This is a genomic window from Pseudomonas sp. Pseusp15 (genome assembly GCF_059492165.1).
On the sequence record NZ_CP168523.1, the window covers coordinates 1,941,916 to 1,997,915 of the forward strand.

Consider the following 56,000-nt stretch of genomic DNA (forward strand, 5'->3'; position numbering starts at 1 on the left):
GCGCCGACGCTGACGCCCTTGTGTGCCAGTCTCAAGGCTTGGGATCACCGAGTGAACCTGGACAGTGGGCTGGGCTTTTTGCATTTTCAGAACGTCATGCTGGCGTTGCAGCAAACCCCTGACTTCTGGCGTGTGGCGTTCGATCCGAAGGATCCGCAACACACCCCGAGTGGCCTGGCCACCGAACGGCCGGAAGTCGCCAAAGCGGTTCGGGCGGCGATGCTGGCTTCGGTAGAAAAGGTCGAGACCCTTGGCCTGAAGGCCGACAGCCGCTGGGGCGATATCCAGGTGGCCAGCAGTGGCGGGCAGCAAACGCCGATCCACGGCGGGCCGGGCACGCTGGGGGTGTATAACGCCATTCAAAGCGTGCCGAGAACCGACGGCAAGCGTGAAGTCGTCAGTGGCACCAGCTATTTGCAGGTGGTGACGTTCGATGACAAGGGGCCGCAGGCTCAGGGTTTGCTGGCGTTTTCGTTGTCCAGTGACCCGGCGTCGAAGTATTCCCGGGACCAGACACAGGCCTTTTCGAACAAACAGTTGAGTGTGTTGCCGTTCACCGAGCAGCAGATCACGGCTGATCCGCAGTATCAGGCTCAGACGATCCGCGAGCAGGATGAAAAGGTGGGGAAGGTCGCCGCGCAGTAACAGCGATAGCGTTTAAATGAAAAGGTGAAGGCCGCACCCCGCAAGGGTCGCGGCCTTCAGCTTTTTGGGGCTTGTTGAGGCATTGAGTTGAGGACCGGATTGCCGTCCTGGTTGCGGGTCAGGTAGACCGGCAGCACCTTGGGCAGCGAAGCCACCAGGTTATTGAGCTCTTTGATGTTGTAGATACCGCCGAGGCGAATCGAACCAGCGCTGTGGTCCGCGAGCATCACCGGTTTGTTCAGATAACGATTGATCAAGGGCAGGGCATCGGTCAGCGCCAGATTATCAAGCACCAGTTTGCCGCTGCGCCAGGCCAGCGACTGGTCGTTGGCATAGGTCTGGCTGATTTGTGGCGTGAAGTCGCCGTGCCTGTAACGTGCCTGCATCGCAGGTTCCAGGCGTAGACCGTCGCCGGGCAGGGCATCGTTGCTGGTCACCAGCACGGAACCCTCGATCAGGTTCACGCGTACCTGGTCTTCATACATCCAGACATTGAATTGGGTGCCGGTGACGCGAATCCTGCCGTCGCCCGCCCTGACAATGAACGGGTGCTGCAGGTCGTGGCTGACGCTGAAGAAGGCTTCGCCTTTTTTCAGCGTGACACGACGTTGATCCTTGTAGTTGCTGAACGTCAGTTCACTGCCCAGGTTCAGCTCCACCTGGCTGCCGTCACCCAGCGTGACCTGACGAACACTATCGGTCGCCTCGAAATGCTGGTAGGCATTGGGCAGCCACCCCAGGTTCCATCCGGTATACGCGGCCAGTGGCAGCGCCAGGGCGCAGATCGCGGCTGCGATGCCGAAAGTGCGCCAGGGTGTTGTCGGTTTGACCCGAACAACCGGCGCAGCGGATTCGGGACGAGGCAAATCCCCCGCAACATCCCAGATATCCAGCATGGCTTCGTACTCGAAGGCGTGCAGCGGATGGGCATCACGCCATTGCTCGAACGCCAGGCGTTCCTCTGCCGTGCAGTCGCTGGCGTGCAGACGCATGCACCAGTGCGCAGCGGCATCGGTGATGGCGTCGTATTGGGCTTGCGAGAGAGAGTGGTCGGTCATTGACTCATCCTGATTTCCTGCATTCTAACCTTGAGGGGAAGCCTGCGAGAACAATCGTCATGGCATTTCCCCATCAAAGTCGAAGTTATTTTCAGGGCACTGACATTGCGCCAGTGCCTGGTGACCGCGTTTCAGGGGGTGTCGACGTGAAGTTGACGTCCCAAATGAGAGATAAGCCAAGCGACAGAGTCAGCATTGGCCAGCTGGACAGCCAGTCTTGTCGTCGCATCCTTTTTGAAATGCGTGCGGGCTTCGGCCAGGTTTTTTTTTCCGGTCAAACTCAAAATCCGGTCACGTGTACGGTTGGTTTCCTCGTAGAAGGTTTGACCAAAATCTTCCCATACATTTGTATCGTCATTCAAAACGGCGAACAGTTCGGATAAGGGGGTATGGATTGAAAGTGCTTCCTTCTGAAGCTGTGTCAGCGCCTTGCTCAAATGGTTGCCACGGGGCGTAGTGGTATCAATCAGGTCGACAAACGGTCTGCTTGCATCCATATAAGCAATATCCTCCGTGTCACAAATCACATGCGACAGCTCGTGGATCAACGTCGTTGCGCGGGCGTGGGCACGGATCGGGAACGCGGCATCGGTCATGTAATTACGGTAGTGATCCATGTAAGGCATAAAATACTTCTCTGCCAGGTAGATTTTTTTCTGTTGATCGGTAGGGATCGTGAAGGCAAACATATGGTCCCGGTCACCGGGATGAGCTCTCCCGGTGACGAAGCGTTCCGACTGCTCGTTCCTGAGGGTCGGATCCAATAAGGCACCGAGGATGTCCTCTACGACCTTCTGGATCATCGTCACATGCTCGGGCGATATCTCCGACACATCAAGAAACCTCCTGACGAGCTGATGAACCGGTGTCTCTGTGTCGCCTGAATTTTTCAACAGTTGCAAGTTACGAAAACCGTTCCACGCATAGGTGGTTGCGAAGTCAAGGCCTTCGTCGATCAGCCGCGCCCGCACAGGGAAGAGCCGGCGTATTTCGGCCATTCCGTTGGCTTCGACGTTCATCCCGCCACGGACAGCGTTCCACGTTTTCAACCTCTTGATCAGGCTGTACTGACGAACCAGCTCATCCGGTTCCCGCACCCACTGCTTTGAAGCGTTTCGAGCAACATGGGGGCCGCTTCCGTCCGGACCGCTGATGCGCCAGCGCAGGCCACGTTTTTCGAGTTGATAGACCTTTCCTTCAACCGCACCGTATTTTTTCTGTGTGGTCGGGTGCGTGTAGAGCCCAAGGGCGGTGTCCCGGGTCATTGAGCCAAGGTTGACATCAACGTGCTCGTGGTTTTGCAAACCGGTGCGTGCGGGATCGGTAGTGGCGATGTCCTGCCATTTAAGGCTGGCACTGGCTGGGGAGGGGGAAGCCTCGCTGGCCGCTGCAGAGGGCTCTGCCGGGCCTTCCATTGACTGGCGCAACATCGCCAGTTGCGTGATGCCGCTGATAAAGGATGTGATCGCCGGGCCCCATTTGTGTTGTTGAAGCTCCTCCGCAGACTGCTTGACCTCACGATAGCTGCGCCACACGACAATCGGGTAGGCCAGTTTGCCCATCAGGAACGTATAGGCCTGTTCCAGATCGTCACCCAGTACACGTTTTACGGTTTCCCACTCGCCCTGAGCGTCTTTGTTGGACTGGGTGCCCAACAGTCGCGCGAGGAGTTTGATATTTTCGTTGAACAGGTGCCTGAACAGATGGCCCTTGATGGGGTTGGAGGCCAGACTGATCTTGCCGGACGCTTTCGTACCCGTCACATGGGTGTCGTAATGCGTGCGGCCGGTGTCCGACAGCCTGTTGCGCACCCAACTTTGTAATGGCCCTTGTGACTTGAGCTCGGTCAGCAACAGCTTTTCGTTTTCATATTCCTTCACGCCATGCTCAGGGCTATAGGGCGCGATAAGCACCTCGGGTCCCGGGGTGTTCTGTTTGGGGCCGATCAAATACATTCCCGGGACTTTGATCGACTGGTCTTTACCGAAGAGAAGCTCAAGTGGACGGATTATCGCATTCGTACCGCTGACGGCCTCGCGGGCGATTGCATCGGGCATGTCCATGACCTGCCGAACGAGGTCGAACCCGGTTTCGCTCAGGCGTTCCTGCAGTTTTAGCGAATGCGCGTAGTGCAGCAGTTGCCAGGGCAATTGTGCGGCGAACAGCTGCCTGCAGGATTTCGCAGTGGTGCTGGTTTCGGCAAGCGCCGCCTCCACAAATTTTTTGTGGAACTGACCGACATTCAGCTTTCGTATCAGGCTCTTGATGTAAGGCTTGTCCATTTTGGCAGGGATGGCGGCTGAGGTGAGTGACTTCAACTTGAAGTCGGCACTGTCCAGTTCATCAAAGTGAGTCAATGCAAAAGCCGACAGCGTTAACGTCTTTGCCGTGGACATCAGGCGCGAGGCAACCTGCACCTGGACGTTGTCCGGATCAATGGTCAATTCATCGGCCTTGAGTAACTCTTTCAACTCGAACTGTGCCGTGCGTTCAAGAGAGCGCACGCCGCTCAGGTAATCCTTATCGTCCTGGGCATTGCTCCGGTATTGCTGAAGCAGTTCTGCATGCAGTCTCTGATCCTGTATGGACGCTTTGGCCAACCATGCCGGAAGCTTTTGTTGTGTCGTCAGAGAGCGCGCGAGATCTGTTGCCCGACGCAGCCCCGTCATCGGTTTATGCAATGCCACCAGGCTCAGTAGATTCTTCAGGACCGGTTCGGTCAGGGGGGAGGCCAATGCGCGTTCGACGGACAGTTGATCCAGCCGAACAAATGGTTTTTGTACGTGATCCAGAAAATTCTCATGAATCAGCTGTAATGGCGCGAGGGTAAAGGTGCGCCCTGATGTTCGCTGGCTTCTTTCGATATTCTCCAGAATCGCTGGGCGATCGTCCTCGCTCTGCAAACGTTTATTGAACGCTGTCAGCAGCGGTGTGAGGGCGGAAAAGGCTTCGAATCCCGAGGCGGGGGTCCATAAAATCGCCTTGCCGGAGTGGGTCGGGTCCAGGCCGCCGCGTTCGGTGAGTACAAAACAACTGGCGAGATCGAGCAAGTCACTGGAGTCGCCGGCCTTCAGCGCAAGGGAAAAGACATCCGGCAGAAACCCGTTCAGCGCTGCGCGTTGCAGCCGGACCGGCGTCTCAAGCACCGTCTTGATCATCGCCAGTTCCGTCGTCCCAAGCGCGCGGATGACACCCAGCAGCTTGTGCTCGCTACGCAATGCGGTGGTCAGGGTATGCACAAACTTGGGTTGCAGTTGCTCAAGGGACGAACGGGTGAGGGTTTGTGCCGCCGCTAACGTTTTAACCGAAATGGACGGGTGTTTATCCAGCTGTTGCTCAAGTGCCTGCTTGACGGTGGAGAGACTTTCCAGTTGTTCTTTTGCCGATTCTGCCCGCACGGTGGCCGGTCGGGCACTCCATCGCTGATCGGCCCGGGTGCTCCAGCGGCCGTTTGCATCGCCGGTCAACAGGCGATTGTCGATCAGGCCCCGTACATCCAGCGCATTGTCGAGCAACGCATGCACATTGAGCGTGCCCTCGCTTTCCCGGTACCGGCTCAGGGCGTAGGTCAGGTTCTGCCATTGCTTGGCCCGGACATCTTCCATGAGTCGCTCAAACACCTGGCCGCTAATCGGTTCAGCAATGATCAGGCGCTCCTGTGGCTCAAGCGACAGGAAGGTGCCGCGTTCCTCGAGGGACATGAAATTAAGCAGATTGTCCTCGTGACCTTCACTTTTGAGCATGGTCAGTATCGTGTCTTTTATCGCTGCAAGATCGGTACTGGCCTGGATGCCTGAAGAGTGGGTGTACAGGTAGCCCAAGGTGTCCGAGTTACCGCACATAAAGGTGGATGCGAGCTCTACGTAATGTTTGTAGAGGGCGCTGACACGTACGGTCTCGACCCGTAACGGAAGGGTTGGCGCAGGCGCGGCGCCGCTGACGCTCATCAACTCCAGATATTCAGTGGTGTTCAAAATACCTTGCTGACGTTTTCGCAGAAGATCCACATGGTAGGCATCCCGCATACCCTCGGCGAAAAAGTCGGAACGGGACTGCCCGCTGCTCATGGGAGAATTCCAGAAGGTTTCGAGCAGACTCTGCAGATGGGGCGTGAAGCTTTGCGCGATCTCTTTTACCTCGAGTTCCCAGGCCTGGTTATCAGCGTCGCTGCTCACACCGTGGCCGGGGTTGGAGAAGGTCCTGATGTCGCCATCCGGCCATTGATTGGTCAGGTAGAAGTGCAGCAGGGCATCGCTCAAAGACAGCGAAGAAAGCTTGCGCCGGTTTTCCGGGTTGGTGCCATTGGAGGTGGGAGAAGCGCTGTCGATAAAACTATCCAGTTGCGTACGGCGCTGGTCCAGTTTGGGAAAACGCTTGGCCAGGGCGATGTTGAGCAGCTCGTCCAGCATCGATTGCAGCGACGGAATTTTCACCAGTTCTGCCAGCATCGTCTGGATGTTCTGCGTCTGGTTGCGGTCGAGGATCTGCTCCTGGTCCTGAAACCCCGCCCCCTCGATTTTTTGCGGCGTCACTGTCAAACCCGTGGCAGCCAATGCAGTCGCCCGCTGTTCGATAGAGAGATAACGCAACAGCGCCTGCTTGCCGTCGTCCTGGCTCAGCAGTTCCTCGAGTTTCTTGGTGAGGTCGGTCATGTCCGCGTATTTGACGAGACCTTTCCACGGTGTGTAGAGGATGACTTCGCCGTTGGCCTTGTGTTCGTTTTTGACGTCGTCCTCGACTTTGGGGTGGCTCATGCAAAACGCACCGGCCAATGGAATATCAGTCCCATCGGGCATCTTCAACATCAGCCGATCTATCTGCATCGGAGTCTTTTGGGCTGCGCGAATCTCGTGGGTGGCGAGATAGACACCACCCCTCAACCATTTCAAATCGTCGAGAGTGAGATGCAGCACTTTCTCGCGATCACCGGGGTGTTTGGCATTGGATGCACGTTCTGCCTCGTCGAAAAAATACGGCAGTGCTGGAGCAGTCATGATTTTTCCTCGATGGGCTGCGATCGATGGCGATCGCAGGTCGTTGGCTCGAGGGAAAACAGTAGGGCCAATGGAAAGCCCGGGTGCGGTACATATTGCTTGAGCTTATCCTTTGTCGCAGGCTTGACAGGACGCCGGTAAAACAGCGCTTAATCGACGACTTTTTTCGGTTGTCCTGCAACCTCGCTTGACCTGTTGCCCATACCCAATAATAAAACCGGAGCTTCAGATGACCGCATCGCCTGAAATGGCCGTCAACTCGAACACACAGAACCTCGACTTCGACGCGCTCGTTCAATTGCTCGAACAGATTTTCCTGCGCCATGGCACCTCGGCCGATGTCGCCAGAACCCTGGCCCTCAACTGCGCCAGCGCCGAACGTGACGGGGCTCACAGTCACGGCGTTTTCCGTATTCCCGGTTATGTGTCGACGTTGCAGAGTGGCTGGGTCAATGGCCAGGCCGTGCCGGTGGTCGAGGACGTGGCCTCGGGTTTTGTCCGGGTTGACGCCGGCAATGGATTTGCCCAACCGGCCCTCGCGGCGGCGCGGCCCTTGCTGGTGGAAAAAGCCCGCAGTGCCGGCATTGCGGTGTTGGCGATCCGCAATTCCCATCACTTCGCCGCCTTGTGGCCGGACGTCGAGCCGTTTGCCGATGAAGGATTGGTAGCGCTGAGCGTGGTCAACAGCATGACCTGCGTGGTGCCGCACGGTGCCGATCGTCCGCTGTTCGGGACCAACCCGATTGCCTTCGCCGCGCCCAGGGCCGGCGGTGCGCCGATAGTCTTCGACTTGGCGACCAGCGCCATCGCCCATGGCGATGTGCAGATCGCCGCGCGTAAAGGCGAACGCTTGCCAGCGGGCATGGGTGTGGACAGCCTCGGCCAGCCGACTCAGGATCCGAAAGCCATTCTCGAAGGTGGCGCGCTGCTGCCGTTTGGTGGGCACAAGGGCTCGGCGCTGTCGATGATGGTGGAGTTGTTGGCGGCGGCGTTGACGGGGGGCAACTTTTCTTTCGAGTTCGACTGGTCGAACCATCCGGGGGCCAAAACCCCCTGGACCGGGCAACTGCTGATCGTGATCGATCCGAGCAAATCGGCGGGGCAGAATTTTGCCGAACGCAGTCAGGAACTGGTCCGGCAGATGCATGGTGTGGGGCTCAAGCGTTTACCGGGGGATCGGCGTCACCTGCAACGCGCCAAAGCCAATGTTGAAGGCATTGCGCTCGATCCACAGACGCTGGCGAATCTGCGGGAGCTGGCCGGGTCTTGAGCCCGTTCCCACAGGTCAATGGTTCAACGCCGACCCAACAACAGACCAACCACCAGGCCGAAACCCGCAGAGATGGCCACGGTTTGCCATGGATGGCCGCCAATGTAGGTTTCGGTGGCGTCGACCGCGGGTTGGGTCCGGTCACGAACACTGGATAACGAGCTTCGGGCCTGCTGGAGTTTCTGGGCGATTTGCCCGCGAAGGGTGTCCGCTTCTTCTCCGACCAGTGAGGCACTGCTTTTCAGCAGTTTTTCCGACTCTTCGATCAGGGCCTGAAGTTCGCTGAAGACCTGATCCTTGATTTGATCATCGGCGACTTGATCGACGGTTTTGCGAGCCATTTGGTGTACTCCTTACAGTGAATGGACAGTGAGCAATGGAGTCTGCCGCCGTGGCAAAAGTTGCAGCCATTTTGCGCGGTGACTCACCCCTGACGAAAAATCCAGCGCAGGACATTTCTTCCTACAGTGTAAGATGTCGCCTATTTTACGCAGCAGGTAATTCCCCATGAGCTTCAATCTGGCCGACAAACCCCTCGCCGAGCGCGCGGCGCTTGAAGATGAAAAATCCCGTCTGTTCGAACTCTGGCAAAACAACCTGGGCAAAGCCAAGGGCGAAGCCGCGCGGTTGTTCGGTGAGCGCGCCAAGCGCAAAGGCAAATGGGCGGAATGGGTACGCGCCGAACTCGACGGCATGTCGCCGCCGGAATTCGCGAACATGGTGCGCAGTGAAGTCAATCGCTTGATGGCCGCTAAATAAACGCCCCGGAAAAAATCGCGGCAATCGCTTCACGCACTTTCAATACCACCGGATCGAGCTGAGCATTGGTGCGCCAGCCCAGCTCGATCGGGTAGCGCGGCAGTGCCAGAGGGCAGGGCAGCAGCGCCAATCCGCACAGTGCTGCAATACTTTGCGCCGCATGGGCCGGAATGGTCGCCACCGCCTGACTGCCCTTGAGCAGATACGGCAACGCGGCAAAGTGGGTGGTCGACGCGCATACCCGCCGACTCAATCCCAGCGCCGCCAGACCTTCATCGGTAATCCCGATAAAACCGCCCGAGGACACCAGAATGTGCTCGCGGGCGACGAACTCATCAAGGCTGAGACTCTGTTGTCCTTCGGCCAGGCTGAGGGGATCCACCAGGCACAGATAACCCCCTTCACCCAGCACTTGGCGGCTGAGCAAACGCTCGGCAAACCCGCCTGCGGTGATCGCCAGATCGATGCTGCGTTCCATCAAGGCCCGGGCGACGATCTGGCTATGGGTCTGGCGAAAGATCAGCCGCAGTTTCGGCGCTCGGTGAGCGATTTCCTCGATCAATCGTCGCCCGTAGGCGATTTCGAAATCATCCGATAAACCCACGGTTACCGAGCGTCCGTCGTATTGATGGGCCGCCGGGTCAACCATCGCCAGGCTCTGGCGGCATTTGTTCAGCGCATCGCTGATTACCGGTTTGAGCTGGTTGGCCTTGAGCGTCGGCGCAAGGCCTCGGCCAGTGCGCACGAACAACTGATCACCATACACCTCGCGCAACCGGCGCAACGCCGCGCTGACCGCCGATTGCGTCACGCCAAGACGCAGCGCGGCGCGGCTGGCACTGGACTCCTCATGCAGCGCTTCGAAGACTTTGAGCAAGTTGAGATCGACGGTGGCGATATTCATTTGGTTCATATCATTCAGCAGTGATTCGGGCTTTATTCATGATCCTGTGGCGCCAGAGAATGAGCAACACTTCATTCCTGACGGAGCCACCGTAATGCCCAAGTCAATCGTTGCTGCCCTGCAAATCGGCGCCTTGCCCGGCGGCAAGGCCGACACCCTCGATCAAATCCTCTCTTGGGAAACCGCCATTATCGAATCCGGCGCGGCGTTGGTGGTCATGCCTGAGGCGTTGCTCGGTGGCTACCCCAAAGGCGAGAGCTTCGGCACGCAACTCGGTTATCGACTGCCGGAAGGTCGTGAAGCGTTTGCTCGGTATTTCGCCAATGCCATCGACGTGCCTGGTACCGAGACCGACGCCTTGGCCGGGTTGTCGGCCCGCACCGGGGCCAACCTGGTGATCGGTGTGATCGAACGCGCCGGCAGCACCTTGTACTGCACCGCGCTGTATTTCGACCCGCAGGCAGGGCTGGTTGCCAAGCACCGCAAATTGATGCCCACCGGCACCGAGCGACTGATCTGGGGCAAGGGCGATGGCTCGACCTTGCCGGTGATCGACAGCCAGGTCGGGCGGATTGGCGCGGTGGTGTGCTGGGAAAACATGATGCCGTTGCTGCGCACCGCGATGTATGCCAAGGGCGTGGAGGTCTGGTGCGCGCCGACTGTGGACGAGCGCGAGATGTGGCAGGTCAGCATGCGTCACATCGCCCATGAAGGACGCTGCTTTGTGGTCAGTGCCTGTCAGGTTCAGGACTCGCCACAAGCCTTGGGCGTGGACATCGCCAACTGGCCGGCGGAGCGCCCGTTGATTGCCGGCGGCAGCGTGATTGTCGGGCCGATGGGCGACATTCTCGCCGGGCCGCTGCGTGGCGAGGCGGGATTGCTGGCCGCCGAAATCGACACCGATGACCTGATCCGCGCCCGGTACGACTACGACGTGGTCGGGCACTATGCGCGCCCGGACGTGTTTGAGTTGACGGTGGATGAGCGAGCCAAACCGGGTGTGCGGTTCAACACATAAACCGTCGGGGGGTGTGATTGTCGTCTAGTCTCCAGGCGTTCACACCCCCGTCAACGGATGGACTCGCCATGAGTTTGTTACTAGGCCCGATTCTGCAGTTTCGTGGCATCAATAATAATGTCTACAACGTGTCTGCCCTGGTGGTTTCACCCTTGGGCGAGCCACCTCCCACGGTAAAAGTGCCCAAGGATGTGACTGCCGACACACCCTTGGCCATCGCCGATATCCCGCTGCTCAACCCTAATTCCCGCGTCTGGCGCATCGATTTCAAAGCGGCGCAGGATCAGGCCGTTGCCACCAGTTACACGGTTTCCGTAGACGGTGCGCAGGCCAACTTCGTCGTTCCGGCCAAGGGCCAGTCGCCGCGCATTGCGTATGTGTCGTGCAACGGTTTCTCCGACCCCAAGGAGATGGAGAAGGTAGACCGCAACAACGAGCGTTGGGAGCACATGTGGGGTGCTCACCAGGGCGAGCCCTATCATCTGCTGTTGATGGGCGGCGATCAGGTTTACAGCGACGACATGCGCAGCAGTGTGCCGTCGATGAAAGCATGGTTCGCCAAACCCTTCGCCGACCGGCAAAAGGCTGCTTACACCAAGGTGATCGAAGCCGATCTGGACAAGTTTTTCACCAGGCTCTACCTGGAATGCTGGAAACAGCCCGAGATGGCCAAGGTGTTCGGCGCCATTCCGACGGTGATGATGTGGGATGACCATGACATCATCGATGGCTGGGGTTCCTACGATGAGATATTGCATTCAAGCCCGGTGTTCCAGGGGCTGTTTGCCACAGCCAAACGCTATTTCAGGATTTTCCAGCAGCAACTGATCCAGACGCATCCTCACCTCAAGCCGTCCGCTGATACCCATCCCTGCGCGATTCCCGGCACTGCTGATGGCTTTCACCTGGGGTTCACCGGCCTGGGCGAGTTGGCCTTGCTGGTTCCCGATCTACGCAGCGAACGCGCGCCGGACTTGACCACCCCGCAGGCCCAACAAACCCGGGTTATTTCCCCGGTCAGTTGGGATGCGATTTATGCCTGGCTGGACAAGGTCCCTGCGCACAAGCACCTGTTGCTGATGTCGAGTATTCCGGTGGGTTACCTTGATTTACAGGCGGCCGAAAAGGCGCTGGACGTGATGGTGGGGCAACAGGAACTCGAGGACGATTTACGCGACCACTGGCGAAGCCTGCCGCACCGCAGTGAACGCAAGCGGTTGATCATGCGGCTGCTGGATTTCGCCAAAGCCCAATCATGCAAGGTCACGCTGGTGTCTGGCGACGTTCATGTGGCCGGGGCCTGTGTGATCGAATCGAAGTTGCCCCGGCATGGCAGCGATGGCGCGGGGAAAATCTACCAATTGATTTCCACCGGCGTCGTGCATCCCGCGCCGCCAGTGTTGGCGGTGCACTTTCTGGAGTCCATCGGTGCGAACCAGGAACAGATCGACTACGGCATCACCGGAACCATGTTGCCTGTTGGCGCAAGGGGGCGTTACCTGATCGCCGCACGAAACTGGCTGGCGATAGAGCCGGATGAAGGCGGCAACGGCAAGACCCGACTGTGGGCCAACTGGCACGTAGAAGGTCTGAAGCATAGTGTGACGCAGGTGATCGACCCCGTTACATAGCGTGCTGCGGTTCACTTAAGCGATTTCAGCCGCGACGCATTCCTTGTAGCAGCTGCCGAGCTCGCGAGGCTGCGTTCGGCTGCGAAGCAGTCGGTAAATAAGACAATGCGGTGCATCAGATACACCACGGCGGCCGGACTCACGACTGCTTCGCAGCCGAACGCAGCCTCGCAGGCTCGACAGCTGCTACAGATCGCATTACGGCGTAAGTGAACAGAATTACGTTACTAGCGCGTTACCAGGTGCCAGAGATCGAGCCCGGCAGGCTGAGCTTGCCGCTATCGACAAAACGCATGGTGCCGAACGCCCCTCCGGCCAGTTTGCCGTGCAGTACGTAAGGCAGATTGTCCAGTGTCTGCGTCTGACTCAGTCCGAGGGTCTGACGCAGCACCGAGAAGGCCGAAACGCTCACCGGCACCACGATCACTGCTTCGGAGAATCGTGGGATTGAGCCCGACTGATTGCTGACGCCGGAAGCTAGCGGCTGGCCATTAACCTCCAGGTCCAGCGCCACGCCGTTATAGGCGATCGCGGTTTCATTGGGGTTTTGCACGCGCAGTTTTACCGCGAAGCGTACTTCCAGCTCCTGGCTTTGCAGCGGCTCGATACCGACCACGTTGATGTGCAGCGGGTCGCGACTGGGGAACAGGGCGCAGGCGCTCAGGGAGAGCAATAGAAGGGATAGGGACAGGGCCAGCAATCTGCGCATGAACATATTCTCGTAAAGAAAAAGGCGAACCGCTCAAAGCTCGGCCTTCGAGCATTACGGACGGTTCAACTGTGCGACAGCCACAGGTGACGCGGGTTCACCCTTGGCCGCAACATCCGGGTTCTGCATCACCTGAAGCACCGAGGCTTCCGGGTCGAACTCGTCTTCTTCCAGCTCGATGAACTCTTCGGGCAGGAAGATATTCAGCACGATAGCGCACAACGCACCGACAGTGATCGGCGATTCGAAGATGTTGTGCAGCGCCTTCGGCAGCTCGCGCAAGACTACAAGCCCCCTCGCCACAGGGGTGATCATTCAACGGCAGAGCTTCAAGCAAACGCCGCAAGCAGATCCTCTTCAAAGGCCTTTTGCGCATCCCCCGGCACCTGTGCGCGATGGCGCGCCAGGTGGAACGCCACCTCGAAACTCATATCACCCTGGCGCACGGCACGGAGCAATCCTTTGTCTTCCCAGCTTTGGGCGAAGTGATCGGGCAAATACCCCACGTGCTTGCCGGACAGAATGAAGGCGAGGGTGCCTTCGACCTGCTCGGATCGCGCTGAACAGAGCTTCCCCTGAAACGGCTCATCGCTGCGCAGGAAACGATAGGGGTGATCGACCCGGTCGCAGGCCTGGAGCGCTTGATCGTCAGGTGCGTCATCGGTGAACAGCGGATGCCCGGAGGCGCAGTACAGGTGCTGGGTTTCGGTGAACAGTTCACGGTAGTCAAAAGCACGCTGCGCCTGTGAGAAATAGCCGATCGCCAGGTCCAGCCGTTGTTGCAGCAACAACCGCTCCATTTCGCCGGGCATCGCGCTGATCAACTCGATGCGCACCGATTCGTCACGTTCGCGAAAGCGTCGGATCGCCTCGGCCACCCGTTCCAGCACGGACTGATCAAGCGCTTCGGACAAACCCAGGCGCACTTCGCCGATCAAACGTCCGGCCACGCCGTTGGATTGATGGCGGAACGCTTCAATGGATTGGAACAAGGCACGGGTGGCAACGAGCAACTGTTCACCCTTGGGCGTGATCTTGAACCCGCCCTTGCCGCGACTGCACAGGCGATAACCGAGCCGGGTTTCGAGCTTGGCCATCTGCTGGCTGATGCTCGACTGGCTCAGCCCCAGGTCACCCTGGGCCGCGCTGAAGCCTCCGTATTCCACCACGCTGACAAACAGGCGCAGCAGGTGCAGGTCCAGATCATGCAGTTGGCCGAGCATCAAACATTACTCCGCAATAAAGTCAGGATAACTAACTTGGTATTTTTTCAATGTAACCGACGACGCATCCTGCAACCACTTCCTCTAGTCAGGTGTTCGTCATGGCTCCGCTCTTCAAGCTGTGTTTACCCGCGCTGTTCCTCGCCATGGCCGTGCCGGCCCAGGCTGAGGAAAAAGTCCTCAATCTCTACAGTTGGGCCGATTACGTGGCGCCCGAGACCTTGCAGCGCTTCGAAAAGGAAACCGGCATCCACGTGCGCTACGACACGTTCGATACGCCGGAAGTGCTGGAAACCAAACTGCTCACCGGCGGCAGCGGTTACGACGTGGTGGTGCCGTCGTCCAGCGTCCTGGCGCGCGGCCTGGCGGCGGGAGCGCTGAAGGAAATTCCTCACGATGGCCTCAAGGGGTACGCCAACCTCGACCCGGACATGCTGGGAAAACTGGCGGCGGTCGATCCCGGTAATCGCTATGGCGTGCCTTACACCTGGGGCACGCTCGGGCTTGGGATGAATGTTGAAGCGGTAAAACAACGCTTGCCCAACGTACCGCTCAACAGCCTGGACCTGCTGTTCAAGCCCGAATACGCCAGCAAACTGAAAGACTGCGGCATCGCGATTCTGGATTCGCCGCAAGAGGTGATTGGCTTGGCGCTGCATTATTTGGGTAAAGATCCCTACAGCACCGACAAGGCTGATCTGACAGCCGCCGACGCCCTGTTGCGTCAGCTACAGCCGTCGGTGCTCTACGTCGCCACCGGGCGGCAGATCAACGATCTGGCCAATGGCAGCGTTTGCCTGGCACTGACCTACAACGGCGACGCGAGCATGGCCGCCGATCAGGCGCGCAAGGCCAATAAACCGTTCGAGGTGGCTTACCGCATTCCACGTGAAGGCACACTGGTGTGGCAGGACAACCTGGCAATTCCCAAGGACGCGCCGCACCCCGAAGCCGCCCGAGCCTTCGTCGAGTTCATGTTGCGCCCCGAATCCGTCGCGGCACTGACCAATACGCTGTTCTTCGCCACGGCCAATGAGGCGGCGACGCCACTGGTGGATGAGGCGGTGCGCAGCAATCCCGACATCTACCCGCAGGCCGTGGTGCGTGAGCGGCTGTATGCCGACCGCAGCATGAGCCTCAAAGACATGCGTCAGCGCACCCGCCTGTGGACCACTTTCCGTAGCCACCAATAAGCCAACAATAAGGAACACACCCATGGACGTCCCTGCACAGAACGATCAGGCCATGACCCGCGACAGTCTTTACGGGACTGCCGCCGAAAGTACCTACGCCGGTATCACCAGTTTCATGCGCCGGCGCTACAGCCGCGACTTGCGTGGCGTCGACGTGGTGGTCAGCGGCGTGCCGTTCGACACCGCCACCAGCAACCGTTCCGGGGCGCGTTTCGGACCACGCGGCATTCGGGCGGCGTCCACCGGGATCGCCTGGGAACGCCATTGGCCGTGGACGTTCGACCCGTTCGATCACTTGGCGGTGATCGACTACGGCGATTGCGCCTTCGATTACGGCGCGCCGCATTCGGTGCCGGAAAGCATTGAAGCCCACGCCGGGCACATCCTGGATAACGGTTGCGCGATGCTGACCTTCGGCGGCGATCACTTCATCAGTTATCCGCTGCTCAAGGCCCATGCCCGCCAGCACGGCCCGTTGTCATTGATTCACTTCGATGCCCATAGCGACACCTGGCCGGATGAAGAGGGCAAGCGCGTCGATCACGGCACGATGTTCTGGCATGCGGCCAGGGAAGGGCTGGTGGATCCGTCGCGCTCAGTGCAAATCGGTTTGCGCACCACCAATGACGATCATCAGGGCTTTCAGGTGCTGGATGCGCGGCAGGTTCATCGGCAAGGTTGCGAGGCGATTGTCGAGGCGATTCGTGCGCGGGTCGGTGATCACCCGGTGTATTTGACCTTCGACATCGACTGCCTCGACCCAGCCTTCGCGCCCGGCACCGGGACGCCGGTGTGCGGCGGCTTGAGCACGGTGCAGGCGCTGGAGATTCTCGGCGGCTTGCGCGGGATCAACCTGGTGGGGATGGACGTGGTGGAAGTGGCGCCGGCCTACGACCACGCCGACATTACCTCACTGGCTGCGGCGACCCTGGCCATGGAAATGCTGTGTTTGTATGCGGCCAGGCATAAGGTCGATCGGTAACAAGCCAAAATGTGGGAGCGGGCTTGTGTCTGGCGTTTCGCTACTGCCACTTTCTGACAGCAGCCTCTGCTAAGCTCCGGCGACTTCCAGAAAGGAGCCTGCTGGCCGTGTCGCGAACCACTCGTTTACTGACCTTGTTACAAGTGCTACGCGGCAAAAGTCGTCCGGTGACTGCCGCGACATTGGCCAGCGAGCTGGAGATTTCCGAACGCACGCTGTACCGCGATATCGCTGAACTCACCGCACTCGGCGCGCCGATTTTTGGCGAGGCGGGGATCGGCTATGTGTTGCGCAGCGGTCTGTTTCTGCCGCCCTTGATGCTCAATGCCGATGAGACCGAAGCCATCGTGCTCGGTTTGCGCTACGTGGATCAGCGGGGTGATGAGGTGTTGAGCAAAGCGGCGGCCGATGCCCTGGCAAAAATCGCCGCGGTGCTCGACCCGACGGCCCAGGACGCCTTGCGCAACCCGACGGTGTTGCCGGGGCCGCCGGGTTGTGGCTATCCGCAAAACGCCGTGCCGTTGAATGTGTTTCGCCAAGCCATCCGCGATCAAGCCAAGTTGCATATCGATTACGCAGACGCCAACCAGGTGCCCAGCCAACGTTTGATCTGGCCACTGGCCCTGGGGTTTCTCAATGAGGTGCGGATCATCGTCGCTTGGTGTGAGTTGCGCAGTGCCTATCGCACGTTCCGCACCGACCGGATCTCGGCCGCCAGTGAACAGGGTGAGCGCTATCCGGGGCGGCGCAGCGACCTGTTGCGCACCTGGCGCAAGCAGATGCAACTGGACGAAGCAGGGCGTTTCACTCCTGACAAGAACTGACACTGGCTTGTTTTAGCATGGCTCCAGAAACAACTCACAAGGAGCCGTAAACATGTCCAATCCAGCCTCTTCACTGGCCCCCGCCATTGCCGCCTACATTGCTGCCGCCAATGCTCGCGACACCTCGAGGGTCGCCAGTTTTTTCGCTGAGGATGCCAACGTGTTCGATGAGGGGCAGCATCAGGTCGGCACGCAAGCCATCGCCCAATGGATGCAAGACACTGCGCAACGTTATCAGCCGCGGGTCGAGGTGCTCGACGTTCAACTGCGCACAGGCAAAGTGCTGGTGCACAACCTGATCTCCGGCACCTTTCCCGGCAGCCCGCTGGAACTGCGCTATATGTTCCGCCTCAATGAACAGGGCAAGATCGCCCGGCTGGACATCTCGCTGTAACCACCGGCCTATGTAGCAGCTGTCGAGCACCGCGACGCAGCTGCTACGGCCCGGGCTTGGCGAGCCGCTATAGAGACGTATACTGCCGCGCATGAATGTCGACTCTCCCTTAACCGCCTGGCAACACGCCATCGAACAGAAGGGCTTCGTCCAGGACGAAGCCCAGGAACATGCCGTGTGGGCGCTGCAAAAATGCCACGAAGCCTTGCAGGAAGGCCGCGCGCCCATCACCGGCGTGTACCTCTGGGGCCCGGTCGGGCGGGGCAAGACCTGGTTGATGGATCAGTTCTATCAAAACCTGCGCGTCACGGCCCGGCGGCAGCACTTTCACCACTTTATGGGTTGGGTGCATCAGCGCTCCTTCCAGTTGACCGGTACCGCCGACCCGCTGAAGGCCCTGGCCCGCGAGCTGAGCCAGGAAGTGCGGGTGCTGTGTTTCGATGAACTGTTCGTCAACGACATCGGTGACGCGATCATTCTCGGGCGTTTGTTTCAGGTGATGTTCGAGCAGGGCGTAGTGGTGGTCTGCACCTCCAACCAACCGCCGGATCAGCTGTACGCCGATGGCTTCAACCGCGACCGCTTTGTGCCGGCGATTAGCGCGATCAAGCAACACATGCAGGTGATTGCGGTGGACGGTGGAGAAGATCATCGTCTGCACCCCGGCGCCGGCCTGCAGCGTTACTGGGTGAACGTTCCGGGTCAGCCCGGTGCCCTTGGCGATGTGTTCAAGGCCCTGACCATCGGCCAGACGCTGTCCAGCGATCCGGTGCAGATCGGCTACCGTTCGGTCAATGTCATGCAGGCCAGTCGAACCGTGCTCTGGTGCCGTTACGCCGAGGTTTGCGAGCAGCCTTTTGCCGCCATGGACTTCATGGCCCTGTGCGACACCTTCAGCGCTATTCTGTTGAGTGACGTGCCCAATCTCAGCGCGCAAAAACGCGAAGGGCGCATCGCTCGCGGCACTGAAGACGGTGTCGAGCGGGTGGCGGCGGGAGATCGCGAGTTGCCGCAATTGTCGGTGCATGACGACGGTGTGCGGCGGTTCATTGCCCTGGTGGACGAATGCTACGACCGCAAGGTGCCGCTGTACCTCGAAGCGCAGGTACCGATGGAAGCGTTGTACACCGAGGGCTATCTGGAATTCCCGTTTCGCCGCACCCTCAGCCGTTTGCAGGAGATGCAGCTAAAACGTTTTGCCGAGGCTTGATGTCCGGGAGAAGGTGCAACGGGGCGAGAGGATCCGGTTGTCGGCACCCCGGCGCTCGCGATAAGGTCGCAGGACCTTTCAGTGCGCAAGAAGCGAACTGGGGCAACTTCATGTGTGATCGAGGGTGGAAATGGAATCCGCAGAAATTCTTGTGCTTCAGGCCAGTTACAGCAACCCGACACATGCCGAGGCGATTTGTCTTGTATTGAACCATTACGCCGAAGACCCGATGGGTGGCGGTAAGTCGTTGCCCACCCATGTGTTGCAACAACTGCCGGGGGAGCTGGCCAAGCGGCCCCATGCCTTCAGTGTATTGGCGTTTGTCGGTGGCGAGCCGGCAGGGCTGGTCAATTGCTTCGAAGGCTTTTCGACCTTTGCCTGTCGGCCGTTGGTCAACGTGCACGATGTGGTCGTGGTGTCGAAGTTTCGCGGGTTGGGACTGAGCCAGAAAATGCTGCACAAAGTCGAGGACATCGCACGTCAGCGCGGCTGCTGCAAGATCACCCTGGAAGTGCTGGAAGGCAATCCAGTGGCCCAGGCGTCTTATGGCAAATTCGGTTTTTCACCCGGCATGTTCGACCCGGCGCACGGCCGGATGCTGTTCTGGACCAAAGCGCTTTAGTCCTCCGAGCCATAAAAAAGGGCGTCGATCAGGACGCCCTTAAGTCATTTGTCGGCCCCTCAAAACTACTGCTGAACGACCGCCGGGGTGACAGGCGCGACCTTTGGTTTTATCAGGCTGAAGTCGATCAACGGCCGCTGCTCACGCTCGTAAGGGTTGCCGATCATCAATGGCCGAGGCTTGAAGCTGTCGCTGACCAGGCTTTTGCTGCGGTCCAGTTCATCGAAACTCAGTCCGGCCAGATCCGCCCAGGTGTGAATCAGCTGGGAGCTGCTGTACGGTCGACCCAGATCAGCGGCAAAACTCCAGTCATGGGTTTCGCGCCATTTCGGCGAGGCCCAGGCCATGAATGGAATGGTGTACATCGGTGCGGTCGGCTTGTTCTCGTTGCGGCCCAGGGTGTTGTGGCCAGCCGAGTCGAACACGTCTTCGCCGTGGTCGGAGAGGTACAGCAGGAAGCCGTTCGGATCAGTCTTGGCGTAGTCCTTGATCAGGCTCGAGACCACGAAGTCGTTGTACAGCACCGCGTTGTCATAGCTGTTGTACGTCGGCACTTGATCATCACGCACGCCGTCCGGCACGCCTTTGCGGTCGGTGAACTTGTTGAACGTCGGCGGGTAACGGTACTGGTAGCTCATGTGCGTGCCGAGCAAATGCACGACGATCAGCTTGCGTGGCGCCGCATCGGCCAGCGCCTTGTTGAACGGCTCGATCACATCGCCATCGTACTGGGCGGCGTTCTGGTTGCGGTTGTTGTTCAGGTACGCCTGCTCGTCGGCCTGTTCGGAGAAGGTTGTGAGCATGGTGTTGCGCTTGGTCATGGTCTGCTGGTTGGTGATCCAGAAGGTTTTGTAACCCGCCTGTTTCATCATGCTGACCAATGACGGCGTCGTCAGGTAGAGGTCCGGGTTTTCTTCGTCGGCGAACGTCAGCACCTGCTGCAGCGCTTCGATGGTGTAGGGGCGTGGGGTAATGACGTTATTGAAAACCGCCAGTTGGTCCTTGAGCTTATCCAGTTCCGGGGTGGTTTCCCGCGGGTAGCCGTACAGGCTCATGCGCTGACGGTTGGTGGACTCGCCGATCACCAGCACCAAGGTCGCCGGCTGATTGGCCATCGAGTCGGTGAAGTTCTTCAGCGGCGGGATCTTGCTGGCGCTGTCGAGCATGCCTTGCATGCTGCCCAGGGTACCGAGGTAACGGTGATAGGCCACGGCCATCTGCCATGGCACCGCGGGCTCGATGCGGGTTTCGAATTTCTCGAAGCCTTCCGCCAGGCTGCCGGTGTGCGCGGTCTGCTTGATCAGCGGGTAACCGATCACAGCCAGCACAATCGCCGTCGCTGCAATCAGCGCCTGGACGCGTGGCAGGTACACCGGACGCACGCGGGTCCAAAGGAAGTACGCGAATGCAGTGTGGGCGAGGAACGCCAGCACCATCCACCAGGCAAAATACTGCGTCAGGTATTCGCCGGCTTCAGACACGTTCGATTCGAACATGATGAAGATGACGCTCTGGGAAAATTCCTGCTGATAGATGAAGAAATAACCCAGGCTGGCCATTGAACAGGCCCACAGCACCACACCGATCAGCGCGGACATCACACGGGTTTGTCTGGGGAACAACAGCATCGGCGCGAGCCAAATGGCGCTCATCACAAAAGCCTGGCGGAACCCGCTAAAACCGGAGGTGCCCGTCAGTTGAATCAGTAGTTGGGTGATACCGGAGAAATACCAGAAGAACAGAAATAACCAGAGTAATCCTGCCCAATCAAAACCATTCGCAGACGTTTTTCTGCGTTTAAGCAAAGCCATTCAACACTCCAGCCTGATGATCGGCCGTCGGCACTCTCCTTGTCGCAGACGAACGGATGCCGCTCGCAAAGCAAGCAGCCACAAAGGGCCGGAGTATCGCCAAGCAAGTGTGAAAACTTTGTGAGTTGTCGCAGCGGACAGGATTGCAGCGAGTCAGAAACAGCGCTGGGCCGCTTCCGACTCAAGCGAGGAGATCAGGCGTGAGGAGCACGTTGGGTGACGGGCAAGGGCTGAGCCTGATTGCCTTGGGTCAGCAGGCGCAATTGCGCAACTTCCCGCTTCAACTGATCGCGCTCCTCTTTCAACTGGCGCAGTTCATCGCGACGGATCGTGACGTAAAGGGTTTGTGCTGGCAGTGCTGTGTGTACGGTGCCCATTGCTCACCTCGCAAATGGCGGTATCAACTGTAAGTCGACTCCCGAAATCGGGTGCTCACTTACTATCGGCGCCAATTTTGATTTCTTTTGCCCCTGAAGGGAACTTTTTTATTTTTCATGGTCGTTGTGTCTTCGACACGATTCCCGACGTTATCAGTCTGGATCGGGCACAATGCCCGGAAACTTCATCCCACCGCTCTGGACTAACCTTCACTAGTCGCGTTGGGCTATAACCTTAGACACACTTTATTTGTAGTAGGGAGCATCAGTACATGCAACTCGGGATTATTGGACTGGGCCGCATGGGCGGTAATATTGCGCGACGCCTGATGCTCAATGGGCACACCACCGTTGTTTACGACCGCAATACCGCTTTCGTCGACACCCTGGCCGAAGAGGGCGCCACCGGCGTCGCCGACTTGCCAGCCCTGGTCGCTGGCCTGGCCAAACCGCGCGCGGTGTGGGTCATGCTGCCCGCCGGCGCACCGACCGAAGACACCATCGACACCCTGAGCACCCTGCTTGAAGCGGGCGATACCATCATTGATGGCGGCAACACCTTCTATAAGGACGATATCCGTCGGGCCAAAACCCTGTCGGAAAAAGGTCTGCATTACATCGACGTCGGCACCTCCGGCGGCGTCTGGGGCCTGGAACGTGGCTACTGCATGATGATCGGCGGCGATGCCGAGACGGTTAAGCGTCTTGACCCGTTGTTCGAGTCCCTGGCCCCGGGTATGGGCGACATTCCGCGCACCAAGGATCGCAAGTCCGATGACGATCGCGCCGAGCGCGGTTACATCCACGCAGGCCCCGCCGGCGCCGGCCACTTCGTCAAGATGATCCATAACGGCATCGAATACGGAATGATGCAGGCCTTCGCCGAAGGCTTCGACATCCTCAAGACCAAAGCCAGCACCAACCTGCCGGAAGATCAGCGTTTCGACCTGAACGTGGCCGACATCGCCGAAGTCTGGCGTCGTGGCAGCGTGGTCTCGTCCTGGCTGCTTGACCTGACCGCCGATGCGCTGGCGTCCGATCCGAAACTCGACGGCTACTCGGGTGAAGTGGCGGACAGCGGTGAAGGGCGCTGGACCATCGAAGCCGCCATGGAACAAGCGGTGCCGGTACCGGTGCTGTCGAACTCGCTGTTCTCTCGCTACCGTTCGCGCGGGCAAGGCAACTTTGGCGACAAGATTCTCTCGGCCCAGCGCTTCGGCTTCGGCGGCCATGTGGAGACTGCGAAAAAATGACCCACGTGATCCGCAGGAAATCCAAGGCAGAACCCGCACCGCCCACCACGCTGTTTTTGTTCGGTGCCCATGGTGATCTGGTCAAGCGCCTGCTGATGCCGGCGCTGTACAACCTGAGTCGCGATGGTTTGCTGGGGAATGGACTGCGGATCGTCGGCGTTGATCACAACGCCATCAGTGACGAAGCCTTTGCCAAAAAACTCGAAGATTTCATTCGGGCGGAAGTGGCAGCCAAGGTCGGCAAGGGCGATCACGCCCTTGATCCGGCGTTGTGGGCCAAATTGGCCAAACACATCAGCTACGTCCAGGGCGATTTCCTGGATGAGCGCACTTATGACGCGCTGGCGGCAAAAATCGACGCCAGCGGCACCGGCAACGCCGTTTTCTACCTGGCCACCGCACCGCGCTTTTTCAGTGAAGTGGTGCGGCGTCTCGGGGCTGCCGGATTGTTGCAAGAAGCCCCCGAAGCGTTCAGAAGGGTGGTAATCGAAAAGCCTTTCGGCTCGGATCTGTACACCGCCGAAGCCTTGAACGCGTGCTTGCTCAAAGTGATGACGGAAAAGCAGATCTACCGGATCGATCACTATCTGGGCAAGGAAACCGTGCAGAACATTCTGGTCAGCCGGTTCTCCAACAGCCTGTTCGAAGCCTTCTGGAACAACCATTACATCGATCACGTACAAATCACCGCCGCTGAAACCGTCGGCGTGGAAACCCGTGGCAGTTTTTATGAGGTCACCGGCGCCCTGCGGGACATGGTGCCTAATCACCTGTTCCAATTATTGGCGATGGTCGCCATGGAACCACCGGCGGCGTTTGGCGCCGATGCGGTACGTGGCGAGAAGGCCAAAGTCATCGGCGCGATTCGCCCCTGGTCGATCGAGGAAGCGCGAGCCAACTCAGTGCGCGGCCAATACACTGCCGGCGAGATCGATGGCAATCGGTTGCCCGGTTATCGTCAGGAAACCAACGTCGCGCCCGACAGCACCACTGAAACCTATGTCGCGCTCAAAGTGATGATCGACAACTGGCGCTGGGTCGGTGTGCCGTTCTACCTGCGTACCGGCAAGCGCATGAGCGTGCGCGACACCGAGATCGTCATTTGCTTCAAGCCGGCGCCGTATGCGCAGTTCCGTGACACCGAGGTCGAAGAATTGCAGCCGACCTACCTGCGGATCCAGATCCAGCCCAACGAAGGCATGTGGTTCGACCTGCTGGCCAAACGGCCGGGACCGGCGTTGAACATGGCCAATATCGAGCTGGGCTTTGCCTACAAGGATTTCTTTGAAATGCAGCCTTCCACCGGCTACGAAACCTTGATCTACGATTGCCTCACCGGCGATCAGACGCTGTTCCAGCGTGCCGACAACATCGAGAACGGCTGGCGCGTCGTGCAGCCGTTCCTCGACGCCTGGCAGCAGGATGCAACCGTGGAGAGCTATGCGGCCGGCGAAGACGGACCCAAGACCGCTGACGAACTGCTGACCCGCGACGGTCGCGTCTGGCACAGCCTCGGATGAGGGACGTCACGCAACAACCCATCCGTTTTCTGCTCAGCGACATGGACGGCACGTTGTTGTTGCCCGATCACAGCCTCAGCCAGCGCACCATCGAGGCCGTCCGCGCCTTGCGTGACGCCGGTGTGCTGTTCAGCCTGGCCACCGGGCGTCCACCCAAAGCCATGTTGCAGCAGATCGAAGCCCTGGGCGTTGATCTGCCGACGGCGGCGTTCAATGGCGGCACGATCGTCAACCCGGACGGCAGTTTGCTGGTGGCGCATTATCTGCCGGCAACGGCGGCGCTGACAGCGCTGGCGCTGTTTGCCGATCAGCCGGACATTGAAGTCTGGGTGTTCAGCGGTGGTGACTGGCTGTTGAAGGACTCGAACGGCCCGATGGTCCCGCGAGAGCAACATGGCCTGGGTTATCCGCCGGTGGTGGTCGAGAGTTTCGAGCCTTGCCTGGCACGCATCGACAAGATCGTCGCTGCCAGCAGCAACACCGAACTGTTGATCGAGCTGGAGGCGCGGTTGCTGCCCAAGGTCGAAGGGCAGGCGCAGGTGTCGCGTTCGCAACCGGTCTATCTGGATGTGACGGCGGTGCAGGCCAACAAGGGCGCGGCACTGGCGACGCTGGCCGAGTTTCTCGGGGTGTCGCTGGAACAGACCGCCGCCATGGGCGACGGCGGCAATGACCCGGCGATGTTTCATCGTGCCGGGCTGTCGATTGCGATGGGGCAGGCGGAAGAGGCGGTGAAGCGTCAGGCCGACGTGGTGACCGGGGCCAATACCGAAGACGGCGCGGCCCAGGCGATCGAGCGATACATCCTGAGTTCAGTCTGAACCGCGTTATCGTTCTTCGCGGGCAAGCCTCGCTCCTACAGGTTTTACACATTCCGTAGGAGCGAGGCTTGCCCGCGAAGGCGTCAGACCTGCCACCTCAAAGCCAATAGCTTACGGCGTACCAGCCAAGAACTCCCATCACCACGGTGTATGGCAGCGCCATCCACACCATCCGCCCGTAAGACAGACGAATCAGCGGTGCAATCGCCGAGGTCAGAAGGAACAGGAACGCCGCCTGACCATTAGGCGTCGCCACGCTCGGCAGGTTGGTCCCGGTATTGATCGCAATCGCCAGGGTTTCAAAGTGCTCGCGGCTCATGTGGCCGGAGATGAATGCCTGTTTTACTTCGGTGATGTAAATGGTCGCCACGAACACGTTGTCGCTGATGGCCGACAGCAAGCCGTTGGCAATAAACAGCATGCCCGGCTGTTGGTCCGCCGGCAGCGTCAATACCCACTGGATCAGCGGCGCGAACAGCTGCTGATCGTGAATCACCGCCACCACGGCGAAAAATACCACCAGCAGCGAGGTGAACGGCATGGCGTCCTTGAAGGCGGTGCCGAGGCGGTGTTCGTCAGTGATACCGGTAAACGCGGTGATCAGCACGATCACCATCAAGCCGATCAGGCCGACTTCGGCGATGTGAAACGCCAGCCCGGCAATCAGAATCAGTGCCGCCGCCCCTTGAACCAGCAGCGCAGCGCGCTGACGCGAAGTACGCTCGGCGTTGTCTTCAGCGGCGTAGTTGGCCAGCACCGCACGCACGTTGTCCGGCAGCAGCGTGCCATAACCGAACCAGCGCAGTTTCTCCAGCAGTACGCAGGTCACCAGGCCCGCTGTCAGCACCGGCAACGACACCGGGGCGATCTTCAGAAAGAACTCGGCAAAGTGCCAGCCCATCTCATGGCCGATCAGCAGGTTTTGCGGCTCGCCAACCAGCGTGCAAACACCACCCAACGCTGTGCCGACCGCGCCGTGCATCAGCAGGCTGCGCAGGAAGGCGCGGAATTGTTCGAGGTCGGCATGGTGCAATGTCGGTAACTGCCGGTCATCGCCGAACTCACTGTCCTGACGCGGATCGTTGCCCGAGGCGACGCGGTGATACACCGAGTAAAACCCCACGGCCGCGCTGATGATGACCGCGGTCACGGTCAATGCATCGAGAAACGCCGAGAGAAACGCTGACAGGAAACAGAACATCAACGCCAGCAGCGCCTTGGAGCGAACTCCCAGTAGCAGGCGCGAGAACAGAAACAGCAGCAGGTCTTTCATGAAGTAGATGCCCGCCACCATGAACATCAGCAGCAGGATCACCGGGAAGTTGTGCACCAGTTCGTCATAGAGCGCCTGGGGCGTGGTCATTTTCAGCAGCAGAGCTTCGATCAGCAGCAACCCGCCGGGCATCAGCGGGTAACACTTGAGCGCCATGGCCAGGGTGAAGATGAACTCCAGCACCAACAACCAGCCGGCCGCCACCGGACCGATGGTCCACAACACCAGGGCGTTGAGAATCAGGAATCCGATAATGCTGGCTTTGTACCAGCGGGGTGAATGCCCAAGAAAATTGTGTGCGAAGGCCTGGGCCATTGAGCCGGACATCGGCTACTCCTTGTATTAAGAAGCGCGCAACTTGCCGTAAGCGGAAGGGAAGATCAAGTGCAGGAAACTAGGGTTGATAGCGGGCGATGACGGCGCGGTAGTTGCCATCCAGTGAATAGCCGCCGACGACGATGCAACCATCGGCCTGCACGGCCAATGCAGTGGCGGTGTCCGGGCCTCGACTCAGGCGTGTGCGGATCCAGCCCATGCCATTGGCGAAGCTGCGATCCAGCGCCCCATTGGGTAAGTACCGGGCGAGAATGAAATCGCCTTCGAGCCCGCCGCCCGTCGCTCCGACCGTCAGTACACAGTCGTCCGGTTGTATCTGGGCGGCGGTCCACTGGCAGCCGCTGTGGCTGATTTCCAACAGTTGTGGCTGGCCGCTATTGCAATGCATGTCAGGTCGGCCATTGCTGTGAACGTTCAGGGCGAGGCAGTGCATCGGGTCGCGACTGCTGCCAAAACAATGCAAATCACCATTTTCGTGCTGGACGATCTGGCAGATCTGGGCACTCTGACCCCAGGCCTTGAAGGTCATGAAGCCATCCACGGCGAAGCCGTCATCCAGCTGGCCATCGGTGTGATAACGCGCCAGCAAACCTTCCTCGGGGAAATTGATCGATCCGCCCACCAGGATTCGGCCGTCATGTTGCACCATCAGACTGTTCAGCCAGGTGTTCATCAATAAGTGCCGGACCATGACAAAGCCACGACCGTTGAAGGTGCTGTCCAGCGAGCCGTCGGCATTGAGCCGAATCAGCATGCCGACGTGATCGGCCAATTCAAAGTGATGATTGGCCAGCAGCAGGATTCGACCATCGTCCTGCACGCAGATATCACAGGCCTCGGTACCCGGCACGCCGGGTGGTAACCAAGCGTCGCGAGCGCCTTCGGAAAGCTTCCCCGGCAGGCGCACCACGCAGCGGCCGTGCTCACCAAAACCCTGTATCGGGCAGCCTCGTTGATCAAACATCGCCACGGCGGGCAACGTACGATGAGCATTTTCGTAGTGCAGGCCGGCCACCAGAATGTTCCCGTCGGCCAGCACCCGCACCGTGCCCGCCATGGCCTCGTAGCCGTGGGCGAATTGCCCGATGACGCTGCCTTGTTTGCCGAAGGCCAGATCCGCCGAACCATCCTCACGCAGGCGGGCCAGGCCAAAGCGGCTGCCACCTGGCGTGCCGACCTTGGCTGCCGCCAGTATTCGGCCGGTGTGGTCAATCGCCACGCCATTGATCCTGCTGGAAGTACTGCCGGCGAAATACACTTGAGTCTTGCCGCTGCCAGCGAAATGGCTATCGAGTTGCCCGGCGTCTTTCACCGCTGCCGGTATGGCAAAAGCAGTCTGGAGTGGCATGCACGGATCTCCTTGCCAGTCGTCCTTGTCCGGGTGCCCGGAGGTTGACTGCATGAGGAGAACATTCAATCCCTGAATGCGATGATGCGCAACTGCCATTACGCTCGGGAGGAGCGGCGTTTTGTGCCAGAACAGTGTCTTCTCGAACCACTGACAAGCCTGCCAAGTAATCTGGCGGCTAGAAGTTGGAAAACGAAAATGGCGTTATGCAGCTGACCGTAGAAACCGTCAACTAAGGAGAAGAAGGGACGCGGATTACCGGGCGGTAATCCGCGAAAAAGATTAATGCGGCATGGACCACGATTGCAGTGTGTAACCTTCCTCGCTCAGCTCGGCGCGGGCTTGTTCCAGCAAGTGTGCAAGTTGCTGTGGATCGGAATAGGCACTGCTGGGGATTTGTTTGCTGCTGATGCGAGTGTTAGTGCGATCAATGATGGCCAGGCTGAGCTCACCATTACCGTCTTGTGGGGCCCAGGCCACGCATTGAAAGGGTTGGAATGCGCGGTCGGCAATCAAAAGAGCTTCGTTGATACGGAGCGGGGCGTTCATGGGGTCTTCTCTCTGTGTGCCCAATCAAGTGATGTGCCGTCGGTTGGGCTTACCGTTCGGCTGGTTACTTGTACTGATGTCCGCAACCGGGGGTTGGGTCACACACAATCAAAAGAAATTTCAACTTTCTTTGATTCGCCGGCGATTCAGGCAGTTGCTGAAAGCTGAATGAAAGGTTCAATTCGTTAGGCAACTCATTAAGTGATTTTTTATAACTAATAAGCCGACGTCCCTATAAGCAATCGATACAAGCCCGCGTCAATATTTTGCTAGTGTTACACCGAAGCCCGCCAAATGACTGTTTTTAATAATATTTCCTAAAATTTGGCGCCAAGGAACAGTCATGATCGAAGCGCCTGCTTTACGACGTCTTTTAGTAGTGGATCCTTGCGACGACTGCCACCGTTTGCTGCCGGGTTTACGCGCTGTGGGTTGGGATGTCGACAGCTGTACCCTGGAAAACGCCGCGGAGCGAACCTGCGACGTCGGCCTGTTGCGCTTGCAGCCGTTTCATCTGGAACGTCCGGAAGCCGTCAAGGAACTGATCACCCGTAGCGGTACCGAGTGGATCGCCGTGCTCGATCAGGATGTCCTGCGAATGCAGAATGTCGGGGATTTCGTCTGCGAATGGTTTTTTGACTTCCATACCTTGCCGTTCGATGTTTCAAGGGTTCAGGTCACTCTGGGCCGAGCGTTCGGCATGGCGCGCCTGCGCGGGCAGGGCACGGTTCATATCGATCAGCCTGAACACGAACTGCTCGGCGACAGCAAACCGATTCGCGAGCTGCGCAAATTGCTGAGCAAACTGGCGCCCACCGAATCGCCGGTGCTGATCCGCGGCGAAAGCGGCACCGGTAAGGAATTGGTCGCCCGTACCCTGCATCAACAATCCCAGCGTCACAGCAAGCCATTCGTGGCGATCAACTGTGGCGCGATTCCCGAACATTTGATCCAGTCCGAATTGTTTGGTCACGAGAAGGGGGCCTTTACCGGCGCCCATCAGCGCAAGGTCGGGCGGATAGAAGCGGCCAACGGCGGCACCCTGTTTCTCGATGAAATAGGCGATTTGCCACTGGAGCTGCAAGCCAATCTGCTGCGCTTCCTGCAGGAAAAACACATCGAGCGGGTTGGCGGCCATCAACCTATTCCGGTGGATGTGCGGGTATTGGCGGCGACGCACGTCGACCTTGAAGAGGCCATCGAGAACAAACGCTTTCGCGAAGATTTGTACTACCGTTTGAACGTCCTGCAAGTAGTCACCGTGCCGCTGCGTGAGCGCCATGGTGATCTATTGATGCTGGCCAACCACTTTTCCCATTTCTACAGCAGTGAAACCGGCCGTCGTCCGCGCAGCTTCAGCGAGGATGCGTTGGTCGCCATGGGCAAGCACGACTGGCCGGGCAATGTCCGCGAGCTGGCCAATCGGGTACGTCGTGGGCTGGTATTGGCCGAAGGACGACAGATCGAGGCGCGAGACCTGGGGCTGCTCAGTCAACACGCCTTCGCCACGCCGATGGGCACCCTTGAAGACTACAAGACCCGCGCCGAACGCCAGGCGCTGTGCGATGTGTTGAACCGGCACAGCGACAACCTGAGTGTTGCCGCCCGAGTCCTGGGCGTGTCACGGCCGACTTTTTACCGATTGCTGCACAAGCACCAGATCCGCTAGGGCGGTGCAACAAAAAAGGCCCGCTACGACAACTATCGTAGTGGGCCTTTTCTATTGCGGGGTGCGGTTTAGAAGTAGTACGGGAATTTCAGGCTGAAGGAAAAGTCCGGCGCATCGTCGGTCATACCGATGGACAAGTTGGGAACGATCGTCAGGTTGTCGGAGGCCGCGATGGTCATGCCGACGTTGAAGTAACCGGCGTTGGCGTCACTGGACACCACAGACTCCCAATCCCCGCCATCCTGCTTGAGCTTGCTTTTGCGTTGCACCAGGTCAGACACCGAGAACGACATACTCATTTTTTCGTTCAGCGCGAACGCGATGCCCGCGCCAATCTGGAAGCTGTCGCCGATCCGCACCTTGCCCGGGACTTTCTGATTGACGGTGGCACTGATGTCGTCGAAGGAACCTTCGAAGTTGTGGGTGTAGGACAGGCTACCGAACAGAACCGCTGGATCGTAGGTCTTGACCAGCGAGATACCGGGGCTGATCGACCAGACGCCGTTGCCGGTTGGCAGGGTGTCAGGCACGAACAGGTTGGTATTGGCGTCGCTCTGGCGCAGTTTGATGCCGAACGGGTCCTTGCCGGTCGGCGCCTTGACCCGGAAGGTGAACACGGCATCCGGGGTGTTGACCGATTCGTCCATGAATTTGTAGGCGATCCCGAAGTTGACATCGCCGAGCGTCGGATCCCGGGTGACGGTTTCTTCGCTGGTCACCCCCGCGGCACCGTTGTTGGCGCCACCGGACTGATACGTCGATTCGCGGTACACCACTGGTACGTTCAGGTCGAATTGCCAGCGATTGTCGAAGTTGTAGCGCCCGGTAAGGTCCAGCGTCCAGGTGTCGGCCTTGATCCGGTCCAGGTTGATGTTGCCCAGAAAGATCGAGTCCAGTGCGAGGAAGCCGTTGAGGATCAGCTGGCGGGTGTCGTAACGCGAATAGGTCAGCCCGGTTTCGAGGCTGAACTTGCCGCCGCCGAAGAATCCGCTGGCCTCGTCATACAGGTTGGAAACACTCTGTGCCGGTTGAGAGTCATCGGCCAGTGATTGTCCATAGGAACTGCCGCTGCCTGCGGCGCCTCCTGAAGCCGCGGCCGCTCCCGTCCTTGTGGCCACTTGCGGATTGCCTTTCATGTCGGCTGGCGACTTGGCCAGGCGTTTAGGCGGTGCCGCCGCCGGTTGATCCTCCACTTGGCGGACTCGTTGTTCGAGTACTGCCAAGGCCTTTTGTTGTACTTCGTATCGTTGCTTGAGCTCCATGAGTTGTTGCTTCAAAGCTTCCACGTCCGCATCGGACGCTGCTTGCAGCAGCGCCGACGGGAACAAAGTACTCAGACAAACGATCGCGCGCAGTGGTACTGACCGATACATGATAAGCCGTCCCCCATGAAGCCCGATGATCGAACATCAGCGTAGTTCAATATCCCAGGCTGCGTAGTGCCTTGAGTTGATTCAGATTGCAGTTGACTGCTCCGGCATTTCGGCCGTTGTTGTTAAGCACTACATTAAGTTGCGTCAGGTTATTGACCCTGTTGCTGTTGCCCAGAAGCCGGGTGTTCTGCACCAGCCCCCCCTGAGCCGCCTGTTGCATGGCTGTGCCTTGGTTGTTGTTGGCCTGGATGGCCATTTGCACGCCACCACCGGTGTTCGACACCGCGACGCTACCGGCGGCATTGCTGTCGGTAATGGTTTGCCCGCTTGTCAGCACCTGCCCTTGGACGGGACTCGGCGCCGGCGCCTGGTTGGCCTCTTTGACGTTGATGGCGACATTGTTGTAGGCGGTATTGCCGTCACCAGCGGCGCGAACAGTTTGGGTGACTCCCTGGGTAGTGGTCAGTCCTGCGCCACCGATCACATTTCCGGTGCCCGATGGCGGCGTACTGCCATTACCAGTTTCTTTAATGGTCGACACGTAAAGTTGCGGCTTTACGGTAGAGGCCTGGATCTGCATGGCAGTCGCCACCCCGATCAGGTCTCCGCTGGCATTGCGCCAGGTGCTGCTCATGATGATGCCAAAGCTGATGATCCGCCCTGGCATGACATAACGACCGCGTAGCTCGGCGAGCTCATGGTCCTTGAGTTCGATGGGTTTGAATCCTGCATTGGCATAGCCCGATGCGCTTGCTGCAAGGCAAGCGGCGGCCAGCCAGTATGAGGTTTTCATCTGCTGCTCCCGGGGCATCCGGCCCTCTCTATCATCAGTGGGCGATTAGAAGAAGTCGCTCTGAATGAAGCCAAAGTCCATCAGTTCGGCATCTTTGACCGGGTTGAATGTGTCCAGCTTGTTCTTGGCCGTCAGCGGTTCCGGAGGGCTACGCAGTGCATTGGTTTTGTCGTACCCGGGACCCACGATAGCGAAGACGATGCCGTTCCAGCCTTTGACAAAGTCATCATGGGAATAGCGTTTGTGCCCAAGCACCGGGTCGCCGATATAGACCCAGTTCTTGTCCGCCCGCTGCATCACCACGAAATGCTTGTAGCCGCGAATTTCCATCAGCACCACCACCGGAATGGTCACCGCTTCGAGTTTTTCGGGCGGTATCCGGTAGCCACGCGCGCGCATGCCGATTGCTTCGATGTAGCGCTTCATGTCCAGCATGGAGAAACCTTGAGTACGGACAAGGTTCTGATCAGCATTGATCAGCATGCCTTTGATGATGTGTTCCTCATCGACATCGAGCCAGTAAGCCTGGCGTAGCACCGTGGCCAGTGCGGCAGCGCCGCAGCTGAAGTCGGTTTTTTGTTCGACGATGTCGCTGAACTTGCGCTCACGCACGCTTTGCACCTGCTTGTAAACCAGCATGCCGCCCGGTAAGGCGGCCACCGGCATCTGCGCCGCCTGAGTCAGGCCGCACAGGCACAGCAGGGCGAAAAAGGCTGTCGTACGCATGATCGATACGCCCTCGAGGAGCCATGGAAAGAAAGCCCCGTTGCCGGGGCTTTCATTTCGATCGCGATTACATGCAGGCTCTGCAGCCGGCAGCAATGGACAGAGAGTTGCTTTGTTGGTTGCCCACACCCGCCGACACGTTGGCACCGCCGTTGCCGGAGAAGCTGTTCATCGAGTTGGTCATGGAGGCGTTGTTCACAACCGGGTTTTTCCAGCCGTCTGGAGTCAGCACTTGATGGGTGGTGACGCCAGCCAGATCGAAGGTGCCCACGGCGCTGAATTTGAACTTGTCATCGCCTCTGTGACCCCAGCCACTGTCGTCGATCGTCCCGGTGCCTTTGGCCTTGAAGGTGCCCGAGGACGTGGTGGTATCGGTGAGGGTGGTGGTGACGTGGGTCCGGTCAGCCTTGTTGTCGACATCCAGGCCGGTGGTGGATTGGTAAGCGTCAGCCGAGGCTGTTGCTACCCGGCCGCCAGACACGGCAATCGCCAGGTTGTTTTTCTGTTGGTTGAAGTTGCCGGCAGTCACGTTGATGCCAATGTTGCCGGAACCGTTGTTGCCAGCATTGTTGAGCGTGGCGTTATTTTGAGTAGAGCGGTTTTTGACGTAGTTATTGGTGTTGTACTGATACGCGGTGGAGGTTGCCTCGGCAGAACCGAAGATGAAACTTTCATCAGCGGTAGCCAGCGCGGCGGCGTTGTCTTGTTGGTTGCCATCGCCACCCGCGACGTTGGCGCCCATGTTGCCGTTGGAACCGTTGAGCGAATTGTCAGCCTCGGCGGTGTTGTTGGTGCCTTGGTTGAGTACCGAGTTGCCGCTGCTGTCCTGTGTATCCCCTACATAGGCGCTGGCGGCTGAGTCGATTGACAGTTGCTGTTCCCAGGTGGGGCCTTTGGGGCCGTGATGATGGTGGCCGTGACCATTGTCGTTATCGTTGGCTTGTGCAGCCATCGCCATGACGGCTGCCAGGGCGAACACGAGAGGCTTGAGAGCCATTGTGGGTTTCATGGTGATTCTCCGTGCTTATTAGTTGGTTAAGTGTTGGTTACTTTCTAATCGCACTGCGTTCGGGTCAGTCAGCGACCCGTATGCTCAGGGTGTTAGCCATTCGGTTCCCCACCCCGGCACTCTGGTTCACCTGAATCACTCCTCGGCTGCCGGTGAAGGCCTGGTCGCTTGTCACGACCTGGCGACTGCCTTTTGAAGCGTCAGTTGCCCCTGAGCTTGGTAACAACGCCACGTTCTGTTGAGAAAGGGCGCTATCGTCGACGCTTTGCGGCGCAGCACTGATGCTGATGCGCATTGCGTTGGCCATCTGGTTGTTGGCCCCGGCGCCCTGGTTGACACCCAGTGCACCGTTGCCTTGACTGAAAGAGTTGCCGCCGATGGTGGCCGTCGCGTTCATCGACGGGTTGGCGGGCGTGTCGAGTTTCTGGATGACGCGGGTGGTCGCCGAGGCATCAGTGGTGCCGATGGCGATGGCGCGGGTATTGGCCTGTTGCTGTTGATCGCCGGAGGCCTGGTTGACGTTGAAGTTGCCGTTGTACCGGGCGCCGGAATCCAGGATGTTGGCGGTGTTGACCACCGGAACGCTGGAGTCGGCCATGGCGCCTGGGCTCACACTGGCACCGATGACCAGGGCGAGAAGGATCAGGGAGCGGCTCATGTCATTGACCTCCCGCCAATCTGCCCAACGGCGCGAGGCCGGAACTCATGGCATGGTTGATCGTTCCCGAAATCGCGCCACCGCTACCGCCGCCGTGACCGGCACTCATGCCGGGCATGCCATTGGGATTGGTCACGACATTGAGGCTGCCGGGTATGTTGCCGTTCTGGTTGATGCTGTTGCTGATGGACGAACCGCTGGCCACGCTGGCGAACTCACCATCGCTCAGTTCGGTGCTGTTGAGTGTCGAGGTGACACGATCCGAAGGGTTGGCGTTGACAGTGGTCGGGTAGGGGTCTTTTTGGAACGGCGGCCTGCCGACGGTGTGGGGCTGTACATCACGAGTGAGTACGATCACGCCATTGCCTTCAGCCTGAACATCAAGACTGAGTACCGAGACGGCGGCACATCCGAGCAGCATCAAGCGCGTAAAGCCTTTACGAAAAGTCCCCACGACTGCGATTCCTTCTGTTGTGCGCTGGCCCTAATCAGCGTTGTGAAGGAGAGAGCGAAAGTCGTGCCGCTTTTTGATTGTTGTTTTGATTCAAGGGGTTATCGATCAGGCTAAATGGATCCTTGATTGAGCTGTTTCAGGCCTGAGACAAAAGCGGGGGCTATAACGGGGAAAAGTAGGCGCAACGCTCTGGATCCATAGCTTGCGTGGTGATGTATCAGCGCTTTAACACAGATCATGACGCAATGATGAATAGCGCTGAAACGGGCTGTTCGAGTGCAAAGGTATGTTTCACAAACGGACGCATTTGAAAAATTATCGCAACAAATGCTGGGGGGCTGGGGGGGGCTGTAGCAGCTGCTACAGCCGAATTCAGCAATCTAGCAGCAGAGTGACGGCCTGCAACGCTTGGGCTCGGCGTTCTGCCCAGTCACCCTGGATCACTTGAACAGATTGCCGATGCTGCTCCAGCCACGCCTGAGTCGCGTTGAAAAAAAACCGGCGTTGATCCAGCTGCGGCTGACAGCGCTGGCCATCGTCGGTCCAGTCGACGAGTTCAGGCGACAACAGCAAGTGCAAGTCGTAATGCCGGGCCAGCAGCGCTTGTTCGAGCCAGGCCGGGCAATCGCTGAACAGGGTCTGGCTCCAAAGCATGTTGCTCAGCAAGTGCGTGTCGAGAATCAGCAACGGTGGCGCAAGGGCGCGGGCATCATCTTCCCATTGCAACTGGCCGCGGGCGATCTCGGGGATATCCGCGAGGCAGGTGTCCCGTGCCTCCTGTTCAATGAACCAACGCACGTATTCGCCCACCAGAACGCCGCCGAATTGCTGTTGCAGCTCGGTGGCGAGCCAGCTCTTGCCGCTCGATTCGGGGCCCGTGAGCACCAGCACTTTCATGTGCGCAACGCCGGGTCGGCGCGCCACGTCCGCCAGCCTTGCACCGCCAGCAGGGCGAAAACCCCATAGAGGGCTGCGGTCAGGTACAGCTCTTTGTAGATGAACAGGCCGACGAAGATGACGTCCAGCGCGACCCACAGCGGCCAGCATTGCAGGCGTTTTTGCGCCATCCATAGCTGGGCTACCAGGCTGAAACCGGTCAAGGCGGCGTCGAGCCAGGGTTGGGCGGCGTCGGTCCAGTGAGCCATCGCAGCCCCCAGCAGCAGGCTGCCGACCGCGCCCACGGCCAGCCCGAGCGCGACGGATTGGCCATCGAGCAGGCTGACGTGCCGCCCGTCATGCGTCACGCCCGCGCGAGTCCACTGCCACCAGCCGTAAAGCTGCAACGCGGCGTAGATCACTTGCAGCAGCATGTCCGAATACAGCTTCACCTCGAAAAAGATCCAGCTGTACAGCAGCACCATGACCAGACCGACCGGCCAGCACCAGGGGTTCTGTTTGACCGTCAGCCAGACGGCAATCACACCGAGGGCGGCGGCAAACAGTTCAAGCCCGGACATGGAGGATCCTTGGGGAAGACGAAAAGGGGGGAGGATTGTAGCGGCAGGCGCGGCCAAGTAGAACCGGCTTGCGCAGTCCGGTGTAGCAGCTGCCGAGCCTGCGAGGCTGCGTTCGGTGTGGGCCGCATTCGGACGAAGCCGTCGTAAATTCTGCGCACACGGTCTATCTGGAACCGGCGTCGCCTGATTTCACGACTGCTGCGCAGCCGAACGCAGGCTGCGCCAGCTGCTACAAGTGATCAGACGCGAAACTGCTTGAGCAACCCGTTCAACTGTTCGCTCAATTCCTTGAGATGAACACTGGCCACGCTCGACTGCTCGGCCGCCAATGCCGTGCTGTGGGATAACCCGGCGGCCTGGGTGACGTTCTGATTGATGTCTTCCACCACATGCGCCTGCTGCAAGGTTGCACTGGCAATCGAGGCATTCAAGCCGTTGAGGTTGCGCAAGGCCTGGCCGATGGCATTCAGGCTGGCACCGGCCAGACCGGCCTGCTCGATGGTCAGTTGCGAGGCGCGGCTGCTGTCGCCAATCACCTTGACCGCCGCTTCGGAATGGCTTTGCAGGCGTTCGATCATCGACTGGATTTCTGCCGTCGACTTCTGGGTACGCTGGGCGAGCAGGCGCACTTCATCGGCGACCACCGCGAACCCTCGACCTTGCTCACCGGCCCGGGCGGCTTCGATGGCAGCGTTGAGGGCCAGCAGGTTGGTTTGCTCGGCGATAGAGCGAATCACTTCCAGGACACTGCCGATTTGCGTGCTTTCGTCGGCCAGCGTACGAATCACTTCCACCGCTTGATCGATGGTCGAAGACAGCTTGTCGATCTGCTGCAGGCTGCCATCGATATTGATCTGTCCCTGCTGTGCCTGAGATTCGGCATCGCGCATTTCACTGGCCGCGTGCTCGGCGTTTTTCGCCACATCCTGCACGCCGTAGGTCACTTCGTTGATCGCGGTCGCCACCAGTTCCATTTGCTGGGACTGCTGCTGGCTGCGTTGCTGGGCTTGTGCGGCGTCGTTGCCCAGTTCGCTGGAAGACTGGCCCAGCGCGCCGGCGGACACTTGCAACTGATTGATCACCAGGCGCAGCTTGGCGGTAAAGGCGTTGAAGTGTCGGGCCAGTTGCGTGACTTCGTCCTGGCCGTGGGTATCGAGACTGCGGGTCAGGTCGCTTTCACCGCTGGCGATATTGGCCATGGCATTCACGGTTTCCTGCAACGGGCGCACGATGCTGCGGGCAATCATGATCACCAGCAGCGCCATGATCAGGGCAATCACCAGGCCGACGAAAGACGCCTTCCAGACCTGCGCATTAAACTCGGCCTGCATGTCGTCGATGTACACGCCCGAGCCGATCACCCAACCCCAGGGCTCGAACAGTTTGACGTAGGAGGTTTTTTCCACCGGCGCACTGGCGCCCGGTTTCGGCCAGCGATAGTTGACCATGCCGGCGCCCTTGGACTTGGCGATGGCAGCCATTTCGTTGAACAGTGCAAAACCGTCCGGGTCGCGGATCGTCGAGAGGTTCTGGCCTTCGAGTTTTGGATTGGTCGGGTGCATGACCATGACTGGCGTCAGGTCGTTGATCCAGAAATAGTCATTCTGGTCGTAGCGCAAACCCCGTACGGCGGTCAGTGCCTGCTGTTGCGCGGCGGCGCGGGTGAGGGTGCCGGCGGTTTCCAGGTCGTGGTAGTAGGTCAGGATGCCACTGGCGGTCTGCACCACATGCTGGGTCTTCTGGGCCTTGGCCTGATAGAGGTCGTCGTGGATCTGCTTGAGCATCAACGCGCCCAACGTCAACAGCATCACCACGGCCACGATCAAGATAAGCCACAAGCGTCGGCTGATCGACACACTGCGCAAGCTGTTCATAACGCTGTTACTCCGTTTTCTTGTTATTGTCATAAACGATCGCCAGCATCCAACCACACGTTGCCGATCGGGCCTATCCGACTCAGGTCCTATTACGCGGCAGCGTAAATGAGGCTTGTCTGATAGGATTTCGGCCCCGCGCGGAAAAACCTGAGTCCAAGTCGATTTTTCACGGAATTTTTACGGTTTTGTGTGGATCTTGTGCGCGCGGGGTTTCAGCGCATGCTGATCGCGAATAACGCTCTACAAATTATTAACGGGGCATGCCTGGGGGCATGGCTTCTTGGGGGAATGATGGATCTTTGGACAGCCTTTCAGGCATTGATTTTAGGCGTTGTAGAAGGGCTGACCGAGTTCTTGCCCATTTCCAGTACCGGGCACCAGATCATTGTGGCGGACCTGCTCGATTTCGGTGGCGAGCGGGCCATGGCCTTCAATATCATCATTCAGCTCGGGGCGATCCTGGCGGTGGTCTGGGAGTTTCGCCGCAAGATCTTCGACGTGGTTATTGGTTTGCCGACGCAGCCCAGCGCTCGACGCTTTACCGCGAACCTGTTGATCGCCTTCATGCCGGCCGTGGTATTGGGGGTGATTTTCGCCGACCTGATCCACAAGTACCTGTTCAACCCGATCACTGTGGCCAGCGCATTGGTCGTGGGCGGGATTATCATGTTGTGGGCTGAACGCCGGCAGCATGTCGTGCATGCCGAAAGCGTCGATGACATCACCTGGAAAGAGGCCCTGAAAGTCGGTTTCGCCCAGTGCCTGGCGATGATCCCGGGGACCTCGCGTTCCGGTTCGACGATCATCGGCGGTTTGCTGTTCGGGTTGTCGCGCAAGACGGCCACCGAATTCTCGTTCTTCCTTGCCATGCCAACCATGGTCGGCGCAGCGGTTTACTCGGGCTACAAATACCGCCACCTGTTTGTTCCGGCTGATTTCCCGGTGTTCGCCATCGGCTTTGTCACCGCGTTTATCTTTGCAATGATCGCCGTCCGGGGCCTGCTCAAGTTCATCGCCAGCCACAGCTACGCGGCGTTCGCCTGGTACCGCATCGTGTTCGGCCTGGTGATCCTGGCGACCTGGCAGTTCGGTTGGGTCGACTGGACCGCGGCCAAGCCATGAGCGACGCCGCCGCACGCAACAACCCCGGGCGCAAGCCCGGGGGAGCGATTCAAAACCTGCGGTTGAAATTGCTGGTGTTCGTTTTGCTGTGCGCAGTGCCGTTGTTTGGCTCGGTGTCGCTGTGGCTGCGCGGGCTGTCGGTGATTCCCCTGGCCGCCTATGGCATCGTCAGCGTGCTGGCGTTTTTCCTGTACTGGGGCGACAAGCACAAGGCCCGCGCCGACAGCTGGCGCACGCCGGAGAACGTCTTGCACGCGGTGGAACTGGCGGGCGGTTGGCCGGGTGCCTTGCTGGCCCAGCAAGTGTTTCGGCACAAAACCCGCAAGGTTTCGTTTCAACTGGTGTTCTGGCTCATCGTGCTGATGCATCAGGTGTTCTGGATCGACCAGTTGTTTTTGGGTGCTCAGCTGTTCGCGCTGTTCTAAAGCTGTTTAAAGCAGCAAGCCGATCTGCGTGCGCTTGGGCAACTTGCTCACCACCAGTTGGTGGGAACGTTGCAGCAAGCCTTGCAGCTCTTCGGTGCCCAGCGGGTAGGGCGTGTCCATGATGATCCACTGCGCCCGGGCCAGATACGGCGCCGGGTGAATGCCCGGTCGGTCGCAATGACCCAGGAACAGGTCCTTGTCGACCTTGAAGGCCAGGGACTGGCCCCGCAGGTTCTGCAAGGCGAACATCTTGCTCCCGGCAATCGAAAACACCCTCACGCCCCCCCACTTGTAATCCTCCCGCGCGCCGGGCAGCGCCAGGCAGAATTGCGCGACATCCTCTTCGCTCATTGGTCTTGCCTTCATAACAGTCGGTCCCCACAGGCATTGAATGATTCGATCAAATGGTCGATCCAGGCGCGTACTGCCGGCATTACCCCGCGCCGATGAGGGTAGACCGCTTGCAGCCAACCGCCCGGCAATGACCAGTCAGGTAGCAGCTGCACCAGTGAGCCGTTTTCCAGTTCCTGCTCGCAATACATCATCGGTAACACGGTGAAACCCAGCCCGGACAGGGTACACGCCTTGCGCACGAGAAAATCGTCGATGCCCAATCGGGCTTCGAATGTCATTTCACAGGCCTTGCCCTGCTGGTCGAGCATCCGCAGATGCACCAGCCGATCGGCTTCCAGTGCGCCCAATATCGGTACGTTTTTCAAGTCGTCCGGGGTCTTGATCTGCCGCTCGCGAAGAAACGCCGGGCTGGCGACCATGACAGTCTGCGCCTGACGTAAGCGGCGGGTGACCAGCAGTGGGTCTTCATCTCCCAGTTCCCGCACTCTCAAGGCGACATCGACGCCTTCGGTCACCAGGTCAACCCGGCGATTGAGCAGCAGCATCTCCAGCTGAACCTGCGGGAATTTCTCCAGGAACTTGCTGATCACCGACGGGAACATGTCGTGGGCCAACCCCACCGGGCAGGAAACCCGCAGCCGCCCCCGGGGTTCGCTGGACATGCTGGCCACCGCTTCGTCGGCCATCTCGGCCTCCAGCAGCATCGCCTGACAGTGCCGCAAGTAGCGCTCGCCCACGGCGGTCAGGTTGAGTTGGCGGGTGGTGCGTTGCAGCAGGCGCGCGCCCAGGCGTTCTTCCAGTTCGGCGATGCGTCGTGACAACCGAGACTTGGGAATCCCGAGCAAACGCCCGGCCGCCGCGAAGCCGCCGGCCTCGACCACCTTGGCGAAGTAGTAGAGGTCGTTGAGATCTTGCATGATTTAAATCCAGCTGTTCTATCAGTGGGACGAACTATCGCATTATTGCCAGCTAATCAGCTATTGGTTTCGTTGGTAGGATTGTTTCCATCAGATCGCCGGGTGGCGATCCTCACCTTGGAGATCCCACATGAAATTACTGCATATCGATTCGAGCATTCTGGGTGACAACTCGGCTTCCCGTCAGTTGAGCGGTGAAGTCGTCAAAGCCTGGCAAGCCGCCGAGCCTGGCGTTGTGGTGACTTACCGCGACCTGGCCGCCGATGCCATCAGCCATTTTTCCGCCGCCACGCTGGTCGCCGCTGGCACCGCCGCTGAGCTGCGCAACGCCGCGCAACAGCATGAAGCCGATTTGGGTGCGCAGGCCCTGGCCGAATTCCTCGCCGCCGATGCCGTCGTGATTGCAGCGCCGATGTACAACTTCACTATCCCGACCCAACTCAAGGCCTGGATCGACCGCATCGCCGTAGCCGGCCAGACTTTCCGCTACACCGAAGCCGGCCCTGAAGGCCTGTGCGGCGGCAAGAAAGTGGTGATCGTTTCGACGGCTGGCGGTTTGCACGCTGGCCAACCGACCGGCACTGCTCACGAAGAGTACTTGAAGGTGATGTTCGGCTTCCTCGGTATCACCGACATCGAGTTCGTCCGCGCCCATGGCCTGGCCTACGGTGATGAAGTACGCAGCAAAGCCATGAGCGACGCTCAGGCGCAAATCAGCGAACAACTGTTCGCCGCCGCGTAAGGCTTGCGTAAAGTCGTAAACAGCTCGGGCAATACCCCTGAAACTCTGTATTCTGGTCATCGTGATGGCCAGGTACAGAGTTTTTTGTTTCTGGCGGCGATCAGTTTCTGGCCCAGGTTATGCAGTCGAGGGTTAATATCTGCGGTCAGGTAATAAGGTGGGGCATCCCATGGTGCGTCTTTGTGCAACATTACTGATTTGCCTGTTCGGCAGCCTGAATTCAGTGCACGCCGCGCCTGTGCTGTTTCCTCACTGGAGCGTCGGTTTCCATGAGATGACGTTCCTCGATCCGCTGGACTTGCAGCCGATGCGCGCCATCGCCTTTTATCCGTCCAGTGAGAGGGAACATTCCAGCAAGCTCGAGGGCTACACGGTCGAAGCCGGTGAAGACACCAAAGTCGCCATCGGACGCTTCCCTATGTTGATGCTGTCCCATGGCAACACCGGAACCCCGCTGGCCCTGCACGATCTGGCCACCTCGCTGGCACGCAAGGGGTTTGTGGTGGTGGCGGTGATCCATCCCGGCGACAACTCCAAAGACCACAGCCGCCTCGGCACCTTGAGCAATCTTTACGGGCGGCCGATCCAGATTTCCGAAGCCATTACCGCGACCTTGGGCGACCGTATGCTGGCGCCCTTCGTCAATGCCGATCAGGTCGGGGTGATCGGCTATTCGGCGGGCGGTGAGACCGCGTTGATCCTGTCCGGCGCCACGCCGGACCTGGACCGTCTGCGCCGTTATTGCCATGAGCGCCCGGACGATCATGATGCCTGCAACACACAAGGTGAATTGATCGTCGACCGCGATGACTTGCAGCCTGTGCCAGACCCACGAGTGCATGCCTTGTTGTTGATGGCACCGCTGAGTCTGAAATTCGGCCGCCAGACCCTGGCCGACGTGCATGTGCCGGTGCTGCTATACAGCGGCGATGGCGACAAACTGGTGGCGTTCGACAAAAACGCCGCAGCGCTGGCGCGCAAACTGCCAACTGCACCGGATTTCAAATTGCTGGCCGGGGCAGGGCATTTTGTGTTCCTGGCACCGTGCAACGAAGAACAGATCGCCGCCATGCCGGCGCTGTGCACCGATGCCGACGGCGTCGACCGCAAGGACATTCACCGCAACCTGATTTCCGAAGCCGGACGTTTCTTCTCCCATGCCCTGGGCAAACCGAGTCGGGCCGGCATGCAAACTGCCGATCAATAAACTCCCACAAGAGATTTACAGCAGGCTTTAGACCTTCGCCCGGTGTTTCAGTAACAGGGTCAAACCGAGCCCGGTCACGGACAACAACGCCGCACTGAAGAAAATCCACGCATACCCCAGGTTCAACGCCACCGCGCCCATCAACGGCCCGGCAATCGCCAGCGCCAGATCGAAAAACACCGCATAAGCACTCAAACCCGCGCCGCGACTGGAATTGGGCACCTGCTTGATCGCTTCCACGCCCAGCGCCGGATAGACCAGCGACAGGCCGAAGCCGGTCAGGCCTGCGCCAATCAAGGCGTAAACGGTCGAGGGCGCCAGCCACAACAGGATCAGCCCCAAGGTTTCAATGCTCATGCAGGCAATGGCCGAGGTGAAGCCGCCGAAACGGCTGATGCTGGAAATGAACAACAGCCGCGACAGAATAAAACACACCCCAAACACCGTCAGGCAGTAAGCCGCTCCCGTCCAGCTACGACTGGCGTAATACAGGGTAATAAAAGTGGTGAGCGTGCCGTAGCCGATAGACGCCAGGCTCAGGCTCGCGCCGAAAGGGGCAATGCGCCCGAATACCGCCCAAAACGGCAGCCGCTCGCCGCGAATCACTGGCACCGAGGGTTTGTTGCGGATCAACAGCAGTGCCAACAGGGCCAGTAACGACAGCACGATCCCGAGGCTGGCGAAGCCCAATTCAGCGACCATCACCACGCCCAACGGTGCGCCAATGGCAATGGCGCCGTATGAGGCAATCCCGTTCCAGGAAATCGAACGTGCCGTGTGCTCGACACCGACCTGGCCCATGCACCAACTGATGGTGCCGACTCCGATCAACCCTTGGGCGATCCCCAGCAACAACCGGCCAGCGATCAGGATGATCAGGCTCAACAGCGGCAAACTTTGCAGCAGGGTCGACAGCAGCGTCAGCACGCCGCTCAACACAATCCCCGACAACCCGTAAACAATTGCCCGTTTGGTGCCGACGCTGTCCGACAAGCGCCCGGCCATCGGGCGGCTGAGCAGGGTGGCCAGGTATTGCGAACCGATGGTCAGCCCCGCAACGATGGCGCTGAACCCCAACTGTTCATGCACATACCCCGGCAACACGGCAATCGGCAGGCCGATGCAGAGGAAGGCAATAAAGGTATAGAAAACGATGGAAACGATCTGCAGGGTGATCGCCATGGAGCTTTGCGGGGGCAGTTGCTGCACAGACATGAGAGCTCGATCGCGGTAGGCGGTAGGAGAACTGCATCATGGCGCGGGCGTGAAATAAAAGAAAGCAGGCTAACGATGTGGATGACAGATCGGCTGTAAGTGGATCAACCTGAAATGCAAAAAGCCCCGTCACCAGGACGGGGCTTTCCATTTGCAGCCAGTAGCCGCCTTACATCAACACGCCCTGACTACGCAGGTAGTCGTCATAGGTGCCGCTGAAGTCGATCACGCCATCGGCGCTCAACTCGATGATGCGGGTGGCCAGGGACGATACGAACTCACGGTCGTGGCTGACGAAAATCAGCGTGCCCGGGTAGTTCTCCAGCGCCAGGTTCAGCGCCTCGATGGATTCCATGTCCAAGTGGTTGGTCGGTTCGTCCATTACCAGCACGTTCGGCTTTTGCAGGATCAGCTTGCCGAACAGCATGCGACCTTGCTCACCACCGGAGATGACCTTGACCGACTTGAGGATCTCGTCGTTGGAGAACAGCATACGCCCGAGGGTGCCGCGAACCAGTTGCTCGCCGCCCTGGGTCCATTGGCCCATCCAGTCGAACAGGTTGCAGTCGTCTTCGAAGTCGTGCGCGTGGTCCTGGGCGTAGTAGCCCAGCTCGGCGGCGTCGGTCCATTTCACGGTGCCGGCGTCCGGGGTCAGTTCGTTGACCAGGGTGCGCAGCAGGGTGGTTTTACCGATACCGTTCGGGCCGATGATCGCCACTCGCTCGCCGGCTTCAACGGTGAAGCTGAAGTCCTTGAACAGGGTCTTGCCGTCGAAGCCTTTGGCCATGCGCTCGACGATGACCGCCTGACGGTGCAACTTTTTGGTCTGCTCGAAACGAATGAACGGGCTGACACGGCTCGAAGGTTTGACTTCGGCCAGCTGGATCTTGTCGATCTGCTTGGCGCGGGAAGTTGCCTGCTTGGCTTTCGAGGCGTTGGCCGAGAAGCGACTGACAAACGATTGCAGTTCCGAGATCTGCGCTTTCTTCTTGGCGTTGTCCGACAGCAGTTGCTCGCGGGACTGGGTCGCCACGGTCATGTACTCGTCGTAGTTGCCTGGGAACAGGCGCAGCTCGCCGTAATCCAGGTCAGCCATGTGGGTGCACACGCTGTTCAGGAAGTGACGGTCGTGGGAGATGATGATCATCAGGCTGGAGCGCTGGGTCAGCACGTTTTCCAGCCAGCGGATGGTGTTGATGTCCAGGTGGTTGGTCGGTTCGTCGAGCAACAGCACTTCAGGATCGGAGAACAGCGCCTGCGCCAGCAACACGCGCAGTTTCCAGCCCGGCGACACTTCGCTCATCGGGCCGAAGTGCTGCTCGATGCCGATACCCAGGCCCAGCAACAGCTCGCCGGCACGGGACTCGGCGGTGTAGCCATCCATTTCGGCGAATTCGGTTTCCAGCTCGGCCACGGCCATGCCGTCTTCTTCGGTCATTTCCGGCAGCGAGTAGATGCGATCGCGCTCGGCCTTGACCTTCCACAGCTCTTCGTGACCCATGATCACGGTATCGATCACGGTGAATTCTTCGTAGGCGAACTGGTCTTGACGCAATTTACCCAGACGCACGTTCGGCTCAAGCATGACCTGGCCACCGGACGGCTCGAGATCGCCACCGAGGATTTTCATGAAAGTCGACTTGCCGCAACCGTTGGCGCCGATCAGGCCGTAGCGGTTGCCCGCGCCGAATTTGACCGAAACGTTTTCGAATAGCGGCTTGGCGCCGAACTGCATCGTGATGTTAGCTGTGGAGATCAATTACTTTACCTATCAATGGGTTGCGAGCTGCGCATTTTGGCGCTTGGGCCATACCTGGGGCGTTTTGGAGTTTCTCCATCTCTCCCCAGTCACCGCTAGACTTCAACCGGCGCGCATAAGTCGAGAGCAGCATCTGGACGCTTGTCCAAGCTGTTGGGCAATAAAGGCGGGATTCATGCCAGACATTCTGCATATTGTCGCATAAGTGTGACGGCAGTTGTACGGCGCGCGATAACGTGTCGCGAGCTTCTTCAGGTTGGCCCCGCTGCTTGGGTCTGCCCGAGGGGATGGTTCGTCCTGGTGGGTGGCGAAACGCTGCGCAAATCCTTGATTACACGCCAATGTTATTTTTGTTCAGCGTTGTGTTAGGGACACTGGGCGCTGCTCTGGGTAAAGTCGGCAGCGCTTGCCCGGCCAGGTGTCTTTCAGAAGGATTGCTGAATGGCCAGCACTTGGTCAGGGTGGGCACCTATTCGGATTTATCTCTCCACGCCGCATGAGGCGGCAGTCTCTCTCCAGGGCATCGAGGCTTTGGTTGCTCTTGCCAGATGATTCGTTCTAAGCGACTAGAATATAAACGGCCTCTAGTCACGGATGAATCAAATGAAACTGATTTTGGTCGTGTTAATCATTGGTTTGTTGGCCTGGAAGCTTTCCCCCGAGTTACAACCTTGGGTTGAAGCCAAGCTACCGCCCCCGAAAGTAACCCCTACAGTCGCGACTGCGCCGAAACCTGTTTCTGCGCCATTCAAATGTGACGGACGCCAATATTGCTCGCAGATGACCTCGTGTGCAGAGGCCAAAAAATTTCTGCAAAATTGTCCGGGAATGAAAATGGATGGCGACAACGATGGCGTGCCCTGTGAGTCGCAGTGGTGCCAATGACTTTTGCCGCGGGACAAGGGGAATAAACGGGCCTGACGGCTACAAAACTTGTAATAAGTTGTCCGTGATTGTTCCCGAAAAAATAGTCTCTACCGGCCCGATGAGAAAGACCGGGCCCACGCCATCCCATTGAACCGTTACGGTGCCGCCATCACATTCAACCTCAACGGAATGGTCTAATAAACCACGACGAATTCCGCTGACAGCGGCGCCACAAGAGCAAGAGCCTGAACCAAGCGGAATACCACCCCAGCGCTCCCAAATGCGCAACCGTATGTGTTGTCGGTTAATGATCTGGACGAAATGCACGTTCGTCCTGAGAGGAAACAGTGGGTCGGTTTCAATGGTCGGTCCGATGGTCGCTATATCAATGGCTGTCAGATCATCCACAAAATAGGTGCAGTGAGGATTGCCCATGCTGCAAGCTGCCGGGCCACCAGCCAGTGGCAAAACAGCAGTGTCCAGTTCCTGAGCCAGGGGAATATCCGACCAGCCGAAAAGCGGCTCGCCCATGTTGACCGAAATTGCGCCGGCTGAAGTTCGTTCGCAAGTGAGTAGGCCACGGTTGGTTCGCAGCGCTATCGAAGTCATATTGGATTCGCGCATCAGCATGTCCGCGGCACCCCGCGTTGCGCTGCCACAAGCATCCAGCGTGGAGCCATCTGCATTCCAAAACATCAAGCGGGCATCGGCATCATCGCAATCAAGCACTGCTGCGAGTTGATTGAATCCGACGCCTCGGTTCCGATCACCCATTCGCCGAGCCAAACTACTTGTCACTGGATTGGCCGAGTTTCGCGAGTCCACAATGACGAAGTCATCGCCATTGGCGTGCATTTTATGAAAACTCAGCGGCATAAATAGATCCTGGGCGAACTGGCGTTTGAGAACGATCTAGCCCCAATCACATAACCTTTGCAAGCCGTGAGCAGGTAAAGAAAAACACCGGCCCTCAAAACCGATAACGATCGATCGACTCTTGAATTAGTATTCCATCCCCCACCCAAGGAACATGGAAGTGAGAAACAAATTCGCAGCAGGTATGTTCTGTTTCCTGACGATTGTGACGGCTCAATACGCTTACTCCAGCGCTACGGATGAGTCCGCCGAAAACGCCTCATTGCTCTGCAAAATCCTCGATGGCAATGATGCCTTGACCCAGGCCTCCGAATTCTCGGCCGAGGATCGTACGGTCAATATCTCGGTAGACCGTTCTCCAGAGGACGCCAAAAAGCTTTGCCCGGAAATCAGCGCCATCGTCGAGTATCACGAGATGACTTTTACGCAAGGCTGGACTGTGCAGATCACTTCTCCAGACAGTGGTTATGACGTTGTTGCTATCTGCCCGTTGTAATGATGGTGGTTGTCCTGTACGCCAGTGATCAGGTGCAGTGGAATGTGCTGTTGCTCATCAATGCATGTGATTTCGAAACTGCCCACTATTTGAGGGGGGCGCTCACTCAGCCCGGTCGACTCTTCTTCCTTTGCCTTAGCCATTCTCGCGTGGTTCGCAGCGATTTCGTTGAGAGTTGACACGTTACATCTCCCGGTGACTGACCAAGCGTATCGCTGGAGTCCTTAAACGTTAATGTGAATGCCGCCGCGTCAGAATTACGTCGCTCTGGGGCCGCTATCGCCGGCATGTGCAAACCCTAAGCCAGACATTGACGCGTATTCCGCGCCACGCTTTCCATGCGACGAATGGTGTCTCGCGATGTTCAGATAGGTTCGATCAGTCCAGGGCCATCGTTGTGCACATTGCCCACGGCTTGATCAACCTTGAACCACTCGAATGTCTCGGCCGGCTCGCCCTGCGACAGTACTATCTGCTCGGCTCGCTCTTTCGGCGTGGCCGGGTCCAGCCATTCCCGGGCCATTTCGGCATTCAGCGTCACCGGCTGCCGATCATGAACATCCACCATGCCGCCCTTGCTGTCGGCGGTGATGATCACGAAGCCGTCATGTTCGTCCGGCTGATGTTCGTACCTTGGGTATTGACCGATCGCCGCGCACAGGATCGGTGCGCGATCCTTGCGGCGGATGAGGTAGGGCTGCTTCTTCGGGCCGCCCTCGTAAACCCATTCAAACCAGTTATCGATGGCAACGATCGCCCGGTGCGGCCATATGGCTTTGAAGAATGGGCCGTGACTGACTTTCTCGACCCTGGCATTGATCGGCATAGGGTGTTCTTCGGACCAATGCGGCCGCCAGCCCCAGCGAACCCTGTCGGCGTGCAGCACGTCGCCTTCCTGGTGGAAGAGGGCGAGCTGAGTCGTCGGTGCGGCGTTGTAGAGCTCGAATGGCTGATCGCCGGCATTGTTGACCAAGGCGTTGGGCATGCTCAGCGCCTTGACGAAGTCGTGAATGCCTCGGTACTGCGAAAGTCGTCCGCACATGGCTGAGCCCTCATGCTTACATCTGAGCTTAGACGATCCTTTGAACTAATAGGGCGTTAAAGCCGCGTGGCATTTTGGCGGGCATGAGTAGACACATTTTCACAGTTGAAGGTTAACTATTGGTTACAAAGTATGGCTAAAATGACATCTTTCGCCCCCATGTCGATTGTCGGCATGGCTCAAGAACGCGCCATCGGGACGCACTTTGTTCATTTCAGACGTGTGACGATTTCCGTGAAACTCATTATTGCCGCTATCTATGTCATCTCCATCGCGTATGTCCACTTGCGCGGTAAGGTGCGCCACAAACCAGGCCGCCAACTAAGCGACCACTCGACGTTTCTGGCGCCGATCAATTGCTTCCTTTATATGTTCTCGAAAATCCCCAATCGGCCTTATCTCAATCCGGCGGACTTTCCTGACTTGAGCCCTTTGCAGGCTCATTGGGAAGAGATTCGCGCCGAAGGCCAGAACCTGCTCAAGGCCGGGGAGATCAAGCGCTCGAATCAGTACGACGACGTTGGTTTCAACTCGTTTTTCAAAAGTGGCTGGAAGCGTTTCTATCTCAAGTGGTATGGCGACAGTCACCCATCGGCCGCGAAGCTCTGCCCGCGTACTACTGAACTGGTGCAAAGCATTGGCTCGATCAAGGCAGCGATGTTTGCCGAACTGCCACCGGGTTCCAAACTGGTCCGCCACCGCGATCCGTATGCCGGCTCGTACCGTTATCACCTGGGGCTGGAAACGCCGAACGATGCCGGTTGCTATATCAACGTCGACGGTGAGAGTTACCATTGGCGTGACGGCGAAGCGGTGATGTTCGATGAAACGTTCATTCATTACGCTGAAAACAGCACCCAGCAGAACCGCATCATCCTGTTCTGCGACGTCGAACGGCCGATGAAGTATCGCTGGGCGGCGGCGTTCAACCGCTGGTTCAGCCGCACGGTGATGGCGGCGGCGGGGGCACCGAACGATGCGGGTGACAAGACCGGTGCTATCAACCGTTTGTTTGCCAAAATCTACACGGTTCGCCTGCGCGGCAAAGCACTCAAAAAGCGTAACCGCGCTCGCTATTACCTGGAGAAGTGGGCGATTTTTGGCGGGTTGCTGGCGATTTTTGTGCTGATCTGAGTTTTGCTTTGCGGCGCATTTAGTCATTGCAAGCAGGCCAGGATTTTCACCGCATAACGTATAGGCACTCCACTAACCGATCAGCCACGAGAACGCTTCGTGGCTTTTTTATCTGTGCTCGCTTTGGCTTTTTCTGCCGTTTTACCGGCACTCCTGGCACCGAGGCTGCGCTTGAGCAGTTCAGTCAGATCGATCACATCCGCGGTCCTGCGTTCGTCCTCGCCCGTAGCGGTTTCGACGATTTCGATCTTGCCTTCATTCGCCTTCTGCTCAACCAGCGCCATGATCTTGTCTTCAAAGCTGTCGCGGTACTCCTCGGGCGTCCAGTCGGCGCTCATGTCCTCCACCAACCGTTTGGCCATCTCCAGCTCGCCCTTGGCCAGGTCCGGGTTGGTCACTTCACTACCAAGTTCCAGTTGATCCAGGCTGCGCACTTCGGCCGGCCAGCGCAGCATCACCAGAACCAGGGCCGATTCCAGCGGCATGACGGCCGCCAGGTGCTGGCGGGTATGCAACACCACACGGGCGAGGGCGACCTTGCCGGTTTTGCTGAGGGTTTCGCGTAACAGCGCATAGACCTTGCCACCGCGTTTGTCCGGCGCCAAGTAATAGGGTGTGTCGATGTTTTGCAGGGGGATCTGCTTGCTGTCGACAAAGGCAAAAATGTCGATGGTTTGGGTCGACAGTGGATGGGCCGAGCGAATGTCCTCTTCGCTGAGCACCACGTAACGACCCTTTTCGTACTCGACCCCTTTGACGATGTGTGCCTGGGTGACCTCCTTGCCAGTGACCTTATTGACGCGTTTATAGCCCACCGGCTCCATGCTGCGACTGTCGAGCCAGTTGAAATCGATCCCGTGGGAAGACGTCGCCGAGACCAGCGCCACGGGGATGTGCACCAGACCGAAACTGATTGCGCCTTTCCAGATTGCCCGTGCCATCGTCGTGTTCTCGTCAGCCCATTGATGTTCAGGTGACCTGTTGCCCGGGGGAAAGTTTCAGTCGGCTGCGACCCGCTTTTGCGGGCTGATCGACGGTGCAGTCAACTGGTGTTACATCTTCTGAAGGAGGTTTTAGTTAACAAATCCGAACCCCGGGCGTAGCGTGGCTCTATTCATCCATGAAGCGTTGCACGCGCTTTTAGAGAGGTTTCCATGAACCGATGTGTGTTCGGCGTCATCGCACTGGCATTGAGTGGCGTGCTAAGCAGCCTGGCCCTGGCCGATGCCGCTGCTCCGCCATCCTCGCCCTTGCTGCTGGCCCAGAACCTGCCGGGCAGCACCAATAACAATCCTTACAACAACCCGATCCGCCGGGCCAATCCCAACAGCATGCAAGGCACGCGACCCGGCATCCCGGTGATCCGCGGGCCGAGTACGGCGCCTGCGCCGCGACCACCGACCCTGGAGAACGGCGGTATCGGCAACCGTTATCCGCAGGATCGCCAGGCTCCTGCCAGCCCACCGACATTCATACCCAATCCACCTTATCGGGACGCAGACACCAGCAACCGTTGAACGGCAGGACAGAGGTCTTGCCAGCCATTTTGACCACAAAAGGAATCGTGCATGTTGCGTAAGACCCTCCTGACTACACTATTTGCCGGCGTACTGATCATCAGTGCGCCCGTGTTTGCGGCGCCTGTCCAGGAACTGAAAAGTGAGGAGGGCATCCTTGAGGTCACGCCGATCGTTAAAGGTCTGGAGCATCCCTGGGCGCTGGCGTTCCTGCCCGGTCGCCAAGGAATGCTGGTGACCGAACGGCCGGGCAACCTGCGGGTGGTCAGTACCGATGGCAAACTTTCGAGTCCGCTCAGCGGTGTGCCTCAGGTCTGGGCCAACGGGCAGGGTGGGTTGCTCGATGTGGTGTTGTCGCCCGACTTCAAGCAAGACCGCATGGTCTATCTGTCTTATGCCGAAGGCGGCGGTGAGGGCGGCAAGGCGGGTACGGCGGTCGGTCGCGGAAGGTTGTCGGAAGACCTGACGGCCCTCAAGGATTTCAATGTGATCTTCCGTCAGGAGCCCAAGCTTTCGGTTGGCAATCACTTCGGCTCCCGTCTGGTGTTCGACCGCGACGGTTATCTGTTCATCACCCTGGGCGAGAACAACGATCGACCCACGGCGCAGGACCTCGACAAGCTGCAAGGCAAGGTCGTGCGGATCTATCCGGACGGCAAGGTGCCGAAGGACAACCCCTTCGTCGGGCAAAAAGGCGTACGCCCGGAAATCTGGTCCTACGGCCATCGCAACCCGCAAGGCGCGGCGCTCAACCCCTGGAGCGGCACGCTCTGGGAAAATGAGCACGGCCCCCGGGGCGGTGATGAAGTCAACATCATCGAGCGTGGCAAGAACTATGGCTGGCCGATAGCAACCCACGGCATCAACTATTCCGGCCTGCCGATCCCGGAAGCCAAGGGCAAAATCGTCGAAGGCACCGTAGGTCCACAGCATGTCTGGGAAAAATCCCCCGGCCTCAGCGGCATGGCGTTCTACGATGGCGATCGCTTCAAGGCCTGGCAGCACAACGTGTTTATCGGCGCGCTGGTGGGCCAGGAGCTGATCCGCCTGCAGTTCGACGGCGACAAGGTTGTTCACGAAGAGCGGCTGTTGGGTGAGCTGAACAAACGGATTCGCGATGTGCGGCAGGGGCCGGATGGTTATCTGTATGTACTGACCGATGAAGACGATGGTGCGTTGTACAAGGTTGGGTTGAAGTAAACAGACTCGCACAACCTTTGTAGCTGCTGGCGTAGCCTGTGTTCGGCAGCTGCTACAGAACGTGTTTCTCCAGTCGCATCGCGTCGGCATGGTCCTGGTAATAGTCATGAATCAGCCCGAATCGCCGATAACCGTTGCGCTCGTACAGAGCGATTGCCATCGGGTTGTCGATGCGAACTTCAAGTCGCAGGCAGGCGCAATCGTGCTCAAGGGCGCAGGCTTCGGCGCGTTCGAGCAATTGCTTGCCCAGCCCACTGCCGCGAGCATCAACGGCGATCGCAATCGAGTACAGACGTGCCCGTGAAGTACCCCGGTGAAACAACACCAGCGCATACCCCACCAATCGCTCGCCACGTTGGGCCACCAGCAGTTGCCCGTGAGCCCGGCTGATCATCCATCGAAAACTGCGCCGGTTGAGCCGGTCGGTGGTGAAGCATTGCTGTTCGAGTGCGAGCAGTGCTGGAAGGTCTTCAATGACCGCCAAGCGAAAAACAGGATTCATATGACCGCCGTAAAAGTTGCGTAACGAAACGGGACTTTCGAAAAAGTTCGTGCTTAATAGGAAAGGTCTTGTTCTCCAACGGATCAATCACTATGTCAGCGGTACAAGGTCATTGGCGCGAAGTATCCGAACAAACGTTGCCGACGGCAATAACTTCTGCAAACTATTTAAATGCCTCGATCAGAACTTCCAGTCCGTTGATGATAATCGTCGAACGCAAGGAAGACTGGGCCTCATACTTTCCCAGTGAAGACATCGTCACCGCCCAGGAATACCTCGAACAGACCCGTAACAACGAGCAGGGCAAACGGGTTCAGGTGATCAACCTGTGCCGCAGTTACAAGTACCTCGGGCACGGTTATTACTGCTCGCTGTTGGCCGAAGCGCGGGGGCACAAGGTGATTCCGTCGGTGCGGACCATCAGCGAGCTGACCCGAAAGTCCCTGTATGGCCTGGCCTTGGACGATCTGGATAAAACCCTGGAAAAAGCCTTAAGTCATCATGTTTACAGCGACACCGAAGGTTTCACCTTGACCCTGTACTTCGGCCAGACCTCCATCGAGCCATTACAGGAATTGGCTCGACAGTTATTCGAGGTTTTCCCTTGTCCGATATTGTTAGTTGAATTTCGCCGAACTAACGGTTGGCACATCGAAGGTGTAAAGTTTGGCACCCTGCATAAGTTGCGTGAAGATCAGGAAGATCAGTTTGCTAACGCGCTGGATAGTTTCAGTCGCAAGATCTGGCGCCTGCCACGCTCTCGGCGCTTGGCCCGTTATGACTTGGCCATTCTGCACGACCCGCAAGAAGCATTGCCGCCCTCCAACCCCAAGGCTCTGGACAACTTTGTCAGGGTCGGCAAGATGCTGGGCATCGACGTTGAGCTGATCGAACGTAAGGACTACGCCCGAATCGCCGAATACGACGGGCTGCTGATACGCGAGACGACAAGCGTCGACAACCACACCTATCGTTTCGCGAAAAAAGCCGAGAGTGAAGGCCTGGTGGTGATGGACGATCCGGCGTCGATCCTGCGCTGTACCAACAAGGTTTACCTGACTGACTTGCTCAAGAGCCATCAACTGGGCATGCCGGCCACTGAAATCCTCTACAAGGAGCGACCGGAAGACTTTGAGCGGGTAGGCGAGCGTCTGGGGTTTCCTTTGGTGTTGAAAATCCCCGACGGCTGTTTCTCAAGGGGCGTCATCAAGGTCGAAAGCCAGCAAGCCTTGCTCAAGGCCACCGCCGAACTGTTCGAACACTCGGTGTTGCTGCTGGCTCAGGAATTCTTCTACACCGAGTACGACTGGCGCATTGGTGTGCTCAACCGCAAACCAATTTTTGCCTGCCAGTACTTTATGTCCAAGGGCCACTGGCAGATCTACAACCATAAGGCCAAAGGCCAGGACATCAACGGCGAATGCCGCACCCTGGCGGTTCACGAAGCGCCGCGAGCGGTGGTTGAACTGGCGGTGAAAACCGCGAATCTCATTGGCGACGGACTCTATGGCGTCGACCTCAAACAGTCCGACGACAAAGTGGTGGTGATCGAAGTCAACGACAACCCAAACATCGACGCCGGCATCGAAGACGCGTACCTGCAGGACGATCTGTACACGTTGGTGCTGGAAGAGTTCGTCCGGCGGCTGGAGCTCAAACGTCGTGGTCAGGCTTGGTGAGTGGCCTCAACCTACAGAGCTTGTTGAAATTTGGCCATTGACTTGCCATCAACGTCCGGCTAATTTCCAGCCATGACTTCCACCGTATTGCGCTGCCAGCCAAGCATTATTACCGCCATTCCTTATTTGGCGGGCTAGCTCACGACTGCAGCACCCAACCCGCCCTAGAGGCGGGTTTTTAGTTTCTGTCTCTTGGGCTCCGATCA

General features: G+C 58.7%; 53 protein-coding genes and 3 pseudogenes (1 of these 56 running past the window's edge). 25 read left to right on the plus strand and 31 right to left on the minus strand.

Annotation, left to right across the window (positions count from 1 at the left end):
• Positions 1–645: the final stretch of a bifunctional acylase PvdQ gene (gene pvdQ / locus ACEN8R_RS08775; RefSeq protein WP_026286417.1), read on the plus strand. 1,701 nt of this gene lie to the left of the window's left edge; only the last 645 of its 2,346 coding nucleotides appear in the window; its start codon lies off the left edge, out of view; it ends in the stop codon at positions 643–645.
• A gap of 56 nt (positions 646–701) precedes the next feature.
• Here pvdQ and ACEN8R_RS08780 read toward each other — a convergent pair whose 3' ends face one another.
• Together ACEN8R_RS08780 and ACEN8R_RS08785 are read right to left on the minus strand one after the other, a co-directional pair.
• Positions 702–1,703, minus strand: coding sequence for a FecR family protein (locus tag ACEN8R_RS08780; protein WP_018926104.1), 1,002 nt, complete (start codon positions 1,701–1,703; stop codon positions 702–704).
• 131 nt (positions 1,704–1,834) lie between these two features.
• A complete protein-coding gene (locus ACEN8R_RS08785) occupies positions 1,835–6,697 on the minus strand; it encodes a dermonecrotic toxin domain-containing protein (protein ID WP_018926103.1) in 4,863 nt (1,620 codons plus the stop codon).
• A 229-nt stretch (positions 6,698–6,926) separates the two neighbouring features.
• Between ACEN8R_RS08785 and ACEN8R_RS08790 the strand changes: the two genes are divergently transcribed.
• On the plus strand, positions 6,927–7,967 hold the full coding sequence (locus tag ACEN8R_RS08790) for an Ldh family oxidoreductase (protein ID WP_018926102.1): 1,041 nt from the start codon (positions 6,927–6,929) through the stop codon (positions 7,965–7,967).
• A 23-nt stretch (positions 7,968–7,990) separates the two neighbouring features.
• On the opposite strand, the gene ACEN8R_RS08795 is transcribed toward ACEN8R_RS08790, so the two are convergent.
• A complete protein-coding gene (locus ACEN8R_RS08795) occupies positions 7,991–8,308 on the minus strand; it encodes an ElaB/YgaM/YqjD family protein (protein ID WP_018926101.1) in 318 nt (105 codons plus the stop codon).
• Between the two features lie 166 nt (positions 8,309–8,474).
• Here ACEN8R_RS08795 and ACEN8R_RS08800 point away from each other — a divergent pair, with 166 nt between their 5' ends.
• Positions 8,475–8,726, plus strand: coding sequence for a hypothetical protein (locus ACEN8R_RS08800; RefSeq protein ID WP_007983592.1), 252 nt, complete (start codon positions 8,475–8,477; stop codon positions 8,724–8,726).
• Here the strand turns inward: ACEN8R_RS08800 and ACEN8R_RS08805 are convergent.
• The gene (locus ACEN8R_RS08805; RefSeq protein WP_018926100.1) at positions 8,719–9,639 is read right to left on the minus strand and encodes a LysR family transcriptional regulator; all 921 of its coding nucleotides are present in this window, start codon (positions 9,637–9,639) and stop codon (positions 8,719–8,721) included. The genes ACEN8R_RS08800 and ACEN8R_RS08805 overlap by 8 nt on opposite strands.
• 85 nt (positions 9,640–9,724) lie before the next feature.
• Here ACEN8R_RS08805 and ACEN8R_RS08810 point away from each other — a divergent pair, with 85 nt between their 5' ends.
• Positions 9,725–10,648, plus strand: coding sequence for a carbon-nitrogen hydrolase family protein (locus ACEN8R_RS08810; RefSeq protein ID WP_018926099.1), 924 nt, complete (start codon positions 9,725–9,727; stop codon positions 10,646–10,648).
• Positions 10,649–10,716: 68 nt separating this feature from the next.
• A complete protein-coding gene (locus ACEN8R_RS08815) occupies positions 10,717–12,279 on the plus strand; it encodes an alkaline phosphatase D family protein (protein WP_018926098.1) in 1,563 nt (520 codons plus the stop codon).
• 235 nt (positions 12,280–12,514) lie between these two features.
• Here ACEN8R_RS08815 and ACEN8R_RS08820 read toward each other — a convergent pair whose 3' ends face one another.
• From ACEN8R_RS08820 to ACEN8R_RS08830, 3 genes and pseudogenes are all read right to left on the minus strand, one after another.
• The gene (locus tag ACEN8R_RS08820; RefSeq protein WP_018926097.1) at positions 12,515–12,988 is read right to left on the minus strand and encodes an LEA/WHy family protein; all 474 of its coding nucleotides are present in this window, start codon (positions 12,986–12,988) and stop codon (positions 12,515–12,517) included.
• A gap of 54 nt (positions 12,989–13,042) precedes the next feature.
• A pseudogene (locus tag ACEN8R_RS08825) lies at positions 13,043–13,273 on the minus strand (xanthine permease XanP); the annotation flags it as partial.
• Between the two features lie 44 nt (positions 13,274–13,317).
• Positions 13,318–14,211 carry a LysR family transcriptional regulator gene (locus ACEN8R_RS08830; protein WP_018926095.1) on the minus strand — a complete coding sequence of 298 codons (894 nt, stop codon included), beginning with the start codon at positions 14,209–14,211 and terminating at the stop codon, positions 13,318–13,320.
• A gap of 101 nt (positions 14,212–14,312) precedes the next feature.
• Between ACEN8R_RS08830 and ACEN8R_RS08835 the strand changes: the two genes are divergently transcribed.
• The 6 genes from ACEN8R_RS08835 to ACEN8R_RS08860 all read left to right on the plus strand — a co-directional run bounded on the left by ACEN8R_RS08835 (position 14,313) and on the right by ACEN8R_RS08860 (position 19,436).
• A complete protein-coding gene (locus ACEN8R_RS08835; protein WP_018926094.1) occupies positions 14,313–15,404 on the plus strand; it encodes a polyamine ABC transporter substrate-binding protein in 1,092 nt (363 codons plus the stop codon).
• A gap of 22 nt (positions 15,405–15,426) precedes the next feature.
• Positions 15,427–16,386 (plus strand): agmatinase, encoded by a 960-nt coding sequence (speB, locus tag ACEN8R_RS08840; RefSeq protein ID WP_018926093.1) that lies wholly within the window; start codon positions 15,427–15,429, stop codon positions 16,384–16,386.
• A 107-nt stretch (positions 16,387–16,493) separates the two neighbouring features.
• Positions 16,494–17,210, plus strand: coding sequence for a helix-turn-helix transcriptional regulator (locus ACEN8R_RS08845; protein WP_018926092.1), 717 nt, complete (start codon positions 16,494–16,496; stop codon positions 17,208–17,210).
• A gap of 52 nt (positions 17,211–17,262) precedes the next feature.
• The gene (locus ACEN8R_RS08850; protein WP_007897370.1) at positions 17,263–17,604 is read left to right on the plus strand and encodes a nuclear transport factor 2 family protein; all 342 of its coding nucleotides are present in this window, start codon (positions 17,263–17,265) and stop codon (positions 17,602–17,604) included.
• A 91-nt stretch (positions 17,605–17,695) separates the two neighbouring features.
• Positions 17,696–18,814: a cell division protein ZapE gene (zapE, locus tag ACEN8R_RS08855; protein WP_018926091.1), complete on the plus strand. Its 1,119-nt coding sequence runs from the start codon at positions 17,696–17,698 to the stop codon at positions 18,812–18,814.
• Positions 18,815–18,944: 130 nt separating this feature from the next.
• Positions 18,945–19,436, plus strand: coding sequence for a GNAT family N-acetyltransferase (locus tag ACEN8R_RS08860; protein WP_018926090.1), 492 nt, complete (start codon positions 18,945–18,947; stop codon positions 19,434–19,436).
• A gap of 65 nt (positions 19,437–19,501) precedes the next feature.
• On the opposite strand, the gene ACEN8R_RS08865 is transcribed toward ACEN8R_RS08860, so the two are convergent.
• A complete protein-coding gene (locus tag ACEN8R_RS08865; protein WP_018926089.1) occupies positions 19,502–21,247 on the minus strand; it encodes a phosphoethanolamine transferase CptA in 1,746 nt (581 codons plus the stop codon).
• Between the two features lie 194 nt (positions 21,248–21,441).
• Positions 21,442–21,624 (minus strand): DUF6026 family protein, encoded by a 183-nt coding sequence (locus tag ACEN8R_RS08870; RefSeq protein WP_018926088.1) that lies wholly within the window; start codon positions 21,622–21,624, stop codon positions 21,442–21,444.
• A gap of 272 nt (positions 21,625–21,896) precedes the next feature.
• On the opposite strand from ACEN8R_RS08870, the gene gnd reads away from it, so the two are divergent.
• From gnd to ACEN8R_RS08885, 3 genes are read left to right on the plus strand one after another with little or no spacing between them, the layout of a single operon-like run.
• On the plus strand, positions 21,897–22,877 hold the full coding sequence (gene gnd / locus ACEN8R_RS08875) for a phosphogluconate dehydrogenase (NAD(+)-dependent, decarboxylating) (RefSeq protein WP_018926087.1): 981 nt from the start codon (positions 21,897–21,899) through the stop codon (positions 22,875–22,877).
• Entirely contained in the window at positions 22,874–24,397 is a 1,524-nt protein-coding gene (gene zwf, locus ACEN8R_RS08880) for a glucose-6-phosphate dehydrogenase (RefSeq protein WP_018926086.1), read from the plus strand. Before gnd ends, zwf begins: the two co-directional genes overlap by 4 nt.
• The gene (locus tag ACEN8R_RS08885) at positions 24,394–25,218 is read left to right on the plus strand and encodes a Cof-type HAD-IIB family hydrolase (protein ID WP_018926085.1); all 825 of its coding nucleotides are present in this window, start codon (positions 24,394–24,396) and stop codon (positions 25,216–25,218) included. Before zwf ends, ACEN8R_RS08885 begins: the two co-directional genes overlap by 4 nt.
• 97 nt (positions 25,219–25,315) lie before the next feature.
• Here the strand turns inward: ACEN8R_RS08885 and nhaB are convergent, their stop codons facing one another.
• The 3 genes from nhaB to ACEN8R_RS08900 form a co-directional block, all read right to left on the minus strand.
• On the minus strand, positions 25,316–26,818 hold the full coding sequence (nhaB, locus tag ACEN8R_RS08890; protein ID WP_018926084.1) for a sodium/proton antiporter NhaB: 1,503 nt from the start codon (positions 26,816–26,818) through the stop codon (positions 25,316–25,318).
• Positions 26,819–26,885: 67 nt separating this feature from the next.
• Positions 26,886–28,175 (minus strand): NHL repeat-containing protein, encoded by a 1,290-nt coding sequence (locus ACEN8R_RS08895; RefSeq protein ID WP_018926083.1) that lies wholly within the window; start codon positions 28,173–28,175, stop codon positions 26,886–26,888.
• A 282-nt stretch (positions 28,176–28,457) separates the two neighbouring features.
• Entirely contained in the window at positions 28,458–28,724 is a 267-nt protein-coding gene (locus tag ACEN8R_RS08900) for a hypothetical protein (RefSeq protein WP_018926082.1), read from the minus strand.
• Between the two features lie 343 nt (positions 28,725–29,067).
• Between ACEN8R_RS08900 and ACEN8R_RS08905 the strand changes: the two genes are divergently transcribed.
• The gene (locus ACEN8R_RS08905; protein ID WP_007937802.1) at positions 29,068–30,393 is read left to right on the plus strand and encodes a sigma-54 dependent transcriptional regulator; all 1,326 of its coding nucleotides are present in this window, start codon (positions 29,068–29,070) and stop codon (positions 30,391–30,393) included.
• Positions 30,394–30,461: 68 nt separating this feature from the next.
• Here the strand turns inward: ACEN8R_RS08905 and fapF are convergent, their stop codons facing one another.
• From fapF to ACEN8R_RS08950, 9 genes are all read right to left on the minus strand, one after another.
• A complete protein-coding gene (gene fapF, locus ACEN8R_RS08910) occupies positions 30,462–31,766 on the minus strand; it encodes a fibril amyloid transporter FapF (protein WP_258612096.1) in 1,305 nt (434 codons plus the stop codon).
• Between the two features lie 46 nt (positions 31,767–31,812).
• Positions 31,813–32,559 carry a fibril amyloid subunit FapE gene (gene fapE / locus ACEN8R_RS08915; RefSeq protein WP_018926080.1) on the minus strand — a complete coding sequence of 249 codons (747 nt, stop codon included), beginning with the start codon at positions 32,557–32,559 and terminating at the stop codon, positions 31,813–31,815.
• A 45-nt stretch (positions 32,560–32,604) separates the two neighbouring features.
• Positions 32,605–33,285 (minus strand): fibril amyloid maturation endopeptidase FapD, encoded by a 681-nt coding sequence (gene fapD / locus ACEN8R_RS08920; RefSeq protein ID WP_018926079.1) that lies wholly within the window; start codon positions 33,283–33,285, stop codon positions 32,605–32,607.
• Between the two features lie 67 nt (positions 33,286–33,352).
• Positions 33,353–34,294: an amyloid-like fimbrin subunit FapC gene (gene fapC, locus ACEN8R_RS08925; RefSeq protein WP_026286416.1), complete on the minus strand. Its 942-nt coding sequence runs from the start codon at positions 34,292–34,294 to the stop codon at positions 33,353–33,355.
• Positions 34,295–34,358: 64 nt separating this feature from the next.
• A complete protein-coding gene (gene fapB / locus ACEN8R_RS08930) occupies positions 34,359–34,952 on the minus strand; it encodes a fibril amyloid subunit FapB (RefSeq protein WP_018926077.1) in 594 nt (197 codons plus the stop codon).
• Between the two features lies 1 nt (position 34,953).
• A complete protein-coding gene (fapA, locus tag ACEN8R_RS08935) occupies positions 34,954–35,406 on the minus strand; it encodes a functional amyloid chaperone FapA (RefSeq protein ID WP_018926076.1) in 453 nt (150 codons plus the stop codon).
• 372 nt (positions 35,407–35,778) lie between these two features.
• The gene (locus ACEN8R_RS08940) at positions 35,779–36,303 is read right to left on the minus strand and encodes an AAA family ATPase (protein ID WP_495625006.1); all 525 of its coding nucleotides are present in this window, start codon (positions 36,301–36,303) and stop codon (positions 35,779–35,781) included.
• A complete protein-coding gene (pnuC, locus tag ACEN8R_RS08945) occupies positions 36,300–36,863 on the minus strand; it encodes a nicotinamide riboside transporter PnuC (RefSeq protein WP_258612094.1) in 564 nt (187 codons plus the stop codon). The genes ACEN8R_RS08940 and pnuC overlap by 4 nt, the downstream gene beginning before the upstream one ends.
• A gap of 239 nt (positions 36,864–37,102) precedes the next feature.
• Positions 37,103–38,737 (minus strand): methyl-accepting chemotaxis protein, encoded by a 1,635-nt coding sequence (locus tag ACEN8R_RS08950; protein ID WP_495624760.1) that lies wholly within the window; start codon positions 38,735–38,737, stop codon positions 37,103–37,105.
• Between the two features lie 294 nt (positions 38,738–39,031).
• Between ACEN8R_RS08950 and ACEN8R_RS08955 the strand changes: the two genes are divergently transcribed.
• Both ACEN8R_RS08955 and ACEN8R_RS08960 read left to right on the plus strand, forming a co-directional pair.
• Complete coding sequence (locus ACEN8R_RS08955; protein WP_495624761.1) at positions 39,032–39,862, plus strand: undecaprenyl-diphosphate phosphatase; 831 nt, start codon at positions 39,032–39,034, stop codon at positions 39,860–39,862.
• The gene (locus ACEN8R_RS08960; RefSeq protein ID WP_495624762.1) at positions 39,859–40,287 is read left to right on the plus strand and encodes a DUF1294 domain-containing protein; all 429 of its coding nucleotides are present in this window, start codon (positions 39,859–39,861) and stop codon (positions 40,285–40,287) included. The genes ACEN8R_RS08955 and ACEN8R_RS08960 overlap by 4 nt, the downstream gene beginning before the upstream one ends.
• A 6-nt stretch (positions 40,288–40,293) precedes the next feature.
• On the opposite strand, the gene ACEN8R_RS08965 is transcribed toward ACEN8R_RS08960, so the two are convergent.
• Together ACEN8R_RS08965 and ACEN8R_RS08970 are read right to left on the minus strand one after the other, a co-directional pair.
• Positions 40,294–40,653, minus strand: a complete 360-nt coding sequence (locus ACEN8R_RS08965) for an MmcQ/YjbR family DNA-binding protein (protein WP_026286414.1) — start codon at positions 40,651–40,653, stop codon at positions 40,294–40,296.
• Positions 40,650–41,558, minus strand: a complete 909-nt coding sequence (locus tag ACEN8R_RS08970) for a LysR substrate-binding domain-containing protein (protein WP_018926069.1) — start codon at positions 41,556–41,558, stop codon at positions 40,650–40,652. Before ACEN8R_RS08970 ends, ACEN8R_RS08965 begins: the two co-directional genes overlap by 4 nt.
• A gap of 130 nt (positions 41,559–41,688) precedes the next feature.
• Here ACEN8R_RS08970 and ACEN8R_RS08975 point away from each other — a divergent pair, with 130 nt between their 5' ends.
• Together ACEN8R_RS08975 and ACEN8R_RS08980 are read left to right on the plus strand one after the other, a co-directional pair.
• Positions 41,689–42,300 carry an FMN-dependent NADH-azoreductase gene (locus tag ACEN8R_RS08975; RefSeq protein ID WP_064618091.1) on the plus strand — a complete coding sequence of 204 codons (612 nt, stop codon included), beginning with the start codon at positions 41,689–41,691 and terminating at the stop codon, positions 42,298–42,300.
• A 169-nt stretch (positions 42,301–42,469) separates the two neighbouring features.
• Positions 42,470–43,507 carry an alpha/beta hydrolase family protein gene (locus ACEN8R_RS08980; protein WP_018926067.1) on the plus strand — a complete coding sequence of 346 codons (1,038 nt, stop codon included), beginning with the start codon at positions 42,470–42,472 and terminating at the stop codon, positions 43,505–43,507.
• 27 nt (positions 43,508–43,534) lie between these two features.
• On the opposite strand, the gene ACEN8R_RS08985 is transcribed toward ACEN8R_RS08980, so the two are convergent.
• The 3 genes and pseudogenes from ACEN8R_RS08985 to ACEN8R_RS08995 all read right to left on the minus strand — a co-directional run.
• Positions 43,535–44,722: an MFS transporter gene (locus ACEN8R_RS08985; RefSeq protein WP_495624763.1), complete on the minus strand. Its 1,188-nt coding sequence runs from the start codon at positions 44,720–44,722 to the stop codon at positions 43,535–43,537.
• A 169-nt stretch (positions 44,723–44,891) separates the two neighbouring features.
• A complete protein-coding gene (locus ACEN8R_RS08990; protein WP_026286413.1) occupies positions 44,892–46,481 on the minus strand; it encodes an ABC-F family ATPase in 1,590 nt (529 codons plus the stop codon).
• Positions 46,465–46,736 (minus strand): annotated as a pseudogene (locus tag ACEN8R_RS08995) (hypothetical protein); the annotation flags it as partial. The gene ACEN8R_RS08990 and the pseudogene ACEN8R_RS08995, both read right to left, overlap by 17 nt.
• A 348-nt stretch (positions 46,737–47,084) precedes the next feature.
• Here ACEN8R_RS08995 and ACEN8R_RS09000 point away from each other — a divergent pair.
• A complete protein-coding gene (locus tag ACEN8R_RS09000) occupies positions 47,085–47,366 on the plus strand; it encodes an excalibur calcium-binding domain-containing protein (RefSeq protein WP_081626508.1) in 282 nt (93 codons plus the stop codon).
• Between the two features lie 39 nt (positions 47,367–47,405).
• On the opposite strand, the gene dapF is transcribed toward ACEN8R_RS09000, so the two are convergent.
• On the minus strand, positions 47,406–48,224 hold the full coding sequence (gene dapF, locus ACEN8R_RS09005; RefSeq protein WP_018926065.1) for a diaminopimelate epimerase: 819 nt from the start codon (positions 48,222–48,224) through the stop codon (positions 47,406–47,408).
• 154 nt (positions 48,225–48,378) lie between these two features.
• Between dapF and ACEN8R_RS09010 the strand changes: the two genes are divergently transcribed.
• Entirely contained in the window at positions 48,379–48,720 is a 342-nt protein-coding gene (locus ACEN8R_RS09010; protein WP_018926064.1) for a hypothetical protein, read from the plus strand.
• Here ACEN8R_RS09010 and ACEN8R_RS09015 read toward each other — a convergent pair.
• Both ACEN8R_RS09015 and ACEN8R_RS09020 read right to left on the minus strand, forming a co-directional pair.
• Entirely contained in the window at positions 48,690–48,902 is a 213-nt protein-coding gene (locus ACEN8R_RS09015; RefSeq protein ID WP_081626507.1) for a hypothetical protein, read from the minus strand. The two genes, ACEN8R_RS09010 and ACEN8R_RS09015, sit on opposite strands and share 31 nt — an antisense overlap.
• A 182-nt stretch (positions 48,903–49,084) precedes the next feature.
• Positions 49,085–49,762, minus strand: coding sequence for an SOS response-associated peptidase family protein (locus ACEN8R_RS09020; RefSeq protein ID WP_018926062.1), 678 nt, complete (start codon positions 49,760–49,762; stop codon positions 49,085–49,087).
• Between the two features lie 234 nt (positions 49,763–49,996).
• On the opposite strand from ACEN8R_RS09020, the gene lpxO reads away from it, so the two are divergent.
• A complete protein-coding gene (gene lpxO, locus ACEN8R_RS09025; protein ID WP_026286412.1) occupies positions 49,997–50,896 on the plus strand; it encodes a lipid A hydroxylase LpxO in 900 nt (299 codons plus the stop codon).
• A gap of 80 nt (positions 50,897–50,976) precedes the next feature.
• Here the strand turns inward: lpxO and ku are convergent, their stop codons facing one another.
• Entirely contained in the window at positions 50,977–51,837 is an 861-nt protein-coding gene (gene ku, locus ACEN8R_RS09030) for a non-homologous end joining protein Ku (protein ID WP_018926060.1), read from the minus strand.
• 213 nt (positions 51,838–52,050) lie between these two features.
• Here ku and ACEN8R_RS09035 point away from each other — a divergent pair, with 213 nt between their 5' ends.
• Positions 52,051–52,413, plus strand: a complete 363-nt coding sequence (locus ACEN8R_RS09035) for a hypothetical protein (protein WP_026286411.1) — start codon at positions 52,051–52,053, stop codon at positions 52,411–52,413.
• 51 nt (positions 52,414–52,464) lie between these two features.
• A complete protein-coding gene (locus ACEN8R_RS09040; protein WP_018926058.1) occupies positions 52,465–53,613 on the plus strand; it encodes a PQQ-dependent sugar dehydrogenase in 1,149 nt (382 codons plus the stop codon).
• A 55-nt stretch (positions 53,614–53,668) separates the two neighbouring features.
• Here the strand turns inward: ACEN8R_RS09040 and rimI are convergent.
• Positions 53,669–54,115, minus strand: a pseudogene (rimI, locus tag ACEN8R_RS09045) (ribosomal protein S18-alanine N-acetyltransferase); the annotation flags it as partial.
• Positions 54,116–54,315: 200 nt separating this feature from the next.
• Between rimI and ACEN8R_RS09050 the strand changes: the two are divergent.
• Positions 54,316–55,794 (plus strand): RimK family ATP-grasp domain-containing protein, encoded by a 1,479-nt coding sequence (locus ACEN8R_RS09050; RefSeq protein WP_018926056.1) that lies wholly within the window; start codon positions 54,316–54,318, stop codon positions 55,792–55,794.
• Positions 55,795–56,000: the final 206 nt, after the last annotated feature.

Coding starts and splice junctions, on each gene's coding strand:
- ACEN8R_RS08970 (WP_018926069.1), bottom strand. CDS start 41,558: ATGCAAGATCTCAACGACCTCTACTACTTCGCCAAGGTGGTCGAGGCC.
- ACEN8R_RS09000 (WP_081626508.1), top strand. CDS start 47,085: ATGAAACTGATTTTGGTCGTGTTAATCATTGGTTTGTTGGCCTGGAAG.
- ACEN8R_RS08955 (WP_495624761.1), top strand. CDS start 39,032: ATGGATCTTTGGACAGCCTTTCAGGCATTGATTTTAGGCGTTGTAGAA.
- ku (WP_018926060.1), bottom strand. CDS start 51,837: ATGGCACGGGCAATCTGGAAAGGCGCAATCAGTTTCGGTCTGGTGCAC.
- ACEN8R_RS08950 (WP_495624760.1), bottom strand. CDS start 38,737: ATGAACAGCTTGCGCAGTGTGTCGATCAGCCGACGCTTGTGGCTTATC.
- ACEN8R_RS08860 (WP_018926090.1), top strand. CDS start 18,945: ATGGAATCCGCAGAAATTCTTGTGCTTCAGGCCAGTTACAGCAACCCG.
- ACEN8R_RS08905 (WP_007937802.1), top strand. CDS start 29,068: ATGATCGAAGCGCCTGCTTTACGACGTCTTTTAGTAGTGGATCCTTGC.
- ACEN8R_RS08835 (WP_018926094.1), top strand. CDS start 14,313: ATGGCTCCGCTCTTCAAGCTGTGTTTACCCGCGCTGTTCCTCGCCATG.
- ACEN8R_RS08815 (WP_018926098.1), top strand. CDS start 10,717: ATGAGTTTGTTACTAGGCCCGATTCTGCAGTTTCGTGGCATCAATAAT.
- ACEN8R_RS09020 (WP_018926062.1), bottom strand. CDS start 49,762: ATGTGCGGACGACTTTCGCAGTACCGAGGCATTCACGACTTCGTCAAG.
- speB (WP_018926093.1), top strand. CDS start 15,427: ATGGACGTCCCTGCACAGAACGATCAGGCCATGACCCGCGACAGTCTT.
- ACEN8R_RS08885 (WP_018926085.1), top strand. CDS start 24,394: ATGAGGGACGTCACGCAACAACCCATCCGTTTTCTGCTCAGCGACATG.
- ACEN8R_RS09040 (WP_018926058.1), top strand. CDS start 52,465: ATGTTGCGTAAGACCCTCCTGACTACACTATTTGCCGGCGTACTGATC.
- fapB (WP_018926077.1), bottom strand. CDS start 34,952: ATGAGCCGCTCCCTGATCCTTCTCGCCCTGGTCATCGGTGCCAGTGTG.
- ACEN8R_RS08820 (WP_018926097.1), bottom strand. CDS start 12,988: ATGCGCAGATTGCTGGCCCTGTCCCTATCCCTTCTATTGCTCTCCCTG.
- ACEN8R_RS09035 (WP_026286411.1), top strand. CDS start 52,051: ATGAACCGATGTGTGTTCGGCGTCATCGCACTGGCATTGAGTGGCGTG.
- ACEN8R_RS08810 (WP_018926099.1), top strand. CDS start 9,725: ATGCCCAAGTCAATCGTTGCTGCCCTGCAAATCGGCGCCTTGCCCGGC.
- ACEN8R_RS08870 (WP_018926088.1), bottom strand. CDS start 21,624: ATGGGCACCGTACACACAGCACTGCCAGCACAAACCCTTTACGTCACG.
- fapE (WP_018926080.1), bottom strand. CDS start 32,559: ATGAAAACCTCATACTGGCTGGCCGCCGCTTGCCTTGCAGCAAGCGCA.
- ACEN8R_RS08790 (WP_018926102.1), top strand. CDS start 6,927: ATGACCGCATCGCCTGAAATGGCCGTCAACTCGAACACACAGAACCTC.
- ACEN8R_RS08965 (WP_026286414.1), bottom strand. CDS start 40,653: ATGAAGGCAAGACCAATGAGCGAAGAGGATGTCGCGCAATTCTGCCTG.
- ACEN8R_RS08985 (WP_495624763.1), bottom strand. CDS start 44,722: ATGTCTGTGCAGCAACTGCCCCCGCAAAGCTCCATGGCGATCACCCTG.
- ACEN8R_RS08785 (WP_018926103.1), bottom strand. CDS start 6,697: ATGACTGCTCCAGCACTGCCGTATTTTTTCGACGAGGCAGAACGTGCA.
- ACEN8R_RS08795 (WP_018926101.1), bottom strand. CDS start 8,308: ATGGCTCGCAAAACCGTCGATCAAGTCGCCGATGATCAAATCAAGGAT.
- ACEN8R_RS08900 (WP_018926082.1), bottom strand. CDS start 28,724: ATGAACGCCCCGCTCCGTATCAACGAAGCTCTTTTGATTGCCGACCGC.
- ACEN8R_RS08850 (WP_007897370.1), top strand. CDS start 17,263: ATGTCCAATCCAGCCTCTTCACTGGCCCCCGCCATTGCCGCCTACATT.
- ACEN8R_RS08780 (WP_018926104.1), bottom strand. CDS start 1,703: ATGACCGACCACTCTCTCTCGCAAGCCCAATACGACGCCATCACCGAT.
- ACEN8R_RS08975 (WP_064618091.1), top strand. CDS start 41,689: ATGAAATTACTGCATATCGATTCGAGCATTCTGGGTGACAACTCGGCT.
- ACEN8R_RS09050 (WP_018926056.1), top strand. CDS start 54,316: ATGATAATCGTCGAACGCAAGGAAGACTGGGCCTCATACTTTCCCAGT.
- ACEN8R_RS08830 (WP_018926095.1), bottom strand. CDS start 14,211: ATGCTCGGCCAACTGCATGATCTGGACCTGCACCTGCTGCGCCTGTTT.
- nhaB (WP_018926084.1), bottom strand. CDS start 26,818: ATGTCCGGCTCAATGGCCCAGGCCTTCGCACACAATTTTCTTGGGCAT.
- ACEN8R_RS08940 (WP_495625006.1), bottom strand. CDS start 36,303: ATGAAAGTGCTGGTGCTCACGGGCCCCGAATCGAGCGGCAAGAGCTGG.
- fapD (WP_018926079.1), bottom strand. CDS start 33,285: ATGCGTACGACAGCCTTTTTCGCCCTGCTGTGCCTGTGCGGCCTGACT.
- dapF (WP_018926065.1), bottom strand. CDS start 48,224: ATGCCGCTGAGTTTTCATAAAATGCACGCCAATGGCGATGACTTCGTC.
- zapE (WP_018926091.1), top strand. CDS start 17,696: ATGAATGTCGACTCTCCCTTAACCGCCTGGCAACACGCCATCGAACAG.
- ACEN8R_RS08980 (WP_018926067.1), top strand. CDS start 42,470: ATGGTGCGTCTTTGTGCAACATTACTGATTTGCCTGTTCGGCAGCCTG.
- zwf (WP_018926086.1), top strand. CDS start 22,874: ATGACCCACGTGATCCGCAGGAAATCCAAGGCAGAACCCGCACCGCCC.
- ACEN8R_RS08895 (WP_018926083.1), bottom strand. CDS start 28,175: ATGCCACTCCAGACTGCTTTTGCCATACCGGCAGCGGTGAAAGACGCC.
- ACEN8R_RS08960 (WP_495624762.1), top strand. CDS start 39,859: ATGAGCGACGCCGCCGCACGCAACAACCCCGGGCGCAAGCCCGGGGGA.
- fapC (WP_026286416.1), bottom strand. CDS start 34,294: ATGAAACCCACAATGGCTCTCAAGCCTCTCGTGTTCGCCCTGGCAGCC.
- ACEN8R_RS08805 (WP_018926100.1), bottom strand. CDS start 9,639: ATGAACCAAATGAATATCGCCACCGTCGATCTCAACTTGCTCAAAGTC.
- pnuC (WP_258612094.1), bottom strand. CDS start 36,863: ATGTCCGGGCTTGAACTGTTTGCCGCCGCCCTCGGTGTGATTGCCGTC.
- ACEN8R_RS08800 (WP_007983592.1), top strand. CDS start 8,475: ATGAGCTTCAATCTGGCCGACAAACCCCTCGCCGAGCGCGCGGCGCTT.
- gnd (WP_018926087.1), top strand. CDS start 21,897: ATGCAACTCGGGATTATTGGACTGGGCCGCATGGGCGGTAATATTGCG.
- ACEN8R_RS09010 (WP_018926064.1), top strand. CDS start 48,379: ATGGAAGTGAGAAACAAATTCGCAGCAGGTATGTTCTGTTTCCTGACG.
- ACEN8R_RS08865 (WP_018926089.1), bottom strand. CDS start 21,247: ATGGCTTTGCTTAAACGCAGAAAAACGTCTGCGAATGGTTTTGATTGG.
- fapF (WP_258612096.1), bottom strand. CDS start 31,766: ATGTATCGGTCAGTACCACTGCGCGCGATCGTTTGTCTGAGTACTTTG.